Raw genomic sequence first — 57,671 nt, 5'->3', positions numbered from 1 at the left:
ATCCCGTGTTCTCGCATTTGTCATATTCGTGATACCTGAAAATATATGATATAAATCTGTTCCAGTAAACCATAGATACCTCCGTCTCTTTTTTCTATCTGACATTTTTTGTCCGACAGGAAGTCATGTCTGCGTCCGACATTCTCCCCGAAAGACAAGCCTTACTTGTATCTATGCATTTTTACTGTAACTTATTCCTTTATTCTTCGGAAATAATATCACTTAACTTTGCAAATTCTGCCAGCGTTAAACTTTCTCCCCGAACATTTGCGGCAAGTCCCATTTTTTCCAAAGCTTTCTCCACCTGTGCTTTTGAATATGGAAGCTCCGGGCTGTTTGCAATTCCATTCTGTAACGTCTTTCTTCTCTGGTTAAAGGATGCCCGGATCAGCTTGAACATCAGGCTCTCATCCTTTACTGTCACCGGCGGCTCCTCATATCTGGTCAGCCGTATCACCGCAGATCCTACACCCGGTCTTGGGATAAAACAGTTTGGCGGCACATTTGCGGCAATATACGGTTTTGCATAATACTGGACTGCAAGTGACAACGCACCATAATCTTTCGATCCCGGTCCCACCTGCATCCGGTCTGCTACTTCCTTCTGTACCATGACCGTAATTGACTGTAATGGTACATGACTTTCAAATAAGCCCATAATGATCGGAGTTGTAATATAATATGGCAGATTGGCAACGACCTTGATCGGCTTGCCTGCATTTTCTTCCGCCACCAGCCGGTTGATATCTAACTTCAATATATCTTCGTTGATAACGGTTACATTATCATATTCTGCCAATGTTTCTCCAAGGATTGGGATCAGGTTTTTATCGATCTCAACTGCGATCACCTTTCTGGCTGACTCTGCCAGATACTGTGTCATTGTTCCGATTCCCGGTCCGATCTCCAGTACCAGATCGTCCTTCGTAATTTCTGCCGCATTTATAATTTTTGTAATCACATGGTCATCGATCAGGAAATTCTGACCGAATTTCTTCTGAAATGCAAACTCATATTTCTTTATTGTCTGTATCGTAACCTGGGGGTTACTTAATTTCTCCATGTCTTGTCCTCCATTCTGTATAGCTTCAGACTGTTTTTAAATGTCACGTCATACACTTCTTCTTCCGTAACTCCCTTTAATGCTGCGATCTCTTTTGCCACATAAGGAATATTAAGGGCAGAGTTCCGTTTTCCACGGAATGGTACAGGTGACAGATACGGCGAATCCGTTTCTAATACGATACTGGTAAGCGGAATGGCTTCCACTACTTCTTTCAGCTTACGTCCATTGTTAAATGTCACTACGCCGCCAACGCCGATATAATATCCCATCTTAATATATTCTCTTGCAATCTCTGTACTGTATGAAAAACAGTGAATGACGCCACCGCAAAGTCTTCCCTGCATCTCTTTCATGATATCCATGGTATCCTTTGCCGCATCCCTGCTGTGGATCACAACCGGAAGCTTCAATTCTTCTGCCAGCTCCAACTGCTTTCGGAACCAGTGGATCTGCACCTCTTTGGGAACATCCTCATGGAAATAGTCCAGTCCGATCTCTCCGATCGCCTTTACCTTCTCATCTGTTGCCATCTGCCGATACATCTCGATCGCCGCATCTGAAAGCTCCGGTGCATCATCCGGATGCGTTCCGATCGCTGCATAGATAAAATCATATTGATGCGCCAGTTCGACAGATGCCTTTGAAGTCGCAATATTAGCTCCTATATTCATAACATACCGGATATCCTGTCTCTGAAATTCTTCTAATAACTGCTCTCTGTCTGTATCAAACTGCTCATCATCGTAATGTCCATGTGTCTCAAATATCATCTTCATATTCCTCGGTCATTTATTTTCTCAAACTGCTCCAGTCCGTATGCTTCGCTGCATCCCATTCTTCTTTCCGGCTCTCGTACTGCTCATTGAGCCAGTCTACCGCTGCAAGTTTTCCTTCTTCCGAAAACGGAAATTCCTTTGTCAGCTTCTTTTCATCATCCGTATTCTCGTAACTGAACGGCTCCGGCCAGACCGTTGCCATCAGAGTTCCTGCATCCTGTACTTCTTTCGGTTTAAAAAATACATTTTCAAGCGGATTTCTGGCAAGGCGGAACCGCATGCCCTGATAACTTCCCTTAAATGCCTTTCCATACAAATAATAATTAATATGATAAAATGTTGTTTCTTCAATCTTTGGTGTGTCACCCATATCTCTCATCTGCCTTTCATCTGCCGGCACATTTTTCTTCATTTTTTTAAGTATACACTACTAAGATCAGCATATGCAACCAACTGTTGTCATTCTTTACCCCAATTGGCTTCCTTTATGCCGCACAATTCATCTTTTTCTTACCAGTCAATCCCCATGCAAAAAGACCCTTATCCACATCGGTTCTTGTATATCTGCTTCCACTTCTGTGAACAAAGGTCTTTTCTATGAAAATCTATATTCTGTTTATGCTTCGTCTTTTACCGTAAAAACAACTCCGACTACCTTTGGTCCTGCATTCGAAGCAACCGCTGCTCCGATCTGGAAGAAATCGTCCGGCGCATAACCAACCTTTTCTGTCATCTTGGCAGCCAGTTCATCCCTGCATACATCATCGCATCCATATACGATCTGATATGGCGAACCCGGAAGCATCTCTGCAGCTGAGACATCCGCCATCTTTGCCAGTAATTTCTTCTCGCCGCGGCATTTGAATGCTGTAACGATCTCATTTGCCCATATCTTCATGATCGGTTTTACGCCAAGTGCATCACCGACCAGTGCTGCTGCACTTGGAATACGTCCCGATTTTGCTGCATATTTCAATCCATAGATACCGAAGTAGATCCGTCGCTTCGGAAGAATGTCTGACAGATAAGCAGTGATCTCATCCACTTTTTTTCCTTCTTCTGCCATCTTTGCTGCCTGCACAACCGGATATCCATACTGACCGCTGTATCCAACACCATCAAAGATCTGAATCGTTCCTTTTCCTGCATACTCCGGATGCTCCTCAAAAAATTCATTCTTTGCCATGACTGCATTATCATGGGTAGCAGAACCCTTTTTATTGATGCTGACAAATATAATATCTGTATATCCTGCATCAAACTGCTCCTTATACAGCTCGTCGAACTGGAATGCTGTGATCTGCGCCGTCTTTGGCAGCTCGTTTGGATTTTCCTCCATTAACTTATAAAAACCGGTATTGTCAAAATCGACTCTGCTCATATAAGATTTGTCACCGATCGTTACCGGAAACGGAAGGATTAATATATTATATTTCTGTTCCTCAGCAGTCGAAATATCACTGGCTGAATCTGTTATGATCCTGATCTTGCTCATAGGTAAAACCTCATCTTTCTATTTGTAAACCGGCACTTCAAAACTCTTATACACTCTACTAATTTCAAGTTTCAAAAATGCCTGTATCCCTTAACTTTTTATAATATAGATGATTCAAACAGCAAATGTCAATCGTAGTTTCTATATAGAAAAGCCATGGTTTTCGGGGCTTTGTAACATGGTTTGAAAGACTAGATATTTTATTTTTACTTTTTGGGGAAGACTCCCTATCCGGCAGTAAATTGTGTTACAATAAAATCCATAAACAAACTTGAAAAGCAGCATTGCATGTGATTCGCACATGCAGACAGGTTACATAAGGGGATTGCATATGTTGAATTTAAAGGCAAATGATCAGAAACCACCTAAGAATAAACCGACAATCGAAACAGATCTCTCTGAAGCAGCAGAGAAATCTGATCCTCCATATTCACAGGAATATTTTGATCTGATGGATATGATCGACAATACCGATAAACAGATTGAATATTATAAAATGGTATATACCGCCGAGATCGACGGACTTCCTAAGAGGAGGCACAGTCTGAAAACACATTTTATCTATAATGTGATTTTCTTAATTCTTCTGCTTGGATATGATTATTTTCATCTTACAGTCATTGTTATGGGTGGCGGAATGATTCTGAGGACGATCACAGGTTTGATTGCTTTGGGTGTTTTAATTCTTGCTACTATATACATGATCGGTCACACCATTCGTGCCTATATTCTTTACCAGATCAATATGCTTCCCGATTTTATGACAGATTACCTGCAAAAGTATAATATCCATACCATGGTGGAGGAAGAAGCCTATTGCAGAAATGTTCTCCGACAGATGTTAGCATATGAAACAACACTGGCTCATATCAAAAAAGCAGCTCCGAAAACAACAACAGAGATCAACGCTGCTATGAGCGAGATCTCTGCTATGAATTTTGATATTAAAGATTTCCATTATAACGCCGGTCGGACGATAAAATAATATATATTTTCTGATCTGACCATTTCTGCATCAATGTCGGCTGTTTAACAGCTTCTGTTTCAGATCATATAACGGTTTTGACAGATCGACAAATACCTCCTGTGGATTTACCAGTCGTCTGGTCTCATCCCAGAGTGTATTCAGTTCTTTCTGGCAATACTCGCGGATCTCCATCGTGGATGGATTCTGATATACGCACTGTCCCTTCAAGAATACCGGGACAAGCATCTCACGGATCTCATAAGAACCACCCGGAAGTGTCGAACGCTTCCATGTAGCCATCTGGTCAAATATCTCCAGATCCTCCGCTTCATTATATGTCTCATCGGAAAGTGCGATCAGATCCGCCTTGATCTTTCCGGTCTCCTTATTATACAGACGGAATACCGTCTTATTTCCTGGATTTGTAATCTTCGCCGGATTCTCTGATATCTTGATCTTCGCTGTGAATTCTTCATCCTCCGGCTTCCTGATCGCCGCAAGCTTATAAACACCGCCAAAAGATGGATTATCTGCTGATGTGATCAGGTTGGTTCCAACGCCCCATGACGTGATCGCTGCACCCTGATTCTTCAAACTGTTGATCAGATATTCATCCAGATCAGAGGACGCTGCAATGACTGCATCCGGATATCCCGCTGCATCCAACATTTTTCTGGCTTTCTTCGACAGATATGCAAGGTCACCGGAATCCAGACGGATTCCATATCTGGTCGGCATCTTTCCCTCTGCCTTCATCTCATCAAATACCCGAATTGCATTTGGCACACCGGATTTCAATGTGTCATATGTGTCAACCAACAATGTACATGCATCCGGATATAATTCTGCATATCTCTTAAATGCTGTATATTCATCCGGGAAGCTCATGATCCAGCTATGTGCATGTGTCCCAAGCACAGGCACGCCGAACTGCTTACCGCAGATTACATTTGAGGTTCCGACACAGCCACCGATAACTGCCGCCCTCGCACCGAAGGTTCCGGCATCCGGTCCCTGCGCACGGCGAAGTCCGAATTCCATGATACCATCCCCTTTTGCTGCATAGCAGACCCTGGATGCCTTTGTAGCGATCAGGCTCTGATGGTTCACGATATTTAATAATGCGGTCTCAACCAACTGCGCTTCCATGATCGGTGCAACCACCTTCACAAGTGGCTCATACGGAAATACTACAGAACCTTCCGGGATCGCATAGATATCACCTGTGAAATGAAATCCTGCAAGGTAATTCAGAAATTCTTCATCAAACATGTTCAGACTTCTTAAGTAATCAACGTCTTCATAGGAAAAGGACAGATTCTTGATATAGTCGATCACCTGTTCCAGACCACAGGCGATCGCATAGCCGCTTCCGGATGGATTTTTTCTGTAGAATGCATCAAATACAACGATATCATCTGCTTTCTCACGGAAATATCCCTGCATCATCGTCAATTCATAGAAGTCTGTTAATAAGGTAAAATTTCTCTTTTCGTCCATATCTCTGTCCTCCTGCCTTTCTTTTTTCAGCAGTTTATAATCTCTACTATTCTATCATACATGATCGGCGCATCGTTTTCTCACACATTACTGCCCACATAACATCTCATTTAACTCATGGTACAACCGGGAAAGCGGAAGTCCGACAACATTGTCATAACTGCCCTTGATCCCTTTCACAAACAGGCCACCCTGTGTCTGTATCCCATAGCTTCCTGCTTTGTCAAACGGATCTCCCGTCGCAAGATATCCGGTGATCTCCTCATGCGTCATCGGATAAAATGTAACCTCTGTATTCTCGTAAAATGTCTTTGTCCGGCATTTCTCTCCGTCATAATACATAATAGAAACACCTGTATATACATTATGTGTCTGTCCTGACAAACTATTCAACGTATTATATGCATCGTCATAATCAACCGGTTTTCCAAGGATCCTGCCATTTAATGCGACGACCGTATCGGAACCGATCACGATAAACGGCTGTGTCTCTGCTTCCGTACCGGCACGATCTGTACATACCTTTTTATATACATTTTCTGCCTTTCTCCCGGCAAGCTCCATTACCATATCCTTTGGAAAACGGATATCGGTAGCTTCATCGCAGTCACTTGGCATAACAGTAAATGTATAACCGGCTCTTTCAAGCAGCTCTTTTCTTCTCGGTGAATTCGATGCAAGTATGATCGGAATCTGTGTAACCATGATGTTCTCCTTTGATTACTCCATCTCTTTTGCAAGTTTCATTGCTTTTTCAAATAACGGAAGTGCGCGTTCTACCATCTCCGTTGTGGTACAGTAAGCAAGTCTCATATGTCCCGGACACATAAAGCTGTCTCCCGGTACCAGGATCAGATCCAGCTTGCTGGCTGTCATACGACAGAATGCATTTGCATCCGCAATCGGAGTCTTTGGGAACATATAGAAGGTTCCGCCCGGTTCTACACACTCATATCCCATATTTGTAAGCTCTTTATATAAAATATTCTTATTCTTCTCATAGATTGACAGGTCAGCTGTCTTATCGATCACTTCTGCCACACCAAGCTGGATCATGGATGGCGGACAGTTATGTCCTGTAAATCTGGAGATCTGACCACACATCAGAACGATCAGCTTCGCATCCTTACATTTCGGATTTACCGCTACATATCCGATACGCTCACCCGGAAGGGAAAGTGACTTACTGAATGAATAACAGCAGATACTGTTGTCATAGAAGGATGAAATAAATGGCGAATCCGTTCCTTCAAATACGATCTCACGATAAGGTTCATCGGAGATAATATAGATATCATGTCCATATTCCTTCTGCTTTTCTTCCAGAATTGCAGCCAGCTTCTTGATCGTCTCTGTTGAATATACGATACCGGATGGGTTATTCGGAGAGTTAATAAGAACTGCCTGTACATTTGGATTTAAAAGCTCCAGAAATGCATCAAAATTAATCTGGAAGGATGTAATATCCGCCGGCACGATCTTAAGCACCGCACCTGTTCCGTCAACATATGGAACATACTCAGGGAAATATGGAGCAAATGTAATCACCTCATCTCCCGGCTTTGTTACACAACGAATCGCATGTGCGATCGCACCTGCTGCACCGGAGGTCATGAAAATATCATCTGCTGTATATTCCATTCCAAATCTTCTATTTAAAGAATCTGCAACCGCTTCTCTGACGGACATAATACCAAGTGTCGGGCTGTATCCATGAAGTGTCAATGGATTTTCTTCTTTTAACATCCGTTCCAATGTCTCTGTAAACTCCGGACATACCGGAACAGAAGGATTACCGATCGTAAAATTGTATACATTCTCTTTTCCGATCTCTGCCGCACGTTTTGACGCATACTGCGCAAATTCTCTTATTATAGAACCTTTGGTTGTCATATCTGCATATTTTTCCGAAATCATACCTGTTATCCTCCGTCTGTTGTGAATTTAATAATGGAAGTATACCGCCGAAAAGGCAAAAAAACAAGTGGTAATAAATCGGGGAAAAGACTTATTACCACTTGCAAAAAATGAGGGGAGAGAGGATTCAAATAAATGAAAAACTCTTACAATACATAGTATATAAGGGATGTGTGTCTAAACTGTGTTTATTTTCTGATGTATTTATAAACAGATTCTACATTCTATTTACAAATTCTTTATTATATTGTCCAGATCGGAACAATGTAATTTTCTGAATCAACAGCCGAAAGTTCCGAACGCATACAGATGATTGCTCCCTTTCCTCTTGGAACTGCTCCTTTATCCAGAATTCTGAATGCCCTGGTCAGTTCACTTCCGGGATTTACTGAGCGTTTTATCTCTAACGGATGCACCATACCATCACTTTCAATCACCATATCAATTTCATTACTGTCTTTATCTCTGTAATACCACATAAGACATTCATCCGCTTCATTTTGGTATGTCTTCCGTATCTCGGAAACAACATAATTTTCCAGTATTGCTCCATTAATCGCCCCATTTTCAAGTATTTCTGGAGTTGTATATTTTGTAAGATATGCAACCAGGCCCGTATCAAAGAAATATAATTTAGGAGTTTTAACTGTTCTCTTTAACAAATTATTAGAGTAAGGACGTAAATAAAAAATAATATCCGACTTCTCAAGCACCTGCAGCCATCGCTTAATTGTCTCATCTGAAACACCAACGTCATTTGCTATATCATGTATATTTAACATTTGTGCACACCTGCATGCTGCAGCTCTTACAAAGTCCATAAATACAAGTTTATCAACATTTGTAATCAGCTCTGATACATCTCTGTCAATATATGTTTGAATATAACTGGAATAAAAAACATTTCTGTCTTTATACCGTCCGCTTCTATATCCCGGCATAGATCCCATCCAGATTCTCTCATATAGCTCCGACAATTCCGCCTTTGTTCCATTTTTACTTCGCTGCTTTAATGTTTCAAGATCAACGCTAAACTCAATATTATCGCCTGCTCCATATAACTCATGCTGCGATAAAGACGACATATGGATAATAGCAGTTCTTCCCGCCAAAGATTCCTGTGCAAGCTCCATCATCCGAAATGCCTGCGACCCGGTCAACCAAAATGATGATGCCGATGCTCCATTATCTATAGCCATCTTAATATATGGAAATAATTGCGGAGCATATTGTACCTCATCTATTAAAATGGGAAGATCATGCATCTGCAAAAACATAGCAGGATCTGTCTGTGCCAGTTTTCTTTCTTCCAAATCATCCAGACTCACTACCGTCCTGTTCTCATCCATTAATTTTTTAAATAAAGTGGTTTTTCCAACCTGCCTCGGCCCTGTAATCAATATACAGGAATAGTCTTCTGCTAACTCTTTTATCTTTTTTTCTAAATCTCTATGAATATATTCCATATAGCTGCACCTCTTTTTTCGCTAAAATAAGATTCAATCTTATTTTAGCCGAAAAATAAAAATTTATCAAGAATAAAGCGCCACATACGACTCTTTTGTACCCAAACGGAATTATAAAAACAAAAAACAAGTGGTAATAAATCGGGGAAAAGACTTATTACCACTTGCAAAAAATGAGGGGAGAGAGGATTCAAATAAATGAAAAACTCTTACAATACACAGTATATAAGGGAAGTGTGTCTAAACTGTGTTTATTTTCTGATGTATTTATGAAGATCATAAACAAAACTTTATAAAACTAACACAACCTGTCTGTTCGTCTCTGTCGGTCTCCTTGGCTGGTATGGGTGGCTGGCATGGGCAGTTGGTCTCCCCACTATAAATGGCTTGCTGCGATTTCTGTTCGTTGCACATGCCAGCCACCCATACCAGCCAAGGATACCGACAGGGGCGGGCAGACGGACTGCGACTTCTCCCAATTTCAGGCTTGTAAGAATAATTCGTTTTATGTATAATAAAACGTACGGTGTTTTTTCCACACCGCCTTGATTTTTCAAGGAAAAATGAGGTTTTATGATGTTCGGGCAGACAGATATATCTGACCAGACCAAAAACGTCTATATAATAATAGGAAAAGAGGATAAACATGTTAGAAAACAACCATGAAAAAAAGCCAAAGAAATACGCTGGTATTCTGGCACATCCGACTTCATTTCCAAGTCCTTACGGAATCGGTGATCTCGGCAAAGGTGCATACCGGTTTATAGACTTTCTGGCAAATTCGGGCTTGAATCTGTGGCAGGTGCTTCCACTTGGACATACCGGATTTGGTGATTCACCATATCAGCCATTCTCCGCATTTGCCGGTCAGCCGTTAATTATTGACCTTGATGCATTAAAAGAATACAAGCTTCTGTCAGAAGATGATTTTACCGATATGCCGGAATGGGATCCCGTTCACATCGATTACGGAACCTTGATCACATTTAAGACAAAGCTGTTAAAGCTCGCTTACGAACGTTTTACTGATCCTGACCATGAGGACGGATTATCAACAGACGAGGAACAGATGGCAGCATTTGCTTCTTTTAAAAAGGATTCCTCCTGGCTCGCTGACTACTCCCTGTTTATGGCAGGTAAGGATTTCCATGAAGGAATGCCTTGGTATATGTGGGAAGATTCCCTGAAAGCACCTACCAAAAGACAGCGTACCACATGGGAAAAGAAGCTTGCAAATGAGATCGGTTACTATGATTTCATCCAGTTCTTATTCCATACACAGTGGATGGCGATCAAGGAATACGCAAATGAAAAGAACATCAGCATCGTAGGTGATGCTCCGATCTTCCTTGCATGGGACAGTGCCGATGTATGGAGCCATCAGGAGCTTTTCATGCTGGATTCAAAGGGATACCCAACAGAGGTTGCCGGTGTACCACCTGATTATTTCTCAGAGACCGGACAGTTGTGGGGCAACCCACTGTATAACTGGCCAAAGCATACCGCTACCGGTTATGAATGGTGGATCGAGCGAATCAAATACCAGCTCACTCTGACAGATTTCTTAAGGATTGACCATTTCAGAGGATTTGACCGGTACTGGGCTGTACCTTATGGCGAAGAAACCGCCATCAACGGAGAATGGAAGCCCGCTCCCGGTATCAACTTCTTCACACAGTTACAGGCAAATCTTGGCTATGACCTTCCGATCATCGCTGAGGATCTGGGTGAGATTGACGATTCTGTTATCGAATTGCGTGACAAATTCAATCTGCCGGGCATGAAGATCTTACAGTTTGCATTTGAAAATCCGGAAGAAAATGATTTCCTTCCGCATAATTATACAAGAAACTGCGTATGCTACACAGGAACACATGACAACGACACAACACTTGGCTGGTATCAGAAAGCATACGAAGCATCCAAGGACAAGCTTCGCCGTTATTTCAGCACAGATGCCAGTGATATCTGTTGGGTTATGATCCGTGCATGTTTCTCTTCTGTTGCAAATATGGCTGTTGTTCCTATGCAGGATGTTCTGAAATTAGATTCATGGGCTCGTCTGAATACTCCGGGTGTAGGAGAAGGCAACTGGGCTTGGCGCTTTGAGGATAAAGACATGGATACTAAATTAGAAGAACGTCTATTTGAGACAGCAAAACTCTACGGCAGATAGAACAGGAGGATATATTTGAGAACCATTATTACTGTACTGTTTGCAGTACTTGGAATCATATTTTGTTTTCCATATCATCTGTATCTGAAGCAGCTTGCAAAAAAGGATCAGGACAAAGCTTATATCAAGGCTCAGAAGCTGGTAAAAGGATTTTTCGGAGCAGTTATGTTCTTAACCGGATGTAAACGAACAGTTATCGGCAAGGAAAACATTCCTGCCGACCAACCGGTCATGTTCGTTGGTAATCATCGAAGCTATTTTGATATTTTATCCTGTCACAATGCAATCGATATGCCTCTTGGCTTCATGTCCAAAGACAATATCAAGGATATACCTCTGCTTTACAAATACATGGATGATATCGGATGCACCTATCTGGATCGTACCGATCTGAAAAAGGGTCTGGAAACGATTTTACAGACTGCTGATATCATCAAATCCGGTCACTCCATGATGATCTTCCCGGAGGAACAAGAAATAAGGGCGACGAACTGCTGCCATTTAAAGACGGTGCATTCAAGATCGCTCAGAAAGCCGGATGTCTGATCATTCCGGTTGCTATCTGCGGAACAGACAAATGTATGGAAGCAAATAAACATAATTTTCTTCACAGCAGCAAGGTTGTGATCGAATTCTTAGAGCCGGTTGATATCCGTGGATTGAAGCCGAAGGAACGTAAAGAGGTTCTGGATGCAATCCCAGGTAAGATTCAGGCAGCCCGGTTAAAAAATCTGCCTATGATTGAAAAATAATATAATTGCAAATTGTATATATATTTGATTACTTTGACTTGCCAATACAGGGACATTTGAGTCCGCCGGTCCTTAGATGGCGCAGAGGCGGCATCTTAGTACCGCTGCAGGGGTAACTGAGATCTTAGCGAGGTATTTTCGAGCTTAGTTCGAAGTTATGCAGCGCAGAAACGAGCGGAAGCGTTCCCTGATTGGTAAGGTCAAAAGTAATCATAATATATACAATTTGCAATCACAGACAAATAATGAAATATAAGGAGGAACTTATTATGCCTTGGTGGGGATGGATGTTAATCGTCATCGCAATATTAGTTGTAATCTTAGTAGTACTTTACATAGTAGGAAACCGCCTGCAGAAGAAGCAGAGCGCACAGAAAGAAGCTATGCTTCAGGCTGCACAGCCTGTCACGATGCTGGTCATCGATAAAAAGATGCTGCCTATGAAAGATGCAAATCTTCCGAAACAGGTATTGGAATCAACTCCAAAGCGTTACCAGAAAGCCAAGCTTCCTATCGTTAAAGCCAAGATTGGCCCACAGATCATCAATCTGATCTGCGACGATGGAATCTTTGATGTTATGCCTGTCCGTGGCGAAGTTAAAGCTATGGTCAGCGGTATCTACATCACAAGCGTTAAGAATGTTCGTGGTAAGAAAGCACCGGAGCCTGCAAAAAAATCATTCAGCCAGAAGCTTCGTGCAAAACAGAAGAAATACGAGCAGACTTATGAGCAGGAAACTGCCAGCATGAAACTCAGCAAAGAAGAAAAAGCCGCAAGAAAAGCAAAGGCAAAGGAAGAAAAAGAAAGGGCAAAGAAGATCCAGTAATCATGATAAATACTCGTGTCGACCTCAGAAAATTAGTTATTACCTGTCTGGTTCCGGTTACCGCATTACTGATACATAATATTGTCTATCTTGCAGGCACCCGGATCTGTGATCTTACAGGCAGTCAGACTGATTCTGTCGGCAGTATCACATCATGTATTTCATATATTCTTTGTATCTGTATTTTCGGATATTTTTATCTGTCCGATCATTCAAAAACAAAGCACGCAGGAAAGAAAAATCCTTTCCTGCGTGCTTTTGTTATCTTTATTTTACTGCTGATCCTTGGTATCAGTCTTCAGCTCTTAACAACCTGTATTCTTCGTCTGATCGACACTTATAGGCCGGAGCTTCTAACCTCATACCATGAACGGGTACAGCGGTCTTTTTCCATCAACAATGGAATCATCCGTATCTGTACAGTCACACTTCTAGCACCGATCGCAGAAGAATTCGCCTTCCGGGGAGTGGCACTGAAGCTGTCTGTCTCTGCATTTCACACGAAGCATGCCGCCCTCTGTGCGATCCTGTTCACAGCATTCTGTTTCGGCTGTTATCATGGAAATGTCGTTCAGTTCTGCTACAGCGTTCCGGCCGGAATCATTCTGGGCTGTCTTGCCGTATGGTCAGGCTCCCTGATCCCCGGCATGATCCTTCATATGATCTTAAACGCTTCTTCCTATGTGATCGGAAGTATAGCGATCTCCCCCTCTATACTGTGGGGAATCATCGGAATCACCTGTATCCTGATTATGATTTGTATGAAATTAATAAGGCGGTCTATCTGACGGACTAGCTTTATATTGACATTAGCGAAGATTCCGTAATGAAATGCACATTGTCAGTAAATACGGGTGCCTGTTTGAGTCCGAAGGACGAGTTGGCACAGGAGTATTTACGAATCAGACATGTGCATTGAATAGGAATCGCAGCAAGTCAATATAAAGCTAGTCCGCCAGATAGACCGCCTTATTTATTCTACACTACAAAATATCGTGACAAATGATATACCAGAACCTTCTCATCCGGGTCTTCTTCATAACCGGACAATTTGATCATCTTCTTTAAAACGAACAGGTTGCAGTCACGGATTGCTTTCTGATATTCAAATGTCGGATAGTAAATCAAAAGTTCAATATCTCTCGGCTGTCTCCGAACCGATGCGATGATATTATCCAGTACCTTCTTGAAGGTTGCACCGGAAAATGGATTGAAGAAATAGAAATAATTGTCTTCATCTCCGACCTCATATGCCTCTGCCTCCACATTCAGGAACTGCATCCTTTCCTCCTGATCAAGGAATTTGCTCTGATAGCTTGCGGCATTTGTCAGAAGTCTGTCATAGACCCTGGCATTGTTCTCGATTCCAACCGTCCGGCAGTAATGTCTGGAATTACAGTAAAAAAGCACTCTGCCAAGTCCGCAGCCAAAATCCACAAGCGTATCTTCCGGCTCCATGCTGATCTCATCGAACATCGTCACCAGATCATTATAATATGTAACCTCATAATTATTATCTTCTTCGTTCACCGGCAGACATACATCCATATCTCCAAATGCTGTCTCCGCGATCGTTTCAATCCCCAGAAAGCTGTCGAAGGATTTCTCACTACCCATATATATTTATACCCCTTCGTAGTCCGCAGTCACATTCAGACTGCAATCCGTAATATAATCATTGTTAAAATCAATACAGTAACGAATATCGATCCGAATCCCCTTCTCGGACTGCTCCATATGATATTTCTCAGTACAGATATTCATACAGATCGGTCCGACCGGAGTTACATAATGCACTGAGCTGTTCTTCTCACGGTCAAATAACATAACCGTGTTCACGCTGCCACGTTTCGTCAGCTGTAATGCATGCTCATCGAACCGCAGAAGATTCTTCACCGGTTCTTCCACATCTTCAATGAACTCGTCATATTTGATATAGCGGTTTCCGTTTTTCTCCGAGTATGTTCCCCGCGTCTCAAGCTCCAGAACCTCCGGTTCATCATCCGCTCCGGCAACACTCTGTACACCCGTTACTTTTATCTTTATATCTCTCGTCGTCATAAATTATCTTTCAAATGCCATCTCAATTAAGGTATTTACAAGGGTCTTAATGTCATATCCCTCTGCATCCCACAGCATCGGATACATACTGATCGATGTAAATCCCGGCAATGTGTTTACTTCATTAAATATTACACGATTGGTGTCCTTCTCAAGGAAGAAATCCACACGGGCAAGTCCAAAACCGTCAATCGCATTAAAGATACGGATCGCTTCTGCACGGATCTCGTCCTCAGCTTCTTCCGGTATATCCGCACCGATGATCGTCTTGGAATCTGCATTGTTGTATTTTGCATCAAAATCATAGAAATCTGCATCTGCGGCAGCAAGAATCTCGCCAACACCGGATGCCTTTGTATGATTACCATATCCGAGTACACCACATTCCAGCTCTCTACCGATGATCGTCTCCTCGACAAGGATCTTGGAATCATGGTTAAGTGCCTCATGCAGACCAGCCTCTAACTCGGCTCTGTCATGTGCCTTTGTAACACCCTTTGATGAACCTGCGGATGATGGTTTTACAAATACCGGATAGTTCAACTCGCTCTCTACCCGATCCATCGCAACATCCAGATCATCAAAATCATCTTCTACTACAGGAACGAATTTTGCCTGTGTTACATTGATATGATCAGCAATGATCTTTGTATGGAATTTGTCCATTGCAGCAGCCGATGCAAATACACCGCAGCCCACATATGGAATGTCCGCCATCTCAAACAATCCCTGAATCGTACCGTCTTCTCCATATAAACCATGCAAAACAGGGAAAATAACATCTACAGGCTCCGCATAGATTCTGTCGCCATCTTTTATGATAATCTCTTTTGCAGAATCCGGTGAAATCACTGCACGAACCTGACTGTCGTACCAGCTTCCGTCAGCAATACTCTCAATGCTGTCAGCTTTCAGCCATTTTCCATCCTTTGTGATTCCGATCAGTGTCATATCATATTTGTCCGTATCCACCGCTTTGGCAACTGTCTGAACTGAAATGCATGAAACTTCATGTTCCGATGATCTTCCTCCAAAAATAACTACCAGTTTTTTCTTAGCCATATTCCCTTGAGCTCCTTTGAAATATATAATCAAAATATCTCATATCATACCACAACCACCTATATAATTCAAGGATTCCGGGGATTTAGGGGTGGATAGAAAAAACCGTCATAATCATTTCAACGTCACACACAAAGTTTCATAATACCCGGCCGGATAAGCAACGCCATTCAAGGTTGCTGCCGGAAGGTTCAGATATTCAAAGGCGGACCAGGCAGTAACCGGGATGCCATATTCCTCCGCACTTTCCTCTGCACAGGCATCGATATATTCTTTGCTCAGGATCAGATTCTTACGCACAATGCTTTTCTCCTGATCGTTATAGTCTGCGCCAAGCTTCTCGCTATACCATAAAGTACCGCCTGCTCAACATATGAAGTAAATTCATCCAATTGCTTGTCCGATAAATTCTCATTTCCTTCATATCTTATTCGAATCCGGATAACATCTGATGTTTTATTCTGAGCACTTATCTTGCTCTCCGCACTTGCATTTCCTGCTATATCATCATACACCGCTTCCAACTCCTGTAACTGCTTCTGTGTTTCGTATGCATTTAATGTTGTGCCATCCAGAATACGAAATGCGGTCTGTATATTATTTGACAGTTCTGTATCCTGTCCATCCAAAGTATCCTGACCATTTACCATCTGGTTCGATCTGCCATTCTTACCATCTGTCTGTAAAGTTTTGTCACTGGTTATTCCAGCATAATTTTCCTCTGTACTGTCATAGGCTATATCTTCATTTTCTTCCGCATATTCGATCAGGTTCATCACCTGCTCTACGCTGTTTTTCGCGCTGTATAATCTTTTCAGTGCTCCCATTTCCACATATAATGTTCCGCAAAATAAACCGATCAGGATTCCGGCAACTGCCGCTCTCACTGCTCTACCCATTTCCATAACCTCCATTTTTCTTTATCAAAATCTAACACTTTAAACGAATGTCTACTCCCCCAGTGTCGCCAGACACTCTCCTTTGTAATGCGTTGCGATATATTTCCGGATGCTGCCGGACGCTTCACCCTGATAAAGCGAATCGGTGCAGATTACTTCTACATAATTCGTTACAAATTCTTTTATCAGCTCCGGATACATCTGTCGCAGGGTTTCTTCGGAATCCACCATGATATATTCAACATGGCTCAGATCAAGGCTCCGGTCATGCGCCTGATCGTATTCAGCCCGTGCCTGCTGCAGCTCTCCGCAACAACCGGATACTCCCGCTCCTCCGATTCGGCTGCTGACTCCGCTCCCTCCAGACTGTCTGTAACAAATGTGTACTCGTAGCCCCCTTCTGTCTCAGAGATCATAACCACACGGAGATAGTCTACCGCTTCAATGGATCTGTCCATGCATCCGGACAATATGCAGATGACCAGAACTCCACCGATCACTTCTGCAGCCATCTTTGCAAGCTTCCCCGGATTCGTCCGTTTTCTCCCTGCAAATGCCGGTACAAGAACCGACAATGGAATATCAACGGCGGCAATGTAGATCATAAAAGCCCGGCCGGCATCCCGTTCTACAAGAAACCGGCCCATCCACAGAAACAGCAGAAACAAAACAACCACACAGCCACTTCTTATCCACAGGCTTCTTTTCTCTTCCATATCTTCTGCCGAATACTCATTTTTCTTTTGTGTCTTATCCTCAAATGTATCGTTTTTTTCTTCCATCACTTTTTTATCCATTGCATTATCAGAATCACGTCCATGTAACTCTGTCCTCTTATCGTTCCCGGCCGCTCTCATCTCACTGCTCTTTCTCCATGCACAGATAATCTTCCAGATTTCATCCACAAACTGACAGATAAATACGATATGGATTGCCAGCAGCAAGAGCCCGAAGATGACAAGCAGGTAACAGGCGAGTAAACCGAGCCTCGCATTTGCACCTCCGGGGAACATCATCGCACCCACAACATTTAGTATTCCCTTTGAAGTCATTGTTTTCCCCTGCAAGCCAAGCAGTGATATCACAAAACAGGAAGCAACAAGGGCCGACACAACCGGAACAGACACTGTCCATACCAGCATCCCTCGTCTTCGCTTCTCTACTCTCAGATAGAGATACATAACAAATTCAAGCATACATAACCCTACAACCATCAGATATCCTTTTATCAAAACCTGACATATCGTGTTACATACAGATGCCTGCATCTGAAATTCTGCATATTCTTTTAATCTGGAAAAATCTGCATTCCAGAATCCACAAATAATAAACAGCACCAATGTGATCCCGATTCCGATCACACTTGCTTCCGTAAATCCGATATAACCACGCAGCCCCTTTCCTGCCATATAGAAAAGTGCCAGTAATACCGGAACGACCAGAACCGTTCCTGCATAATCCGGCAGCATCAGGATCCGGCTCCCCTGTACAAAGAAATAAAGCAAAAAAAGAACCCGGATTGCATATCTGATCACATAAATAGATGCAATAGTTGCTTTTTTCTTATTATTCCATACTTTTGCACCCGTTATCTCTGTCTTTTCTTTAGCTGGACCTGACATTTTCACCACACCGGAAAGCGCAAGATGTAGTAGTACCACATAAACCAGAGCAAGCATTAGCATCAAAAAAAGTGACAACATTCCATTATTTTTTGAAAAATCCGTCATAATCTGTACCATATTCCAGAAAGCAATCGGAAAAATCAGGCAAGTTCCCGTTATAAAAAGCTGTCGAAACGTCACATTTCTATAACCCATATATTAATTCACACCCATTCATCATTACTTTTTGCGAAGCCGTCTGCGCTCCCGATAGTTCGCCCATGCCGGACGAAAGACAAATTTTTTGATCGGTTTGCGAAGCACAAAATCCTCCATCCCATCCTCTGCATAGCCACAGGTGACAACCGGTGCCATGTATGGAACACCAAAGCTGTTCAGACCGGCAAGATGATAGATCAGCAACAGCATCACCAGCAGGAATCCATACAGTCCAAAAAAAGCCGCTGCCAGTATCGCCAGAAATTTTAAAAGGCGAAAGACCGATGCAAAAGCTTCATTTGGAATGGCAAACGAAGCAATCGCTGTCAGAGCGACTACGATCACCACGATTGTACTGACAATCCCTGCTTCCACTGCAGCCTGTCCAACGATCAGACCACCAACAACGCCGATCGTATTTCCCAGCTGACTCGGCAGACGGATTCCTGCCTCCCGCAGCAATTCAAACAACAACTCCATGATCAAAACCTCTAACACGATCGGAAAAGACAACTGATTTCTTGCAACTGCAATCGCATAGAGAAGTTTATCCGGTATCACCTCCCGGTGATAACAGGTAACTGCTATATAGAAGCCCGGCAGCCCTACCGCGATAAATGCCGCTATATAACGAATGATTCTGGCAAAAGTTGCAACCGGCCAACGGTTATAATAATCATCGGCAGTCTGGAATAATGTATTGATCGTCGCCGGCGCGATCAGAACCTCCGGTGAATTATCAAATACAATTACAACCCTGCCATCTGCCAGTGCCGCCGCCGCTTTATCCGGTCTGGTGGTTGACTGGAACACCGGAAACGGCCGATACCATTTCTTCTCCATCAGGTGTTCTGCCATTCCACTGTCAAATATGGCATCTATCTCATATTCATTCATCCGTTCTTTCACCTGTTCAACCAGCTTCTTCTCTGCAATGTCCTCAATATACATGATTCCATACTCGGTTCTGGAACGAACACCGATCGTATTCTGGATCAATTTTAATCTGGTATCTTTGATTCTTCGCCGGATAAGGGCTGTCGATGTACGAATGCTTTCATTAAAACTATCCCGCGGACCACGCATTCCACCCTCTGTAGAGCTTTCTTCCACACCTCGTACCGGCAGCTTCTTGGAAGACACAACAAACGCCTGATCTGCATCCGATACAAATACCGCTGTGTCTCCTTTTAATATCGAAAACATCACATTTTTGAAGTCATTTTCTGCCTTTATATCCGCCGATTGTGTCTCAAATGAATCCATTGCCTCCCAAAGAGAACAACCATGCTCATGCCGCCACTCCCAGGTCACAGGCTTAATGATCGTATCCTCGATCAGACCATTGTCACATAGCCCATCAATGTACACTACATAGATTGCTCCTACCGACGCGGACGTCTCATCTGCTGATCCGATGGAATCCTCCGCATACACATCCAAACCGGTACGTCTGACTGTAAATCGACGTTCCACGATGTCTCCCCAATCGGCAAACAGTGCCTTTACCCGGCTGATATTTGCATCTATATCTCTGTCAATCCGGCTGTCTGCACTATAAATTCCGCCTTCTGCATCTCTGTCTTTTTCCAAACGTTCCACCTCCCGTTGCTCCTATGTACATTTCAACTCTGACCGACTTTCCCCAATCTTATTCCTCCATGATCTAACTTTTACTTGTATTATCTTCTTACTATTTCCAGTATTGCCAGTAACCCTCTGAACTATACATAAAATGTTACATTGAATCATGATATAATGAACGCAAAATTATTTGCTTGCAAGGATGCTGATTTTGCGGAATGCATAGAATGTGCGAAGCACATGATATAATGATGAAAAATCGCTTGCTTGCAAGGGTCGATTTTTCGAATGCATTGAACGGGTACAATATAATGATCATTACGATGGGATGCGCTTGCACAAATCCCCAAAAGCTTCTATAGTAATTACATAAAATCATAAAATTGCTCACATATGATGAACCCGGCAACATTCAATAGTTTCCGTTTCATCAGCGCCATATAGAATTTTAACCGGAAATATAGAAATACCATGACTTCACAAACCACCCAGAAAGGAAACGAAAAAAATGATAAAATCAGATAATATATCCGACAACAAAAAACATACAACAGATCCAGATCATAAATTAGACAACAGAAATGCTACGGCAACCCCAGACGCCAGATTAGAAAACAGGAAACTACGCCTTGCCATCCTCGGTGCAGGCGGTATCGCCCGCAAAATGGCGGAAACCGTTAACCAGATGCAAGAGGTTGAACTCTATGCTGTAGCAAGCAGAACAGAAGAAAAAGCCAGACAATTTGCAGATACTTATCATGCATCCAAATGGTATGGCTCTTATGAAGAAATGGTTGCTGATGACGGGATTGATCTTGTCTACGTTGCAACTCCACACTCCCACCATAAAGAGCATACGATGCTGTGTCTGAATCATAACCGGGCTGTTCTGTGTGAAAAAGCATTTGCCGTAAATACAAAAGAAGCCGAAGATATGATCCGGCTTGCAAAAGAAAAGAATATATTACTGGCGGAAGCGATGTGGGTTCGCTATATGCCAATGTCATTTACTTTAAAAGAAATTATAGATTCCGACGTTATCGGAAAAATAACAGGGCTGACCGCAAATCTTGGTTATTCCCTGATGCAGGTAGAACGTCTGATTCGCCCGAAGCTTGCCGGAGGTGCTCTCTTAGATCTTGCACCATATACCTTAAACTTTGCGACCTGGGTGCTTGGCGACAACGTATCAACAATCCACACAACGATGACTCCACACGAAACAGGCGTAGACAAAACAGAATTTATCAACCTGACATACCCGGACGGTGCGATCGCTGGTCTGTTCACAACTATGGAATCAGCCACCGACCGCCGCGGCGTGATCTACGGAACAAAAGGTTACATCGAGGTTGACAATATCAATAATTACGAGGCATTCCGTATATATGAAAATGACCGCCGACTGGTTCAGACGATCAACTGTCCTGCCCAGATCAGCGGCTATGAATATGAAGTGCTCGCCTGTAAGCGGGCACTTGAAAAAGGTCTGACTGAATGTCCGGAAATGCCACATGAACACACTATATATATCATGCGGCTATTTGACGAGATACGAAAGAGCTGGTAACAGCATACAAAAATCCCACTATAACAAATGATATGCACCTCTTTCACTGATTGTCCAATAAAAAGGGGACATCTATCATCTGTCACAGTGGGATCTCTTTAAATATTCATTTATCTAAGCAGCATATTGCCTGATAATAGCTGAACCAACGGATAATACTTTGCTGCAGTAAATCCTGACAGGTACAGCAGCAATGGCAAAAGCGCAACGGCTGCCGCACAGAATATCGCACCATTTGTGCTCCTGATCAGCTTTCCAACTAGAACATAGAGTACAGTCAGTACCAGAATCGTGATCAACCGAATTCCAGATACCAGCAGGAAATATCCGGTAATACTGGTTGATATGCCAACCTGTTCCAGACACGGAAGAGACTGTGCCAGATATTTTCCTCCTGCCAGCCCAATTTCTCTTTTCACCCACATAAGTTCAGGCAGATAAACGATCATGTATACAACAAGAATAATAAGCAGCATCCGAAATGCCTTGATCACATGAAGTTTCCTGTAATTCTCTGTAATATCAATAATGCCATTGATCTTATATCTGTAATCCTCCAGATACAGAAATGCAGTTGTAAGCATCAGTACAACGATTACCTTCGCTGCATTCATCACGTCATCCTTATAGTCTTTGCTTCCGGCAAGGATATTCCAGCCTCTGGCATAGACAAATCCTATCCGTTCCAGTACAGCAGGATCGGCTTCCGAAACCTGTGACGTGATTCCACATTGCTGCTTAATATAATCCACATATTCCAGACAGCGAAAGAAACTCTCCTCATTTGCAAGCTGCTTATTCATCTCATCCCATTTATCATTATACTCTTTTTCAGTTATCTTCCCTGCAGCGTAGTCCCGGTCAACCCGATCTTCTTCTTCGTGAAGTTTTTCGTACCATTCTTCCTCTGAGGCTATATAATCCAGCTTTCCCTGTGTAACCACACCTTCAATCTGACTGATATAATATTGGTATGCATATTCATTTGCACTCCACCGTACAGATTTGTTCTGATAAATGTACACCTGAAATCCAACCAACAGAAAAATAACAAATATCATCTTATATCCCAACCATAACTTATAGCCTTCCAGTCTCCATACTGAGGAAAATATCCTGCGGGATTTCGTACCTTTTTTTCGTAATCGTATACGACTCTCCCGATAATCACTGCTTCCCTCCAGATAGATTACCGACGATATGATAAGAAATCCTGCCAACAACACTGCACAGATAATACAGTCCAGATAGATTGCAGGCTCTGCATGAGATATCAGATTATAATTCTCATATTGAAAAAATCTGGTTGTATCCAGCATTGAAAAAATAGAGAATCGATATAAAAATGTCAGATTCAGTTTCTCTCCCAATACGGAAAACAGCAATTCTACAAACATAGCAACCGCCGACCATACACACAACATAACTTCATTTGAAGAAACAACTGCAAATGTAAATAATGCTGCAAGGATCACTGCAAAGATCAGAATCTTTACCAAACAGACAAGAACAACAAATGTACTGATCCTGCAGGAAAAGCCATATCCAATATAATCCATCAGGCTCTGTACCGGTGCTGACAGATCTACAGCTCCAAACTTCCATTCGGCAATCAAAATATTACTTAAGAATACTCCCGCCACAAATAATGCCATATAGACAAATGCTGCCGCATACTTAGACAACAATAAACGACTGTCTCCATTCCACGTTGTCTTATACAGATTTGCCAGACCATTCTTCTTATCCCGCAGCACCAGTTCCAGCACCAGAACAACCAGCAGGAAAAATATCAGAACATAACTTCCGGTAAAATTCAATGCCTTACAGATTCCATATCCGCCAACAAAGGATGCTTCTGTTCCCACAAGTCTTTCAAAATCCCTCTTTGTCCGTTCCAGATTACTGATCGAGAACTTTGTCTGAAATATGGAAATCGACTGATTCATCTCTGCATCTTCTATAACCTTCTGCAGATATTCGTCATACGTTGTGCTTGCCATATATTCATCAAACAACTGTTTATATGTCTCTGATTCCGGATCTTCCATATACATATCCATAATGGAATCCGGATCTGTCCGAAGCCTTGCATACTGTGTACTATCCACCTCATCAGTAGCAAAGGCTACGATCAACAGGCCCACATTCATAACTAAAAACAACAAAAAACATAATATTAATTTCCGGTTATATAAAATAGCCCGTATTTCATTTATAAAAAATCGAAAAAATCCACCTCTTCGTCCGGAATGACTGATGGTAGCAGCTTTTTCCATTTGTTTTGATCTACTCATATCGTCCTCCATTTCCACAGGCAGCCACTTTCTCTATCCGGAAATGACCAACCTGCAAAAAGCTACTCTCCAAATATACTTAAATATACATCTTCCAGATCCGGATTCTCTTTATCCGTGATTCTTCCGGTCAGGATCTCTGGTGCTGCCATCTCGATCAACACACCTTTTTTCAGCAGCATGATCTGACTTGCTATATCCTCAATATCCTGAACAACATGAGTAGCAATCAAAATAATCTTCCCTGCAGAATTATCATGAATCAGATTCCGTACATGGATCCTCTCCTTCGGATCCAGTCCTGCTGTTGGCTCATCAAAAATAATGATCTTTGAATCCCCAAGAAATGCCTGCGCGATCAGCAGTCTCTGCTTCATACCGCCGGAATATGTTCCGACCTTTCGATCCAGTACATCAAGAAGATTTACCTTTGATGCGTATTTCTCGATCTCATCATTCAGTACTTTTTTCTCTACTCCTTTCAACAATCCCATATATGCAAGGAACATCCGTCCGGTATAAAACGGATAGATCGCCTGCTGCTGTGGCATATAACCGATCAGCCGCTGATATTCCCGTTTCAGGGTATGAATATCTGTTCCATCCAGATAAATTTCTCCTGCTGTCGGTTTGATATTTCTTGTAATCAACTTCATCAAGGTACTTTTTCCTGCACCATTGGGCCCCAACAATCCATAAATTCCCTCTGAGAATGTCATGGAAAAATCATCAAGCGCCGTTGTATTCTTATATTCTTTCGAGATATGCTCCAGTTTTAATTCCATATCCTCATCCCCTTTATCACTCTTCCGGCCATTTCACCCAGTCAAATGCTTCCACAGTATTCTGATCTGCATTCTCCAGTTTTGTAAAATATGTATCCCGGAATTCTGTCCATCCTGTCACCGTCTGTTCACTCTGATCCGATGTGATTACATCTCCTGGCTTCATACCAGTATAATCATGTCCATCTATATATATCTTGTCACTTGATTCATCCAAGCCATAAATATCGGATATATAAGTTCCTTCTTCTGTAAAACAGGTATTTGCCAGATAAACAGTTCCTGTATCACATTGATAAAAAAACTTATTGTAATCTGTATTAATTGCATACAAGTATCGATCCATACAATAAATATCTCCATCTACAATCCGAAAAATTTCTTTCTGATTCTGCAAGTCTGCATCACACGAATATATCACAGTCCATTCTACACCATTATCCAATTCCTTCGTTTCTATATAAATGCCACTTGCAGTACTGATTATATTAAAGGATTTCCCATATTCTGTATTTAAATTATCTGCAACAATTTCATCTTTATGGGTTTCTATATTATATGTAAGCAGTATAGTGTGCCTGTTTCTCTGGCTATCTTTATAACCATATGTCAGATAAATTTTTTCTTTGTTTTTATTATTTAATATATGAAGTGTTGAATTGTCATGTTCTGCATCTCCTTCATAACTTAACAATACTCGTAACCGCCTCCATCTCAGATCATATGAATACAACGTGCAATCAAGCTGATATTGATTCAATTTAAATCCATCATGATATTTCCATGTAGTAAAATATAATATTCCATCTATCATTTCCATATCAAAAACAGCGCCTTCATCTGCCGAATACAGAATACTCACTTTGCTTCCATCCTTTTCTACTTCACGAATCTGTACAGCCCCTTTATATACGGCATCATCCTCATCATTAATTGTTACCTCAGAATCAAATTCACTTATATATAGTTTATCTTCATAATAAAGCATACTAGATCCCAGTCCAAATATATACGCATTACAGTTTTCTGTATTATGCTTGCAATTAGCTTTATTGCAAACCACTACCGATTTTCCCGTCTTTGAATCCAAAAAATAAAGAACATTTCTTTTTATATAATACATACCATCATCCGCAAAAGCTCTTAATGAAGAATATTCCACTTCATCTGGATATTTTTTTATTTTTCGTATGACAACATATCCTAATCCCATAATCAAACCAACGCATAAAATAATACAAATAATGCGCATCGTTTTATTCATCTAATAACCCCGCTTTCATCCTAAACATCATAGGAAAATGCTCTGTTATAGCAAATTTCCTATGATGTCATCATTGTTAAATTATTCAGCAATATAAATTAATACTCTACTCGTCCTTTACCGTATGCTGCTGTATAATTTCTTCCATTCTTACTTACTGAGAATGTATTTCCCTGTACTAAATCATCAATACTATCGTCAACACTTGATGCCGTTGAACTTTCCCTAATCCACAATGTAACTTTGTCACATGGATTTGACGCTGTAAATGTATTTTTTATTGCCGACTTTGTCCTTGTTATACGCATATACCCCAATTCAGCGGAACTTCCCGATTTTCGAATATAATATGTATAAGTTGCACCTCCCCCATAATAATTTGTCTCTACAGCAGCTGCATGCACCGGAACCATTGCCGTTCCAAATACCATTACTACTACCATAGCTGCAATCATTAATTTATTTTTCATTATCTTTACCACTTTGCTCATTTAAAAATCTCCTTTGTATGTTTTCCTATACCTTCAAACATGCATATTTACAGTTCTACTTATGTAATGCTGCCCTCCTTTGTTTTGTGTTTACATACATATGAAAAAGCGGTATATTTATCTCATGTACTTTTTCATAAGTATATAGAGCTGTGAGGCTCTGGTTCTCTTCGCAAAATTGTGCCAGAGTCTCTTTTTTTGCAAGGCACTTGTATTATTAGCCAGTGACCCTACATCTATATCCATTAACCATCTTTATATAATGGTCAAGGTATATCTGTTATTTACTCTTAGGATTCGTCAGTTTGCCAAAAGAAAAATTATATGTTCCATTAACTGTTTTAATTGTTGCTTTTGCATAACAATACGGATTTGACGGCGGATTACTGCTTGTATAAACAAAAGTTCTCGTATTTGTTCCTGTCTTACCGGAATGTGTCACTGTGTTATTATGCCAAGTTGATATTCCTTCTGCTTTGGTACTTAGTACACTTGATTTTAAGTTTTCCTTTGAAGATATATTCATAACAATCTGATACTGAGGCTGTTTCTTAGAATCCTTTCCCAAATAGTAATATGCATAGCTACATGTAACTTTATCCGATTGACTTGCATACAATAATTTTTTATTCTGCAATTTTGTATATATTAGTTCATGGACTATTGTCCCATCATATTTTATATGTACAACTTCCTGACCTATCAGCTCCATTGTATTTTCTGTTCCTTCATCCATTATTATCGACTCCGTTGTTTCCGCATGAGCTGATATTGGAATCACCCAAATTAACATACATGCTAATGCCATACTTACTATCTTTCGCACTACTTTCTTCATTTTCTTACATCTCCTTTTTTCTTTTTTGTTTTATAAAATGCCAGATAACATTTCCTACACATATAATAAAACCTATCGATTCAAGCACTACTTTCACTACCTCTGCACCTACATTTATTCCATAGGCTACTCCAACGCCCGTGTTAGGTGATGTCCGTATTATTATATAATTGTATCCCCTATACAGTATCCTACATTCCGTAAACAACAGATATCCCACCACGATTCCGATCAATATCCAGATCACAGCAAGCGCCCATTCTTTCGTTCGCTTTCTCATTCCGAGATCTTCATATTCCTGAATAATGTCTGAGGCTTCTCCTAGTTCTGCGATTGCTTCCTCTATGGTTTCTCCTTCTGCCAGTTTATCATCTAACGACCGTCTCAGGTCCTTTACCATCTGTATCCGTTCCTTTAATGGTGCATGTAGATGCATGAATATCTTCATAAGATATTTCTTCTTTTTCATTTCTTTTGTTCCCCTTTTTATTTATAGCTCATTATCTTTTTTTGCTTTTCTTCGCCTTTTAAAATGATAGATTACATTTCCCAGACAGATACAAAAACCTATGCTTTCTACAATCACTTTGCCCCACGTTCCCCCTGCCTTTGGTCTAAAATCAATCCACTCATATCCAGTCGGTGCTATGTACTGGTTAATCTCATGATATCCGGTGTATAATGTATATCCGTCAATTATTAGCAAAACGCCAAGACAGATTCCAACCAGAATCCAGAGCATCATCCATACATACTCCTTTATCTGCTGCCGCATACCGATATCGTTATACTCTTCTGTCAGTGCGGAAGCTTCACCAAGCTCCTCAAACACTTCATCGATCGTCATGCCCGAGTCCAATTTATCATCTATAGATCGTCTTATCTCTTTTACAAACTGCATCCGCTGTCCAAATGGTGCATGCAGTAAAATAAATATTTTAATCAGATATATGTTTTTTCTCAAAGCCTCGTACCATTCCTTCTATCTGCGCCCAGCAACTCCACTGTTCTTCCAATAGAAGCTTCCCTTCTTCTGTAATCTTATAGAATTTCTTTGGTTTTCCATTCTCGGATGCCATCACCCATTCACTAACGATCGCACCATCTTCTTCTAATCTGTGCAGGATCGGATACAGTGTTCCTTCTTTGATATCCATTCCGGCAACACATCGTGCATTAAAACGATTGACAATGTTATAACCATAATCCTTTTCATCTGCTATGATCTGCAGGATAAGCATGGGAAGTATGCCTTTTTTAAACTGATTTATACTTTGATTTGCCATAATTTCTCTTCCTATTATTTTATACCTAGTAATACCAAGTATATGGCATACATATGTATTTGTCAATTTATTTTACACGCTTGATGTATTCAGAACACCTCTACTATAACAGATTGTTCCTGAAAAAACTGCAAAATGAACCGAGTGGTCAAAAACAGGGAGTGAACGGTAAATTTCTTACTGTCCACTCCCTGTTTTTGACCACTCAGTCTTATATAGTATCCTGTTTCTGTTTGATATTCTGTATCACGATCTGTTCCTGATCGTAAATATGCTGATGCATAACTGCTTTTGCTTTCTCTACATCTCCGAGCAATATCGCCTCCGTGATCTCATCATGCTCACGGAGCAGTTTGCCATGATATCCGGTATCCCGCACATATTCCACACGGTATCGGTACACCTGTTCTCCGTAGTTCTTGGTAAGACTCACAAGTCTTGGATTGTTACTTAATTCACAGATCGTTTCATGAAAGGCAACATCTGTATCTACGATATCCGGCACACGACCGGAACGGACTGCCTCACGGAAATTCTCACAGGCTTCTCTTAATCTGAGTCTGCCTTCTTCATCAATCCGTTTGCAGGCAAGTTCGACTGCCAGTTCTTCCAGACTCAGGCGGATCTCCAACGCATCCCGGAGATCCTTCTCCGTGATACGGGCAACCTCTGCACCTTTCCTTGGAACCATCACGACTAAGCCCTCTAATTCCAGCATCCGGATTGCTTCACGCACCGGAGTCCGGCTGACACCCAGACGTTTTGCGAGTGCCACTTCTAATAACCGTTCGCCCGGTTCAAATTCTCCATGTACGATGGCATCCCGCAACGCTTCAAATACAACCTCCCGAAGCGGAAGATACTCATCCATATTTAACTTCAACTCCATAAGTTACCCCATTTCTCTCTATTTCTTCTACAGAACAACTCCCTCTGTTCTGTCCGATCTTACACATTATATGGCTGTGTGACAAATACCTGCTTTGCCAGCTTCCGGCTGCGGATCGCATCTGCCGCTTTCTCCGCTTTTTCCTTCTCTGTAAATATACCAAATACAGTCGGGCCACTTCCACTCATAAGTGAATTCATCGCACCACATTCTTTCATGCAGGCTTTGATCTCCGCAATAACCGGATACCGAACTTGTGTTACTGTCTCTAACACATTCTCCATACGTTCCGTGATGCCCTGCAGGCTATGTTCTTCCAGTGCCATCACCATGCCGTCTATATCCGGATGTTCTTTTAATTCATTTGCATGCAGGTTCTCATATACCATCTTCGTCGATACCGCGATCGGCGGTTTTGCAAGTAGGATATAGCAGTCCGGCATCGGTGCAAGTGCCGTCAGCTTCTCACCGATTCCTTCTGATAATGCAGTTCCTTTCATGATACAGTATGGAACATCCGCACCAAGCTTCACTCCATATTCCATCAGCTTGTGTTTCGGAATCTGAAGATCAAAGATCTTATTCATTCCGATCAGCGCTGCTGCCGCATCAGCACTTCCGCCAGCCATTCCGGCTGCAACCGGAAGCTCTTTCTGAAGAAATACCCGGATTCCACGCGTGATCTGATATTCCTGCTTCAACATCCGACATGCTTTATATACCAGATTATCTTCATTTACCGGAAGCTCGTCCGCATTTGTGCTGAGAACGATCACATCCTCATCCACTGTCTCAAATGTCAATGTGTCATGTAACTTTACTGTCTGCATGATCATCTTTACTTCATGATAACCGTCCGGTCTTCTTCTGAGCACGTCCAGTCCCAGATTTACTTTACCATATGCCTGTAATTCTATCTTCATGTTTCTTATTTCTTCCTCACTGAATATCCGAATTTTCCCAGTTTCTTTCCAAGTTTGAAGTATTCTCCATGGGAATATGCTACCAGTCCAAGCTGGTTAAGCTCGAATTTGCCATTTTCATTCATGTATGCTTCATCCACCTGTACGCCGGTCACCTCCGCCAGGAACATATGATGACTTCCAAGCGGGATCACTTCTTTTACCTTACATTCGATATTGACCGGACTCTCTGCGATACCCGGTGTGGCAACTGTAAGTCCCGGACAGGTATGAAGTCCTGTTGCTTTGAATTTGTCAATATCGCGCCCACTCTTTACGCCACAATAATCGGTCGCAAATGTCAGCTTCTCAGTCACCAGATTGATCACAAATTCTCCACTGTCTTTTATAATATCATAGGAATAGCGTTCCGGTCTAACAGATATTGAAACCATCGCCGGAGAACTGCAAATCGTTCCTGCCCATGCGATCGTGATGATATTCGGTTGTCCGCCTTCCCGCTTACATGTTACCATAACTGCCGGTACCGGGTACAACATATTTCCCGGCTTCCATAATTGTCTTCCCATCTATAACCTCCTGGTGTTCGACTTTTATTTTCTCAATTCTTATATTTTATACTATTTTCATGGCTTCTGTATACTATCTGATTGAAAATTTCTGATTAATTCTTCTTTCCGGCTCCGGCTCATCTGCTTGATGTGCCACTCTCTGCTCATTGCTTCCTCCGGAGTCTCTGATTCCTCATAATAAACAAGGACAACAGGGCGCCGGCTTCTGGTATACTTGGCGCCCCCTCGTCCTTCATTATGTGCTTTCATCCGCTTTTCCAGATTATTCGTCCATCCGGTGTAATACGTTCCGTCCTTACACCGGACTATGTAAGTATAGTTGTGTTTTTCTTCTGTCATACTCATTGTGTTCTTACCCACATGTTTTCTTTTTTATCCAAAGCCGATATCGACTTTCTATGTATCCGGGTATGCCGCCGGAACTTCTCCGGCAGCTTCCCCCTGAACTCATTTTTGAATCCATTATAATAAAGCAGACAGATCCCTGTACTTCATCAGTAAGTTTCGCATCTTCATGCGCTCTCATATCCGGCTATGCTTCACATTCCGGCATCTTCCTCTCATTATTCCGTCTGCGCGTTTACTATAATTATACTCATAAACTGTCATTTTGCTACTATAAATATGAAAAACTACTATTATATTCTACATAAAAATAGTCAGCCTGTCCGTACGCAAATGTTTAAGACAAAAATGGAAAATAACATTACTGTTATGTAGCAAGCCTGTTTCAACGCCGGTTCTTAGTGAGTCGCCACAGGCGAGGAGCTTAGCACCGCTGCGTTGAAATAGAGTGCAAACGACTTGCGGAATAATATGTAATGTATTTTCCATTTTGATTCAAAAACTTACCGGCAGGTCGACTATTTACGCACGCTTCTTTGCTGCTTTTTCTTCTGCGAGTACTTTCTGGAATTCCTGCATATCCGTTGCGATCTCTTTGCTTAACAGAAGCAGGCAGATCAGATTCGGAATCGCCATCAGTGCATTTGCAATATCCGAGAAGTTCCATGCCAGATCCAGCGAAGTCGTCGCACCGATGTATACGACAAGGGAGAATACAATACGATAAATCATGTTGTATTTGTGGGAATGGAACAGGTACTCAAAGGCTTTCTCACCATGATACTCCCAACCAAGGATGGTCGAGAATGCAAATAATGCAATACCGATCGTTACCAGCCATGCGCCAGCTTTACCAAGAACCGTTTCAAATGCTTTGATCGTCAGTGCTGATCCTGTATAGGCTTCTTCATAATAATATGTACCATCTTCATCAAAAATATAAGCATTGCAGCCAGAGGTCCATGCACCTGTGATCACGCCATTCTCATAAACTGCTTCCAGACTATCCGGCTGATGCTGAAGCTTTGCAAATGCTTCACTATCGGAAGCGTCTGCATATGGTGTCAGAACGATGTCCTCTGCTCCCCCGGACAAAGTCAATGTTCCATCTTTATATGTAACAGTATATTCTGTCGTCACCATCTTGCCTTTTTCTTCATGTGTCAGAGCCAGTGTATCTTCGGCTTCAGAGGTGATTGCATATGAGCCTTCTGTCATTGTCGAAGTCTTACCGATCACACCGGAGCTTGCGATTACCAGACCGGTGATCGTACATACAACGATCGTATCCCAGAAGGTTCCCGTCATATTGATATATCCCTGACGAACCGGATTATCTGTTGTAGCTGCTGCTGCGGTGATCGCTGCCGATCCCATACCTGCTTCATTTGAAAAACAGCCACGGGCAACACCGAACCGCATTGCATTTGTCATGGATGCAACTACGGTACCAAGCACACCGCCGGATACGGATTTCATGGAAAATGCCATTGTGAAGATCTCGCGCAGACCTTCCGGCACATTCGATATATTTCCGATAATTACTATAAGTCCTGCAAGTACATAGAAGATTGCCATAAACGGAACAACAATCGCGGAAATCTTTGATATGGATTTGATACCACCGATAATGATCATTAAGGCAAGGATCGTAAGGATCACACCGATGATAATCGGATTGATGTGAAAGGTCTCATTCATGGAGGATGCGATCGAGTTCGCCTGTGTCATATTTCCGATACCAAAGGATGCAACAACCGCAAAGAATGCAAACAGCCAACCGAGCACACTTCCGAATCTTTTGTGTTTCAATGCTTTCTTCATCGTATACATCGGGCCGCCGGAGATCTCTCCTTTGGCATTTACCTCACGGTATTTGATCGCCAGCATACATTCTGAGAATTTCGATGTAATTCCGAACAACGCCGAGATCCACATCCAGACCAGGGCACCCGGACCACCGGATACCATTGCCGTCGCCACACCTACGATATTTCCGGTTCCGATTGTTGCGGCAAGTGCTGTCGTCAGTGCCGAGAATGGGGATACATCACCGGTTCCTCTGTTCTTTGTTCTTGCTTCTTTACTAAGTGTGCTCTTGATCGCATATCCGAGATTCCTCCACGGCAGGAACCGCGTCCGTATCGTCAGAAAGATACCGGTTCCTACGAGAAGCACCAGCATCACCGGTCCCCACACAAACGAATCAACTGCACTTACCATCTGATTGAGTTTTTCCATACCCATCGCCTCCATATTCATTCCTATTTCTTGTTGTGTAATTGACAACTTCATTAACGAGAAAAAGGTGCAGGGAAGTTGCTATCTCTAGTACTTCCTTGCACCTTTTAATATGTTATCTATAATACAGACGCTTTCCGAAAAAAGCAAGTATAAATTTGCTTTTTTCGGCATCGGTCAACGCCCTGTATTATTTATGCGTTTTTCTTTACACCAAGTGTTACCTTCTCGCCGTTGATGTTCCATTCCTTGGAATAGCCATCTACGCTTCCGGTTACCAGTGCATCTGCCATAACGTCTGACTTGATGCTGTCAGCATTTGCATTCATAAGTCCGGTTGCCTTGTCGCTTCCCTCTGCATAGACTGTAATCTTGTCCATTACTTCGAAGCCGGCTTCCTTTCTCATGGTCTGGATCTTGGATACGATCTCTCTGACAAATCCCTCCTCTAAGAGTTCTTCTGTCAGATTTGTGTCGATAACAACTGTTACCGCACCGTCTGCCTCTGTAACATAGCCTTCGGTCTGTGCGATATCGATCAGCAGATCTTCCTCTGCCAGAGATACCTCTGTGCCGTTTACGTCAAATGTCAGAGCACCCTTTTCCTTCAGCTCTGCCATAGCTGCATTTCCGTCAACAGATGACAGATATGCCTTGATTCCGCCTAACTGCTTGCCGTACTTTGGTCCTACGGTACGAAGCTGTGGCTTGAATGTGTAAGAACTGAAGCTTGCGATATCTTCTGTAAATACTACGTTCTTGATGTTCAGCTCGTCTTTGACGATCGCTGTCTCATCCTCTGTCAGCTCTTTTGCTGCCTTTACATACATGGTTCCGATCGGCTGTCTATTCTTGATATTTGCAGTATTTCTGGCTGCACGTCCAAGAACAACGATCTTTAAGATCTCATCCATAGCTGCCTCAAGGTCTGTGTCGATCATCTTCTCCTCTACCTTCGGGAACTCGCACAGATGAACAGATAATGGAGCATCCTTATCAATGTTTCTTACCAGATTCTGGTAAATATCCTCTGCCATAAACGGAATCAGCGGAGCTGCTGTCATGGAGATTGTAACAAGGGCTGTATACAGTGTCATGTAGGCATTTACCTTATCCTGCTCCATACCCTTTGCCCAGTATCTCTCACGTCCACGACGAACATACCAGTTGGAAAGGTCATCTACAAACTCCTCTAATACTCTGGTTGTTTCAGGGATCTTGTATGCTGCAAGGTTCTCATCAACAGCCTTTACGGTTGAGTTCAGCTTTGATAATAACCATTTATCCATCAGTGACAGCTTCTCGTAATCCAGCTCATGCTCAAGTGGATTGAAGTTGTCGATATTTGCATATAATACATAGAATGCGTAAGTGTTCCATAAGGTTCCGAGGAACTTTCTCTGGCACTCGATAACCGCATCTTCATGGAAACGGTTTGGAAGCCATGGAGCGGAGTTGCTGTAGAAATACCACCGGATCGCATCTGCACCGTATTTGTTCAGTGCATCCATCGGATCTACGGCATTTCCCTTGGACTTACTCATCTTCTGTCCATCCTTATCCTGTACATGTCCGAGGACAATTACATTCTTGAACGGAGCCTTGTCAAATAACAGGGTTGAGATCGCCATCAGAGAATAGAACCATCCTCTTGTCTGGTCAACTGCCTCGCTGATGAAGTCAGCAGGGAAGTGCTTCTCGAAGATATCTGCATTCTCAAACGGATAATGCCACTGTGCAAATGGCATGGAACCTGAATCGAACCAGCAGTCGATAACTTCAGATACTCTGTGCATCTGCTTACCGCACTCCGGACATTTGATCGTTACAGCGTCGATGAACGGACGGTGCAGCTCGATCTCATCCGAGCAGTTGTCGCTCATGCTCTTTAATTCTTCGATCGAACCGATCGCATGACGGCATCCGCATTCACATTCCCAGATATTTAACGGAGTTCCCCAATAACGGTTACGGGAAAGTCCCCAATCCTGTACATTCTTTAACCAGTCACCGAAACGACCCTTACCGATGCTCTCAGGGATCCAGTTTACAGTGTCATTATTCTTAACCAGCTTGTCTCTGACTGCTGTCATCTTGATAAACCAAGTATCTCTTGCGTAGTAGATCAGTGGAGTATCACATCTCCAGCAGTGTGGATATTCATGCTCAAACTTTGGTGCGTCAAACAGAAGTCCTGCTTTGTCAAGGTCAACCAATACCTTTGGATCTGCATCCTTTACAAAGATTCCCGCATAAGGGGTTTCCTCTGTCAGATCACCCTTGCCATCTACGAACTGTACAAATGGAAGATCGTACTTTCTTCCTACATTTGCGTCGTCCTCACCAAATGCAGGTGCGATATGAACGATACCTGTACCATCTGTCATAGTTACATAAGAATCACATGTGATGTAGTGACCCTTCTTATGCTGCTTCTCGCATACAGGCTTTACGCACTCATATAATGGTTCGTACTCTTTGTATTCCAGATCTTTTCCTTTGTAAGTCTCTAAGACTTCATATGCAGGTACAGCAGGTGTATCGTCTGTAGCCTCCTTTGCAAGGGAACCGAGTACCTTGTCTGCCAGTGCTTCTGCCAGATAATAGGTATATCCGTCCGCTGCCTTTACTTTGACATAAGTCTCATCCGGATTTACACAGAGGGCTACGTTTGATGGAAGTGTCCAAGGTGTAGTTGTCCATGCAAGGAAATATGCATCTTCGCCGATAACCTTGAATCTTACAACTGCGGAACGTTCCTTTACAGTCTTATAACCCTGTGCTACTTCGTGGCTTGACAGTGGAGTTCCGCAACGCGGACAATATGGCACGATCTTAAAGCCTTTGTATAAAAGTCCCTGATCCCAGATCTTCTTCAGTGCCCACCACTCGGACTCGATGAAATCATTGTGGTATGTTACATATGGATCATCCATATCTGCCCAGAATCCTACCTTGCCGGAGAATTCTTCCCACATACCTTTGTATTTCCATACGGATTCTTTACATTTCTGAATAAATGGCTCCAGACCGTATTCCTCGATCTGCTCTTTACCATCGATTCCTAAAAGTTTCTCAACTTCCAACTCTACAGGAAGGCCGTGTGTATCCCATCCTGCCTTTCTTACTACGTTATGGCCCTTCATTGTCTGATATCTTGGAATCATATCCTTGATAACTCGTGTAAGCACATGGCCGATATGCGGCTTACCGTTTGCTGTTGGAGGTCCATCATAAAATGTGTAAGTCGGAAGATCCTTTGTTTCTTCCACACTCTTCTCAAATACCTGATTTTCTTTCCAGAAATCCAGAACCTTCTGTTCTCTGTCTACGAAATTCAATTTGGTCGATACTTTTTCGTACATGTTGTTCTTCCTTTCTTTTTATTCAATGTATGCAAAATATTATTAAACAAACTTTTCTATAAAGTAAAAAAAGCCTCCGCCGCAAAAAGGACGAAGGCTCAAAGTTCTCGTTATACCACCTATTACTTGCATACTAACATATGTGCTTCCCGTAACGAGGGAATAACGTCAGAGCCTACTGGCTGTCGTTTTCGGTCTGAAGCTTAAGAGTGATCTTCCATCATCTTCTACTCGCACCGGTCTTGCACCATCTCCGGCTCGCTCTGCCTTTCAAACATGATCTACTGTCTCTGTCATCGCTTTTCTTCTTATTTTTATCAACCTTGAGTATAGCAACCATGAGCGTTCTTGTCAAATTATTTTTTATAAAATACCTCTTGACATATTATACTATGTGTCATATAGTATAGTGTACAAGGAGGTATGAATATGGATATTCAATTAAAACGCGGTATGCTGGATGTCTGTGTACTGGCTGCGATCAAGGATGAAGATTCTTACGGATATCAGATCATCAAGGACATGAAATCCTTTGTAACGATATCGGAATCTACATTGTATCCGATCCTGCGAAGACTGGAAGCCGGCGCATTCCTCACCGTTCGCTCCGTAGAACACAACGGACGACTTCGGAAATACTATCATATTACCGATGCAGGCAAAGCACGAATCGAGGAATTTAAAGAAGAATGGAAAGAACTTGAATCTATATATCGTTTTATTATCAGAGAGGAGAATGACAATGACTAAACAGGAATATTTGTCAGCGATCCGGGGAAAGATCCGGAAAATGCCGGCAGACGATATTAATAAATTTATGGATTATTATAGTGAAATGATCGATGACCGTATGGAAGATGGCCTGTCGGAGGAAGAAGCGGTTGCCGATATGGATGCCCCGGACGATGTCGTTGATCAGATCCTGGCAGATATGCCACTGACGAAACTTGTGAAAGAAAAAATCAAACCATCCCACCGATTAAAGGCATGGGAGATCATTTTGCTGATTCTTGGTTCTCCTATATGGGCTCCGCTGTTACTGACCGCGATCGTTCTGGTCATTGCCATGGCGGTTGTCATTTTGGCACTTCTCCTGTCCTTCTATGTAATCGTACTCTCGATGGCAGTTGCAGGTATCGCCGGGCTGCTGGGAGTTATTCCATTTTTTGTTACACAGAATGTTCCGGCTGCCCTTTTCATGCTTGGAGCTGCATTTGCCGGAATCGGACTTGCGATCCTGTTCATCGTAGCCGTAAAGCCTGTTACGATCGGCATTTTCAAGCTGTACAAGGCATCCGTCAATGGAATTAAGAGAATGTTTGTAAAGGAGAGATAATTATGAGTAAATCCAAAAAAGCAGTTATTGTTGCTTCTATATTTATAGTGGTCGGCGTCATTATCGTATTCTTAAGTTTTGCAATTAACGGATTCCATTTTCCAAATGGTTCTGTCGACCTGCTCGGTATGAAAGCCTTGCCGGACTATATGAAGAAAACAGTTCAGATCAAAGATGATTTCAACGCCGTTGATATCGCAGGCGAAGCATCCACTGATGTAGTCATCAGGAATTCTGACACTGGGAACAGTTACATTGAATATTATGATACCGAAGGACTGGTCAATACCGCAACAGTCGTAGACGGCGTTCTGACGTTCCGATGCGAAGACAAACGTACCCACCATCCGACAATCTCACTCGGATTTGGCTCCGATACCAAGACAACCATATATCTGGCAGAGAAGGAATATCAGGCAATTCAGGTTACTACCGCAAGCGGAAATATTGATTATCGGTATTCTTATAAGCCGAATACCGAGCCAGCCGGCAATTCTGCATTCACCAGTCTCAAAACGAACAGTGGAGACATCAGCATCGCAGATATCGAAGCCAATACGCTCACGACAAAGACTTCATCAGGTAACATCTCTATCAGCAATAGTTCATTTACAACACTGCTGGAGCTTCATGCTTCAAGTGGTGATATCCTGTTGAACCGTACCGCTGCCGGTCAGGCCGAGTTTTACACAACAAGCGGTTATGTATCTGCAAGCGAACTTTCCGCAAATACCAGCCTAACCTGCAATACAGCAAGTGGCGATGTGGATATGAACATTGCGGATGCCGAAGCAATCGACATATCTGCTATGAGCGGCTATATTGACCTGGAGCTGGATTCTGACCGAAGCTATAGCTTCTCCGCAAATACACAAAGTGGTAATATCGATATTCCACATGGTGCAAATAATTCCGAATATGAATGTGGTGTCACCACAACCAGCGGCGATATCCGGATTAGGCAGGAGTAATATTTTCGCAAAGAAAAGAATGCCGATGCAGGGCTCGCTCCTGGCTTTTGAAATAACGTGCTCCGTTTTCTGTTCGATACATATTGTCCTATTCGTAAATACTCCTGTGCTAACTCGCCTTTGGCTCAAACAAGCACTCGTATTTACTGACAATATGCATCTCACAACGAAATCCTCGCAATGTTATTTACAAAAGCCAGAGCAAACCCTGCATCGGCATTCTTCTTTATGAACACCTTCTATTAAATCAATAATATCATGTGCTTCGCACATTCTATGCATTCCGCAAAATTGCATCCTTGCGAGCAAATGGATTTTGCGTTCATTATATCATCTTAACCTTATATTTATGTCTTATTGGTTTCATTGTCCAATCATCAAATCTGACCAAACCGTCATTCTGTAATCTACCTAGTACGATACCGGGATCTCTATTAATTACTTCTGCAAAACCAATAATATCATTTAATCCAAATTTCCTGCTCGCTACAAAATCATTATACTCGTCTCTTGGTATCAAGTTATCCTCTGCAAATAAATCAGCTGCCAGTTCTTGCTCCCCTGATTCCTTTTCAAACGATATCCCATAATCACCATTGATAATATGCCCTATCTCATGAAACAGGGTAAACCAGAAAGAATCAGAATTAAGTCTTCTATCATTAACCATCAGCATAATGTTCTCACCTATCTTTTTAGTAGCACCATTAATCTTGGAACCGGAAATATTCGGCAAAATTACAAATATAACACCCGACTCCTCAAATGCCTTTCGAATCAAAGGATAGAATTCACCATGATTCTTAGTCAAAGTCAAAGCATACTGTACAGCGTCTTCAAATTTTTTCTTATTAAACTTCGGGGCATCAACTGTCAATGCCTTATTAATAGCAATCTGAACCATTGTATTAGCTTTAACTGTACTAGCTTCTTCTAACGCTGTTGTTGAACTTCTAAAGCTTACAGCCATATCACGTTTTGTAAGTACAGTCAAAGTCGCAATATTCAAGAATTCCCGAAGTTCTTTTATCTGTTCATCCTTCTTTCTAGGCAAATCGGGAAGACCAAAGTTTTCTCTAAAATACTTGTAATCAAATAATTCAAATACTTTTCTTTCCCTTACCAATTCTTCTTGCGATTTAAACTCTGCTATCAATGCATCATAAGCATTCTGAAGATTTAACCAATAATTCACACTGGACCCAAGCATTCTGGAAAGTTTCATTGCAATATCAATAGACAAGCTCTGTTCACCACGAATCAAGAGACTTAAATTCTTAGGTGAAGTGTCCAACCTCTTTGCAAAATCTTCCTGAGTTAATCCACTTTCTTCTACAATTTCTTTAATATAATATCCTGGGTGAAATGCAACCGTATCATTATATTCAATGTAATTACTCATAATGTTTGCTCACCTCCACTATTTCAACAATCCTCACATTTGAGGATATCTCATCAATATTGCAAGGAACATATGGTTCCTTATTTTCATCTAACGGTTCTAATATTATACGCCACTGATCTGTCCTTGATTTCACATCAATAGCAAAATACCCTTTATAGTTTTTTCCATCCTTATTTTTAAGATCATGAAAGTGAAAAGATGGTTGAACTATAATATCTTTAATAGTGTCTGCCTGCTTCAGAGCATTTATCCTGGCCAAAAGACTGGTTGCCAGTATATTATTCCCACCAAAACACATTCTGGCTGCTTTTAAACTGGTACATTGTTCTTCAATTTTGGCATTTGTATAAATTAATTTCAATTCTTTCCTCCCTTTTTCAAATTACCCATTAGGTAATTTAAGTATATGCCCTATATATACTATTGTCAATAAAAATCATCAATGTCCCTATAACAAAACCACCCTTTCCTTCACCAGAAGTACTTAGATGGTTTAACTGTCAATATCAATATTTTCATTTTTTTAGAATTAATGTAAAATGCCTACATAATAAACAACATGACTATACTCAACACGGACACCAAACATATGATGATCCCCAGCCATTTGAGAAACAGTTCTGTTTTCCGGTTCACTTTGTTTGATCCCGGATCGTATACCTTGCGCTGCTCTCTGGAATAGTACAACGGATATTCGCTGCCAACCGGATGCTTCTTCCGGCTCAATTCCTGCGCCAATTGATAGTTATGCACACTGCCATCATAAGGATCGGTATACTGGATCGTAAGGATCGCCTTTCCCGGTGTCAGCGTCTTAGCTCCCGGCACTTCTCCGACTACCTTCCCCGGAATCATCATATCCATGTAATCATTTTCTTTTACCTGTTTCTTCTTCATGCCACTTCCTGTAAAAAGGAGAATGATGCCGGATGCAAATGCAACCAGCCGCTGCACAAGCATCCACCCGGTCGTTCCTGTCATATCCGGTATGACATTTCTCTCCATCAGCTCCTGCGCCATGAAAAATGCTCCAAACAAAACAAACCCGGCTCCAAGTCCCATTATGATATAGATATATTTTTCCATCTCATCCATAGCTGACAGCTTCGGATGGTTTTCCTTTAACAACTGATCCACCGTTGATCCCGAAGCAATATTATCCAACAGCCGCTTTAATTCCCTGCGTCGTTTTTTCAACCGGATAAATGTGTATATCCCCATGACCAACATGCCAATTCCCACAAGAATAATGAACATAATTTTTAACATTCGCATCATTTGTAGCTCTCCCCTTGTCGTCCTGTCTGGCAGGACATTTTCTTTATTATAATAAATATGGGCTTTTTTCTCCATTATATCTTCACTATTTTTTCACTAATTTTCACTATTTTTCCTTATTTTTCATTATGCACTTTCATTAGATGATTCTGTATAATTGTTACCTTGTACCTGCACATATATAAACTTACAAACTGCACATTTTTAATATTGAAAAAAATTAAAAAATGTTTCAACTTGGAGTCTGCTCCATGAATTGACTTTCCTGCGGCAAAACAGTATGCTGATTATAGGAAAATTCGGTTGAATCAGGAGGTGCTGTTCCATGGCAGAAGTCATTGCAAAAGCAACAGATGTAGAAGTGATATACGGTGATAAGCCTGCACTTGATAAGATAAATATGTCCGTGAAAAAGGGCGACATTTATGCTCTGATCGGTAAAAACGGCGCAGGAAAAACGACACTTCTCCGCCTGTTTACCGGACAGAATGCCCCTGATTATGGCAGCATCGAACTTTTTGGAAAGAAGGGAACACATGGACTAAATGAAGCCCGGAAAAGAACCGGTGCTATCATTGAAACTCCGGCATTTTATCCATTTTTCTCTGCGGAACGCAATCTGGAATATTACCGTATCCAGCGTGGGATCGACGATCCATCCATTGTTGAAACAGTTCTGAAAGAAACGGGACTCTACGAAGCTAAGGATAAAAAGTTTAAAAATTTCTCTCTCGGCATGAAGCAGCGTCTGGGAATCGCCCTGTCGCTCATGCACGATCCGGAATTTCTGATCTTAGATGAACCGATCAATGGTCTGGATCCTGCCGGCATCGTCGAGATGCGAAAGCTGATGCTGCGGCTGAACAAAGAGAACGGACTCACAATCATCATTTCCTCCCATATTCTATCCGAGCTTGCAAATATGGCAACCTGCTACGGATTCATCGATCATGGTCAGATCTTACAGGAAATGTCTGCTGAGGAACTAGAAGCAAAAGAAAAAAGCTATGTAAAGGTGCGTACCAGTAATGGTGAAAAAGCTGCTGAATATCTTTCAAAAGAGCTCCAACTCGACGCATCCTACAATGCAGATGATGATACCATTTATATTTATTTTGAAAATAACGCGGTTTACCCGACTGAGAAGATCAGCCGTTTCTTATTTGAAAAGGGATACGATCTGTACTCACTGGAGATTGCGAAAACTACACTGGAAGATTTCTTTATTGAACTGTTAGGAGGGACAACGATTGAATAATTTCCTCAAAAGTGAATGTTACAAAGTAAGCCATCGGGCTTATCCATATACCCTGCTCATTATCGGAGTGGTCATTGCCATTTTGATCAACGTATCTGTCTGGTATGCCATCCATGTCATCCGGATCCCATTTACGATCGAAGGTGCAGATATTATGAATGCCGGTCTGTATATGATGGCAACGATCGTCTGGTACTGCATTATTTTCACCACCGATATCGGTTTCTCCGGTGAATGGAGGAATAATACGATGAAGAATATCGTGTCATTCGGAACCAGCCGAAACACAATTTTCTTTGGCAAATGTATCGTGAATACACTATTGCTGCTTATCGGAATCGTTGTGGTATCTGCAGCCTATCTGCTGACGAATTACATCTGTTTCCGTCATGATGGAAGTCTGACCGCTTCGGCATATCAGAATTATTTTCTGCGTTTTGTGATCATGCTTCCTATGATCATCGCCGGACAGACAATGGCATCCTCCCTGTGCATGTTCTTCTCCACAGACCTTCTGTGGTGTGGTATCTATGCTGTAGTCGTTGCCCTGCTGCCAAATGGCATCATGCTTTTTTATGCCATTTTCCCGGAAGTAGACGCACTCCATATCATCTACAGCAATCTTCCTACCGTCTGCCTGACCGCTGTTGCATGGCAGACACTAACCACCAGCCTGATTGTTCACGCTATGGAGATCGCCGCCGTACTTCTGATCCTGCCAACTGTTATTTCCCTGTTGGTGTTCCAGAGGAAGGAGATAAAATAAAAAACAGACACACACCCTACCCTGTGGATACGACATGCATCTGTTCTTATACTTTATATGGATTGTTCTGATTATTCCCCTTCGATCAATGATACAGGATCGACCGGTTTGCCATCTTTGGTAATTGCGAAATACAGATTTGTTCCTTCTTTTGAATAATAACGGCTTGGTTCTGCCACAGTGCCAATGGTGCAGCCGGCATCTATCACCTGACCAACAGAAACATTGATATCCTTAAGCTGTCCATACATGACTTCATAGCCATTTCCAAGGGATGCCTTTACCACATTTCCAAATTCCGGTGTGCTTGTGATCTCTGTGATCTTGCATTTGTAAGCGGCTGAAACTTTGTCATTTTCTGCTGCTTCCAATACGATTCCGGCATTGCATTTGTACTGGTTTAATGTCTCGTAGAATACTGTGGTGTCCATGCTGAATGGAATGATCACATTTCCGTTTAGTGGCCACATAAGAGCTGTACTGCCGTCATAGTTCAGTTCGATCTGTTCTTCCACCTTGGCAGCATTTGCTCCGGTTTCTACTTCTGAGCTTTTCTCTGTTGTTGCTTCTGTCTTGTCCTCTGCTTTGGCGGTACCGCCAAGTGTTTCCTTTACTGCTTCTGTTGTTCCGAGATTGCTTCTGTCTGCGGTTTCTTCTACTGCCTCCGAGCTGACAGCATTTTCATCATCTGACTGAGTTTTCACATTATATAGAGCTACAAGTCCTACAAGTGCCACCATTCCGGCGATCAGGGCAATGTAGAAAATATTTCTCTTAATAACATTCAAAAATTTCTTCATGTTTATCACCTCATGGATATTGTTGCCTGAACTTCCGGATTATATACACAGGCAAATATTTTCCATAAGCTTTTTATTTATCTTATGCATTTTGTCGTATCCTGCCACCAACGAAATGAAATGATTTGCAAAGCAACCACTTTTGCAATTCCATCTGTATGCTTTCAAATATCCTTAATATATTGGTAATTATCCTTATATGTTTTCGCGGATATTTAATATGCCGCTCCATCCGCGATCGAAGTTTCCGGGTAATAGTATGCAATGATCTCACGATATGTACTGCCCTGATCGGCTTTCCATCCGGCTCCGTACAACGACATTCCAAGGGATGAGCCTTTACCGATCGAGATGATCCGATATCCCTCCTCGACCTGATCGATATGAAAATTTGTCGTTCCAAGTGACAGGGTCTGTGCAAATGTCTCTCCGGTCACGACCGTCCCGAACACATTTACCTTTCGGACAAATCCTGATTTCGTCGCTTCAAGCACAGTCAGTGCATCCGCATCCACTGCCTGTTCCTCGTTCTGTGCTGAACCAGCCGTCTCTGATTTGTTTTTTTCAACATCCACGTCGGTCTGACCCAGATTTTTCGATCCGTCGAACGCTTTCCCCTCTCCATTCATGCCAAATTCTTTCTTTATACGAAGCGCACTGTAGATCTTTGTCGATGAGAATTCCGGTGACTGGATATCCTGACTGCTGTCAACGGATACCAGATATGGAATCGCAGTACCATATAATTCCTCTGCACTAACAGTTACCCCTATGCTGACTGCATGACTGACCGGAATAATAAGTCTGCCATCATAAACGATAACCTGTCCCATCGTATCTTTCACAGCCTGATATACCATTTCCATATTCTGCTTATATTCTTTCCCCCATTTTTGCTTTAATTCATCTTTCTCTATCCGTATCTCTTTCAGATCTCCCTCATTGATAATCTTGCCCCCGCCATTTGCAGTATCCGCCTGATCGTTCATTTCATAATAGATCGCAGTCCGGGTCAGAACTGCCATCGTCTTTGCCATCTCCACATTCCATGACGGGTCATACAATCCGGCAAGGACATACAAAATATATTCTTCACAGTCGATCAGCCTATAATTGCCATTTTGCAAGATACACACATCCCGGCTGCTACTAAGTGCCGCGATCCGGGCATCCGACACATCCCGATAACGCACAAAAAGCCTGGTTCCCACATATGGAATTGCAAATGCTAACAAAACCATGGTGAACCAGGCTAGAATCCTGTTATTTTTCTTCATACCATCACATCCTGTCATCATTCTGGAAAAATCCGATTCGCTTCATGCGATTTCCCTGTATTATTTATTCTATGATACACAGGTGCAAAATATGATTGATTCATTATACAAACAGACCATCTGGCTGTCTGCCGATATTACTGTTTATCTCATATACATGATCACTATGCTTTCTTGCCAAGAGCTTTCTTTCTCGCAAGATATTTCTTCTTGATATACTTTCCTGCTGTGGATAAGTCACCTGACTTCCAGCCGGAGGTTTTCTTTGTTGATGGTTTAAGCAAAGATGCCGACTCGTTCTTATTACTGAGGCTCCAACAGAAATAACTGATGTTATATTTGTTAAGCAGCTTCATCCATTTGTCTGCGGATGCCTTGTTAATGGCTCCGTCGCCACTGGCCGGTGATAAACCAAACTCAGATACAATGATCGGAAGCTTCTTCTTTCTTGCATAAGCAACCTTTGCCGGAAGATATTCATTGTGCGCCCACTCACTTGTGTAGAAATGCAGGGAGTACATGATATTCTTATATCCCTTGATTGGGCTGTCTGCAACTTCATTTGACGTTCCATCCGTTCCAAGCTGTGACCAGGTTGGTGTTCCCACGATAATAACTGCTTTCTTGTCGTATTTGCGGATCGTTTTGATAATGTCTGTCGCATAGGATTTGATCTCTTTCCAGCCACAGCCATTTGGCTCATTGCAGATCTCATAAATAACATTTTTATTGTTCTTATATTTCTTTGCCATCGTGGTAAAGAATTTCTTCGCCTGCGCCTTATTCTTATTCGGATTCCCGTCACTTAAGATATGCCAGTCGATGATCGCATACATACCAAGATCGGTCGCATATCCGACTCCCTTATCCACCAGTTTCCGAAGCTTTGCCTGACTGCCGCCACTGCAATAGCCATTGTATTCTTCGGTATACATTGCCAACCGGATCGCATTCACGCCCCAGTCATCACGAAGCGTCTTGAATGCTTTCTTATTCACATATGGCGATCCGACATCCCAGTTGATTCCATGTGTGCTGATACCACGGAGCTGGAATTTATTTCCCTTACTGTCGACCAGGTCTGCTCCCTTTACAGACAGTCTTCCATGCTTTGCAACCGGTGTTGTAGCTGCCGCTTCCGCCGTTCCATTTCCACCAAATACACAGATTGTAAACAGCATAACAACTGCCATGATCCATGCAATCAGACGTTTTCCCTTTCTCATACGCTCTCCTCCTGTTTTTGCATTTTTCCTGTATTTATAGTATCCTACTTTTCCTTTTCTGCCAAGAACCCATGGATCATTTTTTACCGGATTTGATCATTATTTTTACCTTGTTTTTCTTGACAAATAGGTGCGCCCATACTATTATGAGAGCGTATTCAAGATTAACTATGTAATCGCTTTTAAGCGGACGTATGGATTAAGGTTTTAATCGTATTTCTCTCATAAATGATGCACGTTTTCATTGGGTACAAGCAAGAAATATATAAGGAGGTACCCACATGAACAACGGTACAGTAAAATGGTTTAACGCAGAAAAAGGTTATGGATTTATCTCAAACAATGATGGAAGCGGAGATGTATTCGTTCATTTCTCAGCTATCCAGGGTGAAGGATATAAGACACTTGTTGAAGGTCAGCAGGTTACATTCGACACAGAGGAAGATCCTAAGGGTGGTTCAAGAACAAGAGCTACTAACGTTGTAATCGTTAAATAATTTTCTACTTTGAATAAAAAGGCTGAGGCTCTATATCAATTTATTCCGCAGAACACTTTCGTTCGAACAGGTCTGCTTCATAAATTATATAGAGCCTCAGTCTTTTATTAAGTTTTTCTTTTATTATTTCTCTAAGATATCGATATCTAACATTTACAGATCAAGGCTATTTTCATTTTGATATTTTAGGGACATTGTGCCCTTCTTTTTTAACAGAAAACACAGGGATTGCCCCTGTACAGACCATAAGCCCCATTATAATATGACATCAACGAAGGTTCCGTCGTGAAATGCATATTGCCAGTAAATACGAGCGCTTGTCTGAGCCAACGTTTAGTTGGCGAGTTAGCGCAGGAGTATTTACGAATCAGGCATATGCATTGAACAGAAACCGTAGCGAGTCATTTATAATGGGGCTTATAGTCTGTACAGGGGCAATTCCTGTGTTTTATATTTAAATTAAGCTTTTATTATTTCTCTAAGATATCATAGATCAGATCCATGATCTTGTCGCCTGCTTCTGCGGACATCTTCTGAGCCTCATCATATGAGCTGCCCTTGATTCCATAGTAGAACTTGATCTTTGGCTCTGTACCGGATGGTCTTACTGCAAGCCATGCATCATTCTCTAATTCATAGTAGAGAACATTTGAGTTCGGCATACCGGTCTTAACAGTTTCGCCTGTCTCAAGGTTCTTGATTGTCTCCAGACGGTAGTCACGAACAACCTTTGTCTTATATCCGGCGATCTCTGCCGGTGTATTGTCACGAAGTACATTCATGATGTGTCCGATCTTCTTGGAACCTTCTACACCCTTCAGAGTTACAGTCTTGATATCATCTACATAGTAGCCGTATTTCTCATACATATCCATCATAACATCCCATAAAGTCTTACCCTGTCCTTTATAGAATGCAGCAGCTTCGCAAAGTGCCATTGTTGCTACGATGGCATCCTTATCTCTTGCATGTGTTCCGATCAGACAGCCGTAGCTCTCTTCGAAACCAAAGAGGTAAGTTCCCTTTCCTTCCTGCTCGAAGCGTAAGATCTCACGTCCAATGTTCTTGAAACCTGTGAAGCACTCGATCAGGTCTGTATCGTAATATTTTGCGATCGCATCAACCATATTTGTTGTAACGATCGTCTTAATGATCGCACCGTCCTCCGGCAGCTTGCCATCGCGTGCTTTCATCTGACTTACTTCATATTCACACAGAAGGCTTCCTGACATGTTACCGGTAAATACCTTATATTCGCCTGTCTTGGAATCCTTTGCATATACACCAAGTCTGTCTGCATCCGGATCAGTTGCAAGAACGAGGTCTGCATCTACTTTCTTTGCAAGATCAAGAGCAAGGGCGAATGCTTCCTTTGCTTCCGGATTTGGGTAAGCAACTGTTGGGAAATTACCATCCGGAAGTTCCTGTTCCGGAACAACATATACATTTTCAAATCCAAGATCAGAAAGAATTCTTCTTGCAGGAATATTTCCGGTACCATGAAGTGGTGTATATACGATCTTCAGATCCTTACCATATTTATCAATAGCATCCTGATGAAGAACCAGCTTCTTCAGTTCGCCCATATATGCATCATCAACTTCTGCACCGATCGTTACCAGAAGTCCTGCTTTGATCGCATCGATCATTTCCATTGTCTTGGTATCTGCAAAATCTGTAATGGCCTTAACCTCTGCCATGATTCCCGTATCATGTGGAGGTGTGATCTGCGCACCGTCTTCCCAGTATACTTTATAACCATTGTATTCCGGTGGATTGTGGCTGGCTGTTACATTAATACCTGCTACACAGTCCAGATAGCGAACTGCAAATGACAGCTCCGGTGTTGGACGTAAAGACTCGAATCTGTATGCCTTGATTCCATTTGCTGCAAGACATAATGCTGCTTCCATGGAAAACTCCGGTGACATTCTTCTGGAATCATATGCAATAGCAACACCCTTATCCTGTTTGCCCTGCTTGATGATATAATTTGCAAGACCCTGTGTTGCTTTACGGACAACGTACTTGTTCATTCTATTTGTTCCGGCACCGATAATACCACGAAGTCCGGCAGTACCAAATACCAGATCACAGTAGAATCTTTCTTCTATCTCTTTTGGATCATCCTTGATTGAAAGAAGTTCATCCTTAGTCTCCTGACCAAATAATGGATTGTTGACCCACTGCTCATATACTTCCATATAATTGCGTTCGCTCATTTTAATATTTCCTCCTGTGCGTTCCTTTAAAACATTACACTTAATATATTTCCTAAATCCCAAAGTTAGATTTTCTCACACATGACATTATACATTCAAATTCCTAACTTGTGAACCCATAATGATTGCAAAAATCACTCAAAAATTTTTGTTTTTCTTGTTCATCTGTTATAAGTTTACTGAGTTTTTCGAGATTTGCAGGGGAAATCCAGCATTTTCTGGAGTTCATATAGCGGTTGCTGACCTTCCAGAACTTCTCCGGATAACTATATAATATGTAGATATACCGATAATCTTCTCGGGTGAGCGGCAGAATACGATCGTATTCTTCTATGATCTTCACCGCCATATCGAAGTTATAATTATTCTTTTCCATGACCTTCCGTATAAACTGATATAAGTCGATCAACTGATATCCGACATGAAACCGGTCAAAATTCACAGTCGCCAGATACCCACCGCAAAACAACACACTGTGGTAATTATATGCTCCATGGCAATATCCGATATGCCCGGCAATATTTGTCCGGTCGCAGGCATCCATCATCGCCTGACAGTCGATTGCCTGTCTGTAAAATGCGTCATATGCTTCTATATATAAGAGTTCAAAATCATTCTTCGTCGGACGCTTTGAGATAAAGCTCCGGATTTTTTTCATTTCCTGCGTTTTTCGTCTGAAGTTGCCCGGCTCACGGTACGCATACGTTCTCCCCTCTTTTGCATACAGCTCACGCCCCCGGATATGAAATACCGCAAGATTTGCAGCCGCCTGATTCAGATCGCAGATACTTCCGGAATTACATTCCCGTCCCTCAAAATATTCCCGCATCACATATGGATTCCCGTAGCGGTCGCAGGTGATCAGCTCTCCTTCCCGGTTCGGCACGCAGCAGTCAATATGGTGAAATCCTGTCTCATACAGATTTTCCTTAAATTCCCGTTCCTGCTCCAGCCGCTCCTCGCTGCCGTCAAATGGAGATATCTGCCTGATTCCCCGATCCGTTTTCAGGATCATAGATCCCCGGCCTCTGACGGCACCCAGTATTTCCATGTCATATGCTTCGTAGACTTCACTCATTTTCTCAGACAAAAAATCCCCTCCTTGAATTGTCTTCATACTTTGTATGAATCGGAAATCCCGATAAGTAATTGTATGAGGGAACCTTCAAATTCATTCTTAATTTCTGTCCAGAAAATTTGCGCACTTTCTATAATCCACGTATTATATTCAAATAGTCTTGTCTGCCATCCACTACCGCATATACAATAACCGTTTTCTTCTCTTCATTAATTTTATAAAAAAACAGATTCTTTTTTAGTATAAGGACTTTATATCCTTGTCGTTTAAGAACAAGGTATCTTGGATCTGTTCCAATATATGGATCATTTCCAAGTTCAAGAATTTTTTTCTCTATATAATCAAGTTGTTCCAAAGCTACTTCATTGCCAAAATTCTGAGCTATATATAAAATTATTTTTCTGATTCCTGCATCCGCAGTATCAGTTCGTATTACCTCATATTCCATACTTAGCCCTCCTGAAGCATTCTACGCAAATCATCAAATGTTTCAGTTATCGGTGCAACACGATTATTTTTTATATCATCCTCTGCCTCAGCTAATATTTCAAGTAACTCTATACGAGCTTTCATATTTTTATATTCTTCATATGAGAGGGCTACCGTATCACCTCTGCCATTTACTGTAATAATTACCGCTTCTTTATTTTCCTTACATTGTTTTGAAATATCATTATAATGGTTTCTTAAATCAGCCGATGGTCTGATTGATTCCTTTAATGTTAACATAAAAACCACCTCCGTTTATATTATATGCAAATTATATCATAATATGTCTATTTGTCCAATGTGTTTTACTGCCTGCAGGATTTCTTCGTTTTCCGAAATCGAACAAACCCATACGAATATACAGCAATGATAAATCCGTAGATCAATAAGAGCAAATACGGATATTAATCCGCTGTCCACTCCTTTAACGCTGCGGACAGTCTGCGGTCAATATCTTTTCTGGTTGCCTCACATTCCTTTGGATAATCTTTTGCAGCCTTAAAGACAAATTTCAATACAAATTTGAGTCCAACCGGAAGTGCGATCCGAAGCAAAGTTTCCGGCAATACAAAGTGAGTACCATGTTCATAAACAAGAGCATCGTATTCACATGTATGTGGATGTTCCTTCAAACGCTGATCCATACGGCGGACATATTTGCCAGCCTCCCAGAAGCTGTCATCATCCGCACCGATCAGGAATAAGCGGCCTTTTATATTCTCAACCTTTACCATTTCTTCCTCTGTATGCGGTCTTGCCTTTTCCGAATCTATAAACAAGCAGGTCGACCGTGTGATATCACCGGAGCCTTTTGTTTCTTCCTCAATCTTCTGCCAATACACCGGATGTTCATAGACAAATGGCATATAAGGCAGCGGCTTTCCCTGCCATGAAAGTGTGGATGCATTCGGTATCGGCCATTCCTTACAGCCATCCTTTTCTCCCTGTTCAAATCCCTGCCATACAAAATCACTGGCAGTAAGCCCAATCGTCATCGTAATATCCGGGAAATAAGATGCTGCAACGATCGCATCCATTCCGGCCGTGCTCATCCCCATAATACCGATTTTCCGGTTTCCATGATCCTGTAACCACTTTATTGCGGTCTGAATTCTTTCCAGCGGATTATTGACATGACTGTAATTTTTTCTGCCCGGAGATACACACATAGCATTTACACCCTGTCTGTGAAGCCATTTTGCTCCACATTTCGCCATATAATCATTCGGATCATCCCCAAATAATCCGATCACGGCACAATCCGCCCCTTTTGGATTTTCGTAATACGTTCCATAAAATCCATCTTTTTCGTTTTCAAAAAATTGTTTTTTCATGTTGTTCTCCTGTCTCTAACACAAGTTAGTATATTCTAACACCCATGGACAGTATACTCTAAATGACTGCCAGATTCCACACTTTCTTACATTTTCTTATCATATTCATCTGCAATACAATATCGGCAGATCAGATCCGTAAGCGCATCGATGACTTTTTCTTTATCATAGTCATTTTCATAGAAAGTCACCTCATGCACAACGGACTCCAATGCACATTGAAGGATCAGGGATGTGGTCTTAAGATCAGAGATTCTGAGCATTTGTTCATTCGTCTCAAGCAGTGAGAAAAATGTCCGAAATGCACCCGCGCGCGCCCTTGCTTCCAGTTCGTGCAAGTCATCATACTGCAGGGACAAGGCGGATATCTCCTTCTGGAATGCTGTCATGTATTCATGATTATGTAGGATCAGAGCAACGTATTTTCTGACAAATTCCCGCGGAGATGTGAACCCGGACACATCCATGATCGTGATCTCCTGTAAAGATTCATTATAAAGATCTGTGATCAATTCCTCATATAACGACTTCTTATCAACAAAATAGCTGTAAAATGTACCAATCGACACATTTGCTTTCTTTGCGATTTCATTGCTGCTGGTATTATGAAACCCTTTTGTCGAGAACAGCTCGACCGCCGCTTTCTTCAGTGCTTCCTTTTTCTCAATGCTTCTTTTCTGTTTTGGGATACGAATTTCTTCCGGCATGTGTTACTCCTTTATGTAAAAAACAATTCCGTTCATATAGTTTTACTGTTTCCAGTATAATCATATAAAAAAATAAAGTCAATAAAACATGAGTATATACTCACATTTCTATTGACAGCAAAATCCCGGCGTGATATTCTACAGCCATACATAATATAAGTTATAACTCACATTTTATTAATATAATATTATGTGTTTGCAGAGATATTATTTTTTAGAATACATTAAACGAACGATATGTGAAGTAAAAAACAGCAAACTTTCAGATTATGGAAAATCATGCTGACTTTTCAAACATATTGAAAGGAAATTTTGGAGGTAAAACATGATAAAGATTGAGAACTGGTCAACAGAAGATATAGAAAAATACAGCAGACTGATCGGGGAAGCATTTGCCGCATCTCCCGGAATCGCCGAGACGATTCCACATGATGACCTCGTCAAATCTTTCGAGATCATTACTGAATTCTATTACCGGATGGGTACGTTATATACAACCTCCGAAAAATATGAAGGCTTCCTCGCATACTGGGATAAGAATACCAGACAGCCCCTCGGACCTGCTCTGCATATGATCCGGAGAATGCTGCGCGAGATACCATTTAAATCATTATTAAATATCGCAACCGGATCAAACGAGCAATATAAGAAATTATACCGCAAAGAAAAAGATTATATCGCCGTCTCGATGGTAGTCGTCTTACAGGCTTATCAGGGACAGGGCTTCATGAAGAAGGTTCTGGAGCTGCCATTTGCAGAAGCCGCCAAACGTGGCTGCCCCTGCATTCTTGACACCGACAACATCCAAAAGGTTGTCAAATACGAACATTGCGGCATGACGAAAACTGCCGAGAAGAAGATGGCACATGATATTACTCTATATACCATGGCATATCTTCCTACATCCGCATAAATCCTGACATCATACAACCGCCTGCCGCACCGGCTTCCATCACCTGTGGCAGGCGTTCTTCATTGATTCCACCGATCGCATATACCGGGACCGGACAATTCGCACAGATCTCACGAACAAATTCCAGCCCTCTGCCCTTCAGCCCTTTCTTACATTCTGTCTCAAATATCGTTCCAAGCACAATCTGTGTCGCTCCGCTCTTAACTGCAAGCTCGACATCCTCCATGCTGTGACAGGACACACTGATCTCTTTAAAATTCGTTGTCAGCACATCACGCTGAACATCCGGCAAATCCTGCAACACAGGAATCGACAAATGAATATTCTCACAGCCAAGTCTTTCTGCAATCTCCATTCTGGAATGCAGAAAGACAGGTATGCCTGCCGTTTTGTATATTTCTAAAACCTTCGCTGCAAGCTTCTCATATTCTGCATCCGGCAGGTCTTTTTCCCGCAGGATCAATGCATGCGGATGCACCTGCGAAACCTTTTGAAGCTGCTCCAGAAAATCTCCGTTTACCAGCGCGCGATTGGTGATCACGATCGCATGCTCATAACATTTACACATAGATATAATCGTTTAAGACCGGCTGTAAGCCGCCCTTCTCCATATCCTGATACACGGACGTAAAGGAACGATCATCGTTGATCTCGAACTGCTCATCTCCTACATCCGCATCTTCCTTACCTTCGTATTTCTCCTCATGATCACCGATTCCGGTCGATACTCCGGCAGAAACCTTTGTTGCACAGATCTTCGTAATGCCGTTTCGGAATGTTGCGCTCTCACGGCTCGATACCGTGATTCCGGCAAATGGCAGGAACATCCGATATGCACAGAGCACCTGACAGAGCTCCTTCTCACCTACATCCCTTGGATTGATCTTCTCATTATTCACGATCGGACGCAGACGCGGACAGCTCAATGATAATTCTGCATGTGGGTATTTGCGGTTGATATAATAGACATGAAGTGCCGTTGCCAGTGCGTCCTTTCTGAAATCATCCAGTCCCAGAAGTGCCGAGAATCCGGCTCCACGCATACCGCCCATCAATGCACGCTCCTGCGCATCAAAACGATATGGCCAGACGCGCTTATGTCCCATCAGATGCAAGGTCTCGTATTTGTCCGTGTTGTATGTCTCCTGAAAAACAGTCACATAATCAACACCACATTCATGCAGATATTTGTATTCATCCACATTTACCGGGTAGATCTCGATTCCGATATTCTTAAAATATTTTCTTGCGATCTTCACCGCTTCCCCGATATATGTAACATCCGAATATGCCCGGCTCTCGCCTGTCAGGATCAGAATTTCTTCCATGCCGGTATGCGCAATAACCTGCATCTCATGCTCGATCTCCTCCATCGTCAGCTTCTTCCGGCGGATGTTGTTATAACAGTTGAAGCCACAGTAAATGCAGTAGTTCTGGCAATAGTTTGCAATATAAAGCGGTGTGAAGATATAGACCGTATTTCCAAAATGATTCTTCGTGATCTCCTCTGCTTTCCTTGCCATCTGTTCCAGATATGGTGCTGCTGCCGGTGACAGCAATGCCTTAAAGTCCTCGATCGTACAGCTCTCATGTGACAGTGCACGTTCTACATCTGCCGCAGTATAGGAATCATAGTCATATGCATCCATAGCCGCAAGTACTTTGTCCTTGATATCCGAATCGATCACCTGCATGCCTTCCATATATTCCATATGATTTGTCCGGAACGATGCATCCTGTTCCAGACGATGCTTGCGCGCTAGCGCTTCCTGTGGAAGCTTGTCACTGTCAACAAAATATACCTGATTTTCTTCGTTCATTTCCGACTGCCTCCTAATGCAAGAAACCTGTCAAAGGATCGGAAGCACTTCCGCCTCTTGCAAGGACACGACCCATTCCGGTCAGGTATGCTTTTCTTCCTGCTTCGATCGCAAGTTTAAATGCTGCTGCCATCTCCGGTACATCACCTGCTGTTGCGATGGCGGTATTTGCCATGATCGCAGCCGCACCCATTTCCATTGCTTCACATGCCTGAGATGGTTTTCCGATGCCGGCATCTACGATGATCGGCAAGTCGATCTCATCGATCAGCACCTGGATCATAGCCTTTGTCGCAAGCCCCTTATTACTTCCAATCGGAGCTGCAAGCGGCATAACAGCAGCCGCACCTGCACTCTGAAGATCCCTTGCTACATTTAAGTCCGGATTCATATATGGCAGTACCACGAAGCCTTCCTTTGCAAGGATCTCGGTTGCTTTCACAGTCTCATAATTATCCGGGAAGAGGTATTTTGCATCACGCATGATCTCTACCTTTACAAAATTGCCGCAGCCCATTGCCCGGCTAAGTCTTGCTATGCGGACAGCCTCTTCGGCATTTCTTGCACCGGAGGTATTCGGAAGCAGGGTAACTCCTTCCGGAATATAGTCCAGAATATTCTCACTTTCCTGTGTATTTGCACGTCGTAATGCAAGGGTGATGATCTCTGCCCCTCCCTGTTCGACTGCTGCCTTGATCAGATTCAGGTTGTATTTGCCTGATCCTAAGATGAAACGGCTCTTGAATTCCTTGCCGCCTAAGATGAATTTATCTTCCATGTTGTCTCCTTTTCTCTGCCGAGAAATAAATGTTAGAGTTATATATATTATAATACTCGTATACCTTGACATTACCAACCAAGGGACGCTTCCGCTCGTTGAGTCCTGCAGCGGTACTAAGATGCCGCTTATGCGCCATCAAGTACCGGCGGACTCAAATGCCCTTGTTTTGGTAAATCAAGGCATCCGGGTATCATGTAATCTCTAATTTTTCTCTAACATTTATTTCTCCATTATCAATTGTAATACTTTGTTTGCCTCATGTGCCGCGCAGGCAGC

62 protein-coding genes (2 of these 62 running past the window's edge) are annotated in these 57,671 nt (G+C 42.1%); 14 read left to right on the top strand and 48 right to left on the bottom strand.

Going from position 1 to position 57,671, the window contains the following annotated elements:
• The 5 genes from DXA07_RS01570 to DXA07_RS01550 form a co-directional block, all read right to left on the bottom strand.
• Positions 1-73 carry the beginning of a DUF6128 domain-containing protein gene (locus DXA07_RS01570; RefSeq protein ID WP_118483052.1) on the bottom strand. Its footprint begins 1,028 nt before the window's first position, so 73 of the gene's 1,101 nt are visible here — the first part of the coding sequence; it begins with the start codon at positions 71-73; its stop codon lies off the left edge, out of view.
• A gap of 126 nt (positions 74-199) precedes the next feature.
• Entirely contained in the window at positions 200-1,063 is an 864-nt protein-coding gene (gene rsmA, locus DXA07_RS01565; RefSeq protein WP_117808045.1) for a 16S rRNA (adenine(1518)-N(6)/adenine(1519)-N(6))-dimethyltransferase RsmA, read from the bottom strand.
• Entirely contained in the window at positions 1,051-1,836 is a 786-nt protein-coding gene (locus tag DXA07_RS01560; RefSeq protein WP_181986527.1) for a TatD family hydrolase, read from the bottom strand. Before DXA07_RS01560 ends, rsmA begins: the two co-directional genes overlap by 13 nt.
• 19 nt (positions 1,837-1,855) lie before the next feature.
• Positions 1,856-2,212 carry a hypothetical protein gene (locus DXA07_RS01555; protein ID WP_226801099.1) on the bottom strand — a complete coding sequence of 119 codons (357 nt, stop codon included), beginning with the start codon at positions 2,210-2,212 and terminating at the stop codon, positions 1,856-1,858.
• 246 nt (positions 2,213-2,458) lie between these two features.
• Positions 2,459-3,337, bottom strand: coding sequence for a DegV family protein (locus DXA07_RS01550; RefSeq protein ID WP_117808043.1), 879 nt, complete (start codon positions 3,335-3,337; stop codon positions 2,459-2,461).
• Between the two features lie 331 nt (positions 3,338-3,668).
• Here DXA07_RS01550 and DXA07_RS01545 point away from each other — a divergent pair, with 331 nt between their 5' ends.
• Entirely contained in the window at positions 3,669-4,322 is a 654-nt protein-coding gene (locus DXA07_RS01545; RefSeq protein ID WP_117808042.1) for a hypothetical protein, read from the top strand.
• A gap of 30 nt (positions 4,323-4,352) precedes the next feature.
• On the opposite strand, the gene DXA07_RS01540 is transcribed toward DXA07_RS01545, so the two are convergent.
• From DXA07_RS01540 to DXA07_RS12910, 5 genes are all read right to left on the bottom strand, one after another.
• Positions 4,353-5,804 carry a nicotinate phosphoribosyltransferase gene (locus tag DXA07_RS01540; protein ID WP_117808041.1) on the bottom strand — a complete coding sequence of 484 codons (1,452 nt, stop codon included), beginning with the start codon at positions 5,802-5,804 and terminating at the stop codon, positions 4,353-4,355.
• Between the two features lie 87 nt (positions 5,805-5,891).
• Positions 5,892-6,509 carry a Maf family protein gene (locus tag DXA07_RS01535; RefSeq protein WP_117808040.1) on the bottom strand — a complete coding sequence of 206 codons (618 nt, stop codon included), beginning with the start codon at positions 6,507-6,509 and terminating at the stop codon, positions 5,892-5,894.
• Between the two features lie 15 nt (positions 6,510-6,524).
• The gene (locus tag DXA07_RS01530) at positions 6,525-7,721 is read right to left on the bottom strand and encodes a pyridoxal phosphate-dependent aminotransferase (protein WP_008402408.1); all 1,197 of its coding nucleotides are present in this window, start codon (positions 7,719-7,721) and stop codon (positions 6,525-6,527) included.
• Positions 7,722-7,963: 242 nt separating this feature from the next.
• Positions 7,964-9,187, bottom strand: a complete 1,224-nt coding sequence (locus tag DXA07_RS01525) for an ATP-binding protein (RefSeq protein ID WP_117808039.1) — start codon at positions 9,185-9,187, stop codon at positions 7,964-7,966.
• A 290-nt stretch (positions 9,188-9,477) separates the two neighbouring features.
• Positions 9,478-9,726, bottom strand: a complete 249-nt coding sequence (locus tag DXA07_RS12910; protein WP_147352417.1) for a hypothetical protein — start codon at positions 9,724-9,726, stop codon at positions 9,478-9,480.
• Positions 9,727-9,833: 107 nt separating this feature from the next.
• Here DXA07_RS12910 and malQ point away from each other — a divergent pair, with 107 nt between their 5' ends.
• The 5 genes from malQ (at position 9,834) to DXA07_RS01500 (ending at position 13,730) form a co-directional block, all read left to right on the top strand.
• Complete coding sequence (malQ, locus tag DXA07_RS01520) at positions 9,834-11,363, top strand: 4-alpha-glucanotransferase (RefSeq protein WP_117808037.1); 1,530 nt, start codon at positions 9,834-9,836, stop codon at positions 11,361-11,363.
• A gap of 15 nt (positions 11,364-11,378) precedes the next feature.
• The gene (locus DXA07_RS01515) at positions 11,379-11,909 is read left to right on the top strand and encodes a lysophospholipid acyltransferase family protein (protein WP_118483050.1); all 531 of its coding nucleotides are present in this window, start codon (positions 11,379-11,381) and stop codon (positions 11,907-11,909) included.
• Positions 11,910-11,944: 35 nt separating this feature from the next.
• Positions 11,945-12,115, top strand: coding sequence for a hypothetical protein (locus DXA07_RS13230; RefSeq protein ID WP_182427482.1), 171 nt, complete (start codon positions 11,945-11,947; stop codon positions 12,113-12,115).
• A gap of 269 nt (positions 12,116-12,384) precedes the next feature.
• Positions 12,385-12,942: a hypothetical protein gene (locus DXA07_RS01505; RefSeq protein ID WP_021944205.1), complete on the top strand. Its 558-nt coding sequence runs from the start codon at positions 12,385-12,387 to the stop codon at positions 12,940-12,942.
• Between the two features lie 2 nt (positions 12,943-12,944).
• Positions 12,945-13,730, top strand: coding sequence for a CPBP family intramembrane glutamic endopeptidase (locus tag DXA07_RS01500; RefSeq protein WP_118483048.1), 786 nt, complete (start codon positions 12,945-12,947; stop codon positions 13,728-13,730).
• A 190-nt stretch (positions 13,731-13,920) separates the two neighbouring features.
• Here DXA07_RS01500 and DXA07_RS01495 read toward each other — a convergent pair whose 3' ends face one another.
• The 8 genes from DXA07_RS01495 to DXA07_RS01460 all read right to left on the bottom strand — a co-directional run bounded on the left by DXA07_RS01495 (position 13,921) and on the right by DXA07_RS01460 (position 20,389).
• On the bottom strand, positions 13,921-14,559 hold the full coding sequence (locus DXA07_RS01495; RefSeq protein WP_117784512.1) for an SAM-dependent methyltransferase: 639 nt from the start codon (positions 14,557-14,559) through the stop codon (positions 13,921-13,923).
• Between the two features lie 6 nt (positions 14,560-14,565).
• Positions 14,566-15,003 (bottom strand): DUF1934 domain-containing protein, encoded by a 438-nt coding sequence (locus tag DXA07_RS01490; protein WP_118483046.1) that lies wholly within the window; start codon positions 15,001-15,003, stop codon positions 14,566-14,568.
• A gap of 3 nt (positions 15,004-15,006) precedes the next feature.
• On the bottom strand, positions 15,007-16,065 hold the full coding sequence (locus tag DXA07_RS01485; protein ID WP_118483044.1) for a D-alanine--D-alanine ligase family protein: 1,059 nt from the start codon (positions 16,063-16,065) through the stop codon (positions 15,007-15,009).
• A 114-nt stretch (positions 16,066-16,179) separates the two neighbouring features.
• Complete coding sequence (locus DXA07_RS01480) at positions 16,180-16,365, bottom strand: hypothetical protein (protein ID WP_118483042.1); 186 nt, start codon at positions 16,363-16,365, stop codon at positions 16,180-16,182.
• The gene (locus DXA07_RS01475; RefSeq protein WP_118483040.1) at positions 16,350-16,964 is read right to left on the bottom strand and encodes a hypothetical protein; all 615 of its coding nucleotides are present in this window, start codon (positions 16,962-16,964) and stop codon (positions 16,350-16,352) included. Before DXA07_RS01475 ends, DXA07_RS01480 begins: the two co-directional genes overlap by 16 nt.
• Positions 16,965-17,015: 51 nt before the next feature.
• Positions 17,016-17,195: a hypothetical protein gene (locus tag DXA07_RS01470; RefSeq protein WP_118483038.1), complete on the bottom strand. Its 180-nt coding sequence runs from the start codon at positions 17,193-17,195 to the stop codon at positions 17,016-17,018.
• Positions 17,196-17,212: 17 nt separating this feature from the next.
• The gene (locus tag DXA07_RS01465) at positions 17,213-18,586 is read right to left on the bottom strand and encodes a hypothetical protein (protein ID WP_147352500.1); all 1,374 of its coding nucleotides are present in this window, start codon (positions 18,584-18,586) and stop codon (positions 17,213-17,215) included.
• Between the two features lie 222 nt (positions 18,587-18,808).
• Complete coding sequence (locus tag DXA07_RS01460; RefSeq protein WP_118483034.1) at positions 18,809-20,389, bottom strand: spore germination protein; 1,581 nt, start codon at positions 20,387-20,389, stop codon at positions 18,809-18,811.
• Positions 20,390-20,879: 490 nt separating this feature from the next.
• On the opposite strand from DXA07_RS01460, the gene DXA07_RS01455 reads away from it, so the two are divergent.
• A complete protein-coding gene (locus DXA07_RS01455) occupies positions 20,880-21,941 on the top strand; it encodes a Gfo/Idh/MocA family oxidoreductase (RefSeq protein WP_118483032.1) in 1,062 nt (353 codons plus the stop codon).
• A 110-nt stretch (positions 21,942-22,051) separates the two neighbouring features.
• Here the strand turns inward: DXA07_RS01455 and DXA07_RS01450 are convergent, their stop codons facing one another.
• The 14 genes from DXA07_RS01450 to ileS form a co-directional block, all read right to left on the bottom strand.
• A complete protein-coding gene (locus DXA07_RS01450; protein WP_147352416.1) occupies positions 22,052-24,238 on the bottom strand; it encodes a hypothetical protein in 2,187 nt (728 codons plus the stop codon).
• Between the two features lie 62 nt (positions 24,239-24,300).
• Positions 24,301-25,023 (bottom strand): ATP-binding cassette domain-containing protein, encoded by a 723-nt coding sequence (locus DXA07_RS01445; RefSeq protein ID WP_117784517.1) that lies wholly within the window; start codon positions 25,021-25,023, stop codon positions 24,301-24,303.
• A 16-nt stretch (positions 25,024-25,039) separates the two neighbouring features.
• Positions 25,040-26,287 (bottom strand): hypothetical protein, encoded by a 1,248-nt coding sequence (locus DXA07_RS01440; protein ID WP_117784518.1) that lies wholly within the window; start codon positions 26,285-26,287, stop codon positions 25,040-25,042.
• A 98-nt stretch (positions 26,288-26,385) separates the two neighbouring features.
• Complete coding sequence (locus DXA07_RS01435; protein WP_118483028.1) at positions 26,386-26,778, bottom strand: hypothetical protein; 393 nt, start codon at positions 26,776-26,778, stop codon at positions 26,386-26,388.
• Between the two features lie 280 nt (positions 26,779-27,058).
• Positions 27,059-27,616 (bottom strand): hypothetical protein, encoded by a 558-nt coding sequence (locus tag DXA07_RS01430; RefSeq protein ID WP_117784520.1) that lies wholly within the window; start codon positions 27,614-27,616, stop codon positions 27,059-27,061.
• Between the two features lie 4 nt (positions 27,617-27,620).
• Entirely contained in the window at positions 27,621-28,085 is a 465-nt protein-coding gene (locus DXA07_RS01425) for a hypothetical protein (RefSeq protein ID WP_118483026.1), read from the bottom strand.
• Positions 28,086-28,106: 21 nt separating this feature from the next.
• The gene (locus DXA07_RS01420; protein WP_118483024.1) at positions 28,107-28,580 is read right to left on the bottom strand and encodes a hypothetical protein; all 474 of its coding nucleotides are present in this window, start codon (positions 28,578-28,580) and stop codon (positions 28,107-28,109) included.
• A complete protein-coding gene (locus tag DXA07_RS01415) occupies positions 28,555-28,902 on the bottom strand; it encodes a PadR family transcriptional regulator (protein ID WP_021944192.1) in 348 nt (115 codons plus the stop codon). The genes DXA07_RS01420 and DXA07_RS01415 overlap by 26 nt, the downstream gene beginning before the upstream one ends.
• A 211-nt stretch (positions 28,903-29,113) precedes the next feature.
• The gene (locus DXA07_RS01410) at positions 29,114-29,791 is read right to left on the bottom strand and encodes a GntR family transcriptional regulator (protein ID WP_118483022.1); all 678 of its coding nucleotides are present in this window, start codon (positions 29,789-29,791) and stop codon (positions 29,114-29,116) included.
• Positions 29,792-29,850: 59 nt separating this feature from the next.
• The gene (gene ispE / locus DXA07_RS01405; protein WP_118483020.1) at positions 29,851-30,714 is read right to left on the bottom strand and encodes a 4-(cytidine 5'-diphospho)-2-C-methyl-D-erythritol kinase; all 864 of its coding nucleotides are present in this window, start codon (positions 30,712-30,714) and stop codon (positions 29,851-29,853) included.
• Between the two features lie 5 nt (positions 30,715-30,719).
• Complete coding sequence (locus tag DXA07_RS01400) at positions 30,720-31,283, bottom strand: flavin reductase family protein (protein WP_118483018.1); 564 nt, start codon at positions 31,281-31,283, stop codon at positions 30,720-30,722.
• A gap of 57 nt (positions 31,284-31,340) precedes the next feature.
• Positions 31,341-31,631 (bottom strand): GIY-YIG nuclease family protein, encoded by a 291-nt coding sequence (locus DXA07_RS01395; RefSeq protein ID WP_118483016.1) that lies wholly within the window; start codon positions 31,629-31,631, stop codon positions 31,341-31,343.
• 522 nt (positions 31,632-32,153) lie between these two features.
• The gene (locus DXA07_RS01390) at positions 32,154-33,872 is read right to left on the bottom strand and encodes a sodium:alanine symporter family protein (protein ID WP_118483014.1); all 1,719 of its coding nucleotides are present in this window, start codon (positions 33,870-33,872) and stop codon (positions 32,154-32,156) included.
• Between the two features lie 194 nt (positions 33,873-34,066).
• Positions 34,067-37,237, bottom strand: coding sequence for an isoleucine--tRNA ligase (ileS, locus tag DXA07_RS01385; protein WP_118483012.1), 3,171 nt, complete (start codon positions 37,235-37,237; stop codon positions 34,067-34,069).
• Between the two features lie 429 nt (positions 37,238-37,666).
• Between ileS and DXA07_RS01380 the strand changes: the two genes are divergently transcribed.
• Genes DXA07_RS01380 through DXA07_RS01370 form a run of 3 tightly spaced genes read left to right on the top strand, consistent with a single transcriptional unit; the run spans position 37,667 to position 39,544 of the window.
• Positions 37,667-37,987, top strand: a complete 321-nt coding sequence (locus tag DXA07_RS01380; protein ID WP_118483010.1) for a PadR family transcriptional regulator — start codon at positions 37,667-37,669, stop codon at positions 37,985-37,987.
• On the top strand, positions 37,980-38,573 hold the full coding sequence (locus DXA07_RS01375) for a DUF1700 domain-containing protein (RefSeq protein ID WP_118483008.1): 594 nt from the start codon (positions 37,980-37,982) through the stop codon (positions 38,571-38,573). The genes DXA07_RS01380 and DXA07_RS01375 overlap by 8 nt, the downstream gene beginning before the upstream one ends.
• 2 nt (positions 38,574-38,575) lie before the next feature.
• Positions 38,576-39,544 (top strand): DUF4097 family beta strand repeat-containing protein, encoded by a 969-nt coding sequence (locus DXA07_RS01370; protein ID WP_118483006.1) that lies wholly within the window; start codon positions 38,576-38,578, stop codon positions 39,542-39,544.
• A gap of 325 nt (positions 39,545-39,869) precedes the next feature.
• Here DXA07_RS01370 and DXA07_RS01365 read toward each other — a convergent pair whose 3' ends face one another.
• The 3 genes from DXA07_RS01365 to DXA07_RS01355 all read right to left on the bottom strand — a co-directional run bounded on the left by DXA07_RS01365 (position 39,870) and on the right by DXA07_RS01355 (position 42,227).
• The gene (locus tag DXA07_RS01365; protein ID WP_117784530.1) at positions 39,870-40,946 is read right to left on the bottom strand and encodes a HigA family addiction module antitoxin; all 1,077 of its coding nucleotides are present in this window, start codon (positions 40,944-40,946) and stop codon (positions 39,870-39,872) included.
• Entirely contained in the window at positions 40,939-41,310 is a 372-nt protein-coding gene (locus DXA07_RS01360) for a hypothetical protein (RefSeq protein WP_118483004.1), read from the bottom strand. The genes DXA07_RS01365 and DXA07_RS01360 overlap by 8 nt, the downstream gene beginning before the upstream one ends.
• Positions 41,311-41,492: 182 nt before the next feature.
• Entirely contained in the window at positions 41,493-42,227 is a 735-nt protein-coding gene (locus DXA07_RS01355) for a hypothetical protein (protein ID WP_117808009.1), read from the bottom strand.
• Positions 42,228-42,552: 325 nt separating this feature from the next.
• Here DXA07_RS01355 and DXA07_RS01350 point away from each other — a divergent pair, with 325 nt between their 5' ends.
• Together DXA07_RS01350 and DXA07_RS01345 are read left to right on the top strand one after the other, a co-directional pair.
• Positions 42,553-43,485, top strand: coding sequence for an ABC transporter ATP-binding protein (locus DXA07_RS01350; protein WP_117808008.1), 933 nt, complete (start codon positions 42,553-42,555; stop codon positions 43,483-43,485).
• Entirely contained in the window at positions 43,478-44,251 is a 774-nt protein-coding gene (locus DXA07_RS01345; RefSeq protein WP_117808007.1) for an ABC transporter permease subunit, read from the top strand. Before DXA07_RS01350 ends, DXA07_RS01345 begins: the two co-directional genes overlap by 8 nt.
• A 71-nt stretch (positions 44,252-44,322) precedes the next feature.
• Here the strand turns inward: DXA07_RS01345 and DXA07_RS01340 are convergent, their stop codons facing one another.
• From DXA07_RS01340 to DXA07_RS01330, 3 genes are all read right to left on the bottom strand, one after another.
• Entirely contained in the window at positions 44,323-45,051 is a 729-nt protein-coding gene (locus DXA07_RS01340) for a M23 family metallopeptidase (protein ID WP_117808006.1), read from the bottom strand.
• A gap of 215 nt (positions 45,052-45,266) precedes the next feature.
• Positions 45,267-46,328 carry a SpoIID/LytB domain-containing protein gene (locus tag DXA07_RS01335; protein ID WP_181986513.1) on the bottom strand — a complete coding sequence of 354 codons (1,062 nt, stop codon included), beginning with the start codon at positions 46,326-46,328 and terminating at the stop codon, positions 45,267-45,269.
• Positions 46,329-46,492: 164 nt separating this feature from the next.
• Complete coding sequence (locus DXA07_RS01330) at positions 46,493-47,554, bottom strand: glycoside hydrolase family 5 protein (protein WP_118483000.1); 1,062 nt, start codon at positions 47,552-47,554, stop codon at positions 46,493-46,495.
• A 281-nt stretch (positions 47,555-47,835) separates the two neighbouring features.
• Here DXA07_RS01330 and DXA07_RS01325 point away from each other — a divergent pair, with 281 nt between their 5' ends.
• The gene (locus DXA07_RS01325) at positions 47,836-48,051 is read left to right on the top strand and encodes a cold-shock protein (RefSeq protein WP_008402359.1); all 216 of its coding nucleotides are present in this window, start codon (positions 47,836-47,838) and stop codon (positions 48,049-48,051) included.
• 470 nt (positions 48,052-48,521) lie between these two features.
• On the opposite strand, the gene DXA07_RS01320 is transcribed toward DXA07_RS01325, so the two are convergent.
• The 6 genes from DXA07_RS01320 to DXA07_RS01295 form a co-directional block, all read right to left on the bottom strand.
• The gene (locus tag DXA07_RS01320) at positions 48,522-50,273 is read right to left on the bottom strand and encodes a phospho-sugar mutase (RefSeq protein WP_117808003.1); all 1,752 of its coding nucleotides are present in this window, start codon (positions 50,271-50,273) and stop codon (positions 48,522-48,524) included.
• Positions 50,274-50,376: 103 nt separating this feature from the next.
• Positions 50,377-51,363: a hypothetical protein gene (locus DXA07_RS01315; protein WP_226801049.1), complete on the bottom strand. Its 987-nt coding sequence runs from the start codon at positions 51,361-51,363 to the stop codon at positions 50,377-50,379.
• 118 nt (positions 51,364-51,481) lie between these two features.
• A complete protein-coding gene (locus DXA07_RS01310; RefSeq protein ID WP_118482996.1) occupies positions 51,482-51,799 on the bottom strand; it encodes a type II toxin-antitoxin system RelE/ParE family toxin in 318 nt (105 codons plus the stop codon).
• A gap of 2 nt (positions 51,800-51,801) precedes the next feature.
• Positions 51,802-52,080: a type II toxin-antitoxin system Phd/YefM family antitoxin gene (locus DXA07_RS01305; protein ID WP_008399788.1), complete on the bottom strand. Its 279-nt coding sequence runs from the start codon at positions 52,078-52,080 to the stop codon at positions 51,802-51,804.
• 164 nt (positions 52,081-52,244) lie between these two features.
• Complete coding sequence (locus DXA07_RS01300) at positions 52,245-53,174, bottom strand: acyl-CoA thioester hydrolase/BAAT C-terminal domain-containing protein (RefSeq protein WP_118482994.1); 930 nt, start codon at positions 53,172-53,174, stop codon at positions 52,245-52,247.
• Positions 53,175-53,260: 86 nt separating this feature from the next.
• Positions 53,261-53,881, bottom strand: a complete 621-nt coding sequence (locus DXA07_RS01295) for a TetR/AcrR family transcriptional regulator (RefSeq protein WP_118482992.1) — start codon at positions 53,879-53,881, stop codon at positions 53,261-53,263.
• 325 nt (positions 53,882-54,206) lie between these two features.
• Here DXA07_RS01295 and DXA07_RS01290 point away from each other — a divergent pair, with 325 nt between their 5' ends.
• On the top strand, positions 54,207-54,794 hold the full coding sequence (locus tag DXA07_RS01290; RefSeq protein WP_117807998.1) for a GNAT family N-acetyltransferase: 588 nt from the start codon (positions 54,207-54,209) through the stop codon (positions 54,792-54,794).
• On the opposite strand, the gene DXA07_RS01285 is transcribed toward DXA07_RS01290, so the two are convergent.
• The 4 genes from DXA07_RS01285 to thiF all read right to left on the bottom strand — a co-directional run.
• A complete protein-coding gene (locus tag DXA07_RS01285; protein ID WP_118482990.1) occupies positions 54,781-55,362 on the bottom strand; it encodes a thiamine phosphate synthase in 582 nt (193 codons plus the stop codon). The two genes, DXA07_RS01290 and DXA07_RS01285, sit on opposite strands and share 14 nt — an antisense overlap.
• Entirely contained in the window at positions 55,355-56,614 is a 1,260-nt protein-coding gene (gene thiH, locus DXA07_RS01280; RefSeq protein WP_118482988.1) for a 2-iminoacetate synthase ThiH, read from the bottom strand. The genes DXA07_RS01285 and thiH overlap by 8 nt, the downstream gene beginning before the upstream one ends.
• Before the next feature lie 13 nt (positions 56,615-56,627).
• The gene (locus DXA07_RS01275) at positions 56,628-57,392 is read right to left on the bottom strand and encodes a thiazole synthase (protein ID WP_118482986.1); all 765 of its coding nucleotides are present in this window, start codon (positions 57,390-57,392) and stop codon (positions 56,628-56,630) included.
• A 222-nt stretch (positions 57,393-57,614) separates the two neighbouring features.
• Positions 57,615-57,671: the end of a sulfur carrier protein ThiS adenylyltransferase ThiF gene (gene thiF / locus DXA07_RS01270; protein ID WP_118482984.1), read on the bottom strand. 597 nt of this gene lie beyond the right edge of the window; only the last 57 of its 654 coding nucleotides appear in the window; the start codon falls outside the window, past its right edge; its stop codon occupies positions 57,615-57,617.

Source organism: Clostridium sp. AM54-37XD (assembly GCF_003478225.1).
GTDB classification, from domain to species: Bacteria; Bacillota; Clostridia; order Lachnospirales; family Lachnospiraceae; genus Coprococcus; species Coprococcus ammoniilyticus.
Note: the sequence above shows the minus strand (reverse complement) of the source record. Positions and strands in the feature narration are given on the sequence as shown.

What these genes read in the sequence shown, in the direction of transcription:
- DXA07_RS01530 (WP_008402408.1), bottom strand. Translation starts at nt 7,721, where the DNA reads ATGATTTCGGAAAAATATGCAGATATGACAACCAAAGGTTCTATAATA.
- DXA07_RS01410 (WP_118483022.1), bottom strand. Translation starts at nt 29,791, where the DNA reads ATGGAGTTGAAGTTAAATATGGATGAGTATCTTCCGCTTCGGGAGGTT.
- DXA07_RS01490 (WP_118483046.1), bottom strand. Translation starts at nt 15,003, where the DNA reads ATGACGACGAGAGATATAAAGATAAAAGTAACGGGTGTACAGAGTGTT.
- DXA07_RS01425 (WP_118483026.1), bottom strand. Translation starts at nt 28,085, where the DNA reads ATGAAAAAGAAGAAATATCTTATGAAGATATTCATGCATCTACATGCA.
- DXA07_RS01430 (WP_117784520.1), bottom strand. Translation starts at nt 27,616, where the DNA reads ATGAAGAAAGTAGTGCGAAAGATAGTAAGTATGGCATTAGCATGTATG.
- DXA07_RS01355 (WP_117808009.1), bottom strand. Translation starts at nt 42,227, where the DNA reads ATGATGCGAATGTTAAAAATTATGTTCATTATTCTTGTGGGAATTGGC.
- DXA07_RS01370 (WP_118483006.1), top strand. Translation starts at nt 38,576, where the DNA reads ATGAGTAAATCCAAAAAAGCAGTTATTGTTGCTTCTATATTTATAGTG.
- DXA07_RS01275 (WP_118482986.1), bottom strand. Translation starts at nt 57,392, where the DNA reads ATGGAAGATAAATTCATCTTAGGCGGCAAGGAATTCAAGAGCCGTTTC.
- DXA07_RS01365 (WP_117784530.1), bottom strand. Translation starts at nt 40,946, where the DNA reads ATGAGTAATTACATTGAATATAATGATACGGTTGCATTTCACCCAGGA.
- DXA07_RS01440 (WP_117784518.1), bottom strand. Translation starts at nt 26,287, where the DNA reads ATGAATAAAACGATGCGCATTATTTGTATTATTTTATGCGTTGGTTTG.
- DXA07_RS01550 (WP_117808043.1), bottom strand. Translation starts at nt 3,337, where the DNA reads ATGAGCAAGATCAGGATCATAACAGATTCAGCCAGTGATATTTCGACT.
- DXA07_RS01465 (WP_147352500.1), bottom strand. Translation starts at nt 18,586, where the DNA reads ATGTCAGGTCCAGCTAAAGAAAAGACAGAGATAACGGGTGCAAAAGTA.
- DXA07_RS01390 (WP_118483014.1), bottom strand. Translation starts at nt 33,872, where the DNA reads ATGGAAAAACTCAATCAGATGGTAAGTGCAGTTGATTCGTTTGTGTGG.
- DXA07_RS01350 (WP_117808008.1), top strand. Translation starts at nt 42,553, where the DNA reads ATGGCAGAAGTCATTGCAAAAGCAACAGATGTAGAAGTGATATACGGT.
- DXA07_RS01400 (WP_118483018.1), bottom strand. Translation starts at nt 31,283, where the DNA reads ATGGGAAGACAATTATGGAAGCCGGGAAATATGTTGTACCCGGTACCG.
- DXA07_RS01325 (WP_008402359.1), top strand. Translation starts at nt 47,836, where the DNA reads ATGAACAACGGTACAGTAAAATGGTTTAACGCAGAAAAAGGTTATGGA.
- DXA07_RS01295 (WP_118482992.1), bottom strand. Translation starts at nt 53,881, where the DNA reads ATGCCGGAAGAAATTCGTATCCCAAAACAGAAAAGAAGCATTGAGAAA.
- DXA07_RS01485 (WP_118483044.1), bottom strand. Translation starts at nt 16,065, where the DNA reads ATGGCTAAGAAAAAACTGGTAGTTATTTTTGGAGGAAGATCATCGGAA.
- DXA07_RS01380 (WP_118483010.1), top strand. Translation starts at nt 37,667, where the DNA reads ATGGATATTCAATTAAAACGCGGTATGCTGGATGTCTGTGTACTGGCT.
- rsmA (WP_117808045.1), bottom strand. Translation starts at nt 1,063, where the DNA reads ATGGAGAAATTAAGTAACCCCCAGGTTACGATACAGACAATAAAGAAA.
- DXA07_RS01545 (WP_117808042.1), top strand. Translation starts at nt 3,669, where the DNA reads ATGTTGAATTTAAAGGCAAATGATCAGAAACCACCTAAGAATAAACCG.
- DXA07_RS01455 (WP_118483032.1), top strand. Translation starts at nt 20,880, where the DNA reads ATGATAAAATCAGATAATATATCCGACAACAAAAAACATACAACAGAT.
- DXA07_RS01500 (WP_118483048.1), top strand. Translation starts at nt 12,945, where the DNA reads ATGATAAATACTCGTGTCGACCTCAGAAAATTAGTTATTACCTGTCTG.
- DXA07_RS01540 (WP_117808041.1), bottom strand. Translation starts at nt 5,804, where the DNA reads ATGGACGAAAAGAGAAATTTTACCTTATTAACAGACTTCTATGAATTG.
- DXA07_RS01320 (WP_117808003.1), bottom strand. Translation starts at nt 50,273, where the DNA reads ATGAGCGAACGCAATTATATGGAAGTATATGAGCAGTGGGTCAACAAT.
- DXA07_RS01505 (WP_021944205.1), top strand. Translation starts at nt 12,385, where the DNA reads ATGCCTTGGTGGGGATGGATGTTAATCGTCATCGCAATATTAGTTGTA.
- DXA07_RS01395 (WP_118483016.1), bottom strand. Translation starts at nt 31,631, where the DNA reads ATGAGTATGACAGAAGAAAAACACAACTATACTTACATAGTCCGGTGT.
- DXA07_RS01470 (WP_118483038.1), bottom strand. Translation starts at nt 17,195, where the DNA reads ATGGTGGATTCCGAAGAAACCCTGCGACAGATGTATCCGGAGCTGATA.
- DXA07_RS01335 (WP_181986513.1), bottom strand. Translation starts at nt 46,328, where the DNA reads ATGAAGAAAAATAACAGGATTCTAGCCTGGTTCACCATGGTTTTGTTA.
- DXA07_RS01555 (WP_226801099.1), bottom strand. Translation starts at nt 2,212, where the DNA reads ATGGGTGACACACCAAAGATTGAAGAAACAACATTTTATCATATTAAT.
- DXA07_RS01525 (WP_117808039.1), bottom strand. Translation starts at nt 9,187, where the DNA reads ATGGAATATATTCATAGAGATTTAGAAAAAAAGATAAAAGAGTTAGCA.
- DXA07_RS01475 (WP_118483040.1), bottom strand. Translation starts at nt 16,964, where the DNA reads ATGGGTAGAGCAGTGAGAGCGGCAGTTGCCGGAATCCTGATCGGTTTA.
- thiH (WP_118482988.1), bottom strand. Translation starts at nt 56,614, where the DNA reads ATGAACGAAGAAAATCAGGTATATTTTGTTGACAGTGACAAGCTTCCA.
- DXA07_RS01310 (WP_118482996.1), bottom strand. Translation starts at nt 51,799, where the DNA reads ATGGAATATGAGGTAATACGAACTGATACTGCGGATGCAGGAATCAGA.
- DXA07_RS01290 (WP_117807998.1), top strand. Translation starts at nt 54,207, where the DNA reads ATGATAAAGATTGAGAACTGGTCAACAGAAGATATAGAAAAATACAGC.
- DXA07_RS01435 (WP_118483028.1), bottom strand. Translation starts at nt 26,778, where the DNA reads ATGAGCAAAGTGGTAAAGATAATGAAAAATAAATTAATGATTGCAGCT.
- DXA07_RS01445 (WP_117784517.1), bottom strand. Translation starts at nt 25,023, where the DNA reads ATGGAATTAAAACTGGAGCATATCTCGAAAGAATATAAGAATACAACG.
- DXA07_RS01305 (WP_008399788.1), bottom strand. Translation starts at nt 52,080, where the DNA reads ATGTTAACATTAAAGGAATCAATCAGACCATCGGCTGATTTAAGAAAC.
- DXA07_RS01450 (WP_147352416.1), bottom strand. Translation starts at nt 24,238, where the DNA reads ATGAGTAGATCAAAACAAATGGAAAAAGCTGCTACCATCAGTCATTCC.
- DXA07_RS01560 (WP_181986527.1), bottom strand. Translation starts at nt 1,836, where the DNA reads ATGATATTTGAGACACATGGACATTACGATGATGAGCAGTTTGATACA.
- DXA07_RS01495 (WP_117784512.1), bottom strand. Translation starts at nt 14,559, where the DNA reads ATGGGTAGTGAGAAATCCTTCGACAGCTTTCTGGGGATTGAAACGATC.
- DXA07_RS01375 (WP_118483008.1), top strand. Translation starts at nt 37,980, where the DNA reads ATGACTAAACAGGAATATTTGTCAGCGATCCGGGGAAAGATCCGGAAA.
- ileS (WP_118483012.1), bottom strand. Translation starts at nt 37,237, where the DNA reads ATGTACGAAAAAGTATCGACCAAATTGAATTTCGTAGACAGAGAACAG.
- DXA07_RS01330 (WP_118483000.1), bottom strand. Translation starts at nt 47,554, where the DNA reads ATGAGAAAGGGAAAACGTCTGATTGCATGGATCATGGCAGTTGTTATG.
- DXA07_RS13230 (WP_182427482.1), top strand. Translation starts at nt 11,945, where the DNA reads ATGGAAGCAAATAAACATAATTTTCTTCACAGCAGCAAGGTTGTGATC.
- DXA07_RS01340 (WP_117808006.1), bottom strand. Translation starts at nt 45,051, where the DNA reads ATGAAGAAATTTTTGAATGTTATTAAGAGAAATATTTTCTACATTGCC.
- DXA07_RS01535 (WP_117808040.1), bottom strand. Translation starts at nt 6,509, where the DNA reads ATGGTTACACAGATTCCGATCATACTTGCATCGAATTCACCGAGAAGA.
- DXA07_RS01415 (WP_021944192.1), bottom strand. Translation starts at nt 28,902, where the DNA reads ATGGCAAATCAAAGTATAAATCAGTTTAAAAAAGGCATACTTCCCATG.
- DXA07_RS01285 (WP_118482990.1), bottom strand. Translation starts at nt 55,362, where the DNA reads ATGTGTAAATGTTATGAGCATGCGATCGTGATCACCAATCGCGCGCTG.
- ispE (WP_118483020.1), bottom strand. Translation starts at nt 30,714, where the DNA reads ATGAAGATAGAATTACAGGCATATGGTAAAGTAAATCTGGGACTGGAC.
- DXA07_RS01300 (WP_118482994.1), bottom strand. Translation starts at nt 53,174, where the DNA reads ATGAAAAAACAATTTTTTGAAAACGAAAAAGATGGATTTTATGGAACG.
- malQ (WP_117808037.1), top strand. Translation starts at nt 9,834, where the DNA reads ATGTTAGAAAACAACCATGAAAAAAAGCCAAAGAAATACGCTGGTATT.